Origin of the sequence: Trueperella sp. HMSC08H06 (genome assembly GCF_001808465.1) — a bacterium.
In the GTDB taxonomy this organism is placed as follows: Bacteria; Actinomycetota; Actinomycetes; order Actinomycetales; family Actinomycetaceae; genus Trueperella; species Trueperella bernardiae.
Window position 1 is genome coordinate 1 of sequence record NZ_KV793369.1, and the last position, 57,671, is coordinate 57,671.

A 57,671-nucleotide genomic window follows, 5' to 3' on the forward strand; every position below is an offset into this window, starting at 1 on the left:
GCGTTACACCACACTAAGGGACGCAACCCACTCCAATGCCGGCTCATATTTGTGAATGGCATAGTGAGTGAACGTATCTCGATCGACAAGTCGGAGCCTCACTACCTCATTCGCCCTGGCGGATTCTAAACACACCTTGACCAATTTTACCGTCCGTAGCTCACGTGAGGGCGAAAGACGGCACCCCACCAGCTGCAATGAACCAACTCTCACACGGCAGGAACCAGTAGCGTATTACGGCGGGTCAGTTTGGCCGCGGAGCCAGCAACGATCTGAGACTCGCAAGCTGGACAAGCAGCCCGAATGCCAGGGGCTGAGAAACCCACAGGCGCAGTTTGGCTTGTTGTCAAGCGAAAAGCCCTCCGTCGCCTCTGGCTCTGCGATCAGCATTTTGTATCGTCTTCGGCAGTTACATAACAGGTGGCCCGGAAACCGCGAGAAATTGAGGTTTCCGGGCTTTTTCGTGCCCGGGAATGACTAACCGGATGACCGATGCGGGGCCGGCGGTGGATGCCGGCGGCTGGCCGGTGGGGGCCGGCCTGTGGACCGGCAGGTGGTGGGTTGCCGCTGGATGGCTGCCCGCTGGGTGGCTGGTCCTCGGGGTTGGGGGCGGCACCCAACTCGGCTTTCCCCTTGCTCGATTTGGTGTGATACAGTCCTGCGTGGATCAAGAAGATCAGTCGCAAGCCCTTCGGCAGACTGACTGGCAACCGCGCGTCGCGCACGGTGCCCCCGAAGGAAGATCTGTCCCGGGTGGAATTCGCCTCCGGGAAAGAGCGATCAATGAAGGAGTTCCCCATGCGGAACATCGAAGAAGAAGCAAACCTGCCCACCCCGAAGAAGTGTGGGCGTTTCCTGACGGCTCACGACATCCATTACATCCGGGCGAGGCACAGCTGGACCGCCACGTGGCGGGACGTGGAGAAGGTCGAGATGGATGGAGACTTTATCGTCTTCGTCGTCGACGGGGATACCGTCCGTGGCTGGAACCATGAACCGTCCTATGTGCAGGCGCTGATTGACTCTGGTCGGCGGGTGAAGTGGTGTGAGAGGTACGGGATTCTGAGCTTTGAAGCGCCGGGCGGGGGTAGTTCTCGCTATGTCGGAGTCGACTCCGTTGCGAGCCCGGAGGAATGCACCGGCACTCGCACAGATGGGTTCGTGATCGAGGGAAGGAAGCTCCTCGGAGGCGACGGCCAGGATAGTCGCGCATAGCGCGGCGCCGCCCCGCCCCGGCGATTTGAATTCACTGGACGATTCTGGGGCGATCTTCGTATGTAGAAAGATCGCCCCAGAATCGTCCACCTTGTCTCAACCCGGTTGCCCCCACGTCGCCGCGCCCCGCTTTCGGTCTAGACTTGTAGCGCCCGCCCACGAGCTAAGGAACCCCCATGATCAGCAACGCAGCGTCGTATTCGGTATCCGGCCGCGAGGAAAGGGGCGTGATCGTCGCGCTGCATGGTGTCACCGACAACGCCGCCGCACTGTCCGGCATCTCGCGCCGATGGGGGACCGAGTGGCGCGTCTACCTGGTCGACGCCCTCGGTCACGGCTTGTCGCGCCGGTTTCACGACGACGACCTCGCCGACCCCTTCACCGCTCTCGTCGCGGCGGCCCGGGCGGTCGTCATCGACGCGGCCCGCCACGCGGTGAGCCGGAAGGTGGTGCTGATGGGGCACTCGATGGGTGGGGCGATCGCGGCGGCGATCGCGCGGGAGGTGCCGGACCTGGTACAGGCGCTCGTGCTTGAGGACCCCGCGCTCCTCACCGATACCCAGCGGCAGGCCTACGCTGACACGGCTCGCGAGCGCGTCGTCCACCAAGATGCCGTCACCGCGGATCCGAGCCACGCGATCGCCGAGCTGAAGGCGTCATACCCAGCCTGGCCCGCCGCCGAGTATGGAGCGTGGGCGCAGGGGAAGGCGCAGGTGGACCGGCGCTTTTTGGCCACGGGCGTGGTGAGTGGGCGCGGGCGGGAGCTCCTGGCCGAGCTCGCGGTGCCCACGCTTCTCCTTACGGGCGACGGCGGCGATGTCCTGTTCGGTGCGGCCGGCCTTGCCCAGGCCGAGGCCCTCGCCAATCCGCACCTCAGCACGGCGCTCATCCCCGACGCCACCCACACGGTCCGCCGCGACCGGCCCAAGGAGTTCTACCAGGTCGTGAACGAGTTCCTCGGCCGCCACGGGCAGGACCCGCAGCCGGCCCCTTACATCGCCGACGAGCTGGCCTCCCTCCTCGACACGACGCCGTCACAAGACATGGCCCGCTACCACGTGGTTCGCCGGCAGGGAGAGGACGCCTTCGGCGGCGCGAGTCCGGGTGCGGGCGTGACGGTGGAGACCGTCGTCGTTGGCGCGGTGCCCCTGCGGTGCCTGCGGGGCGACGGGGAGCCGACCGCGGCGGTGCTGTCCATCCACGGCGGCGGATACGTGGCGGGTGAGGCGCGGTTCGACGACGCCCGCAACGCCGATCTGGTCGAACTGTTCGGGGGAGCGGTGGTGGCGAGCCCGGACTACCGGCTTGCCCCGGAGTACCCGTGGCCGGCGGGCGCCACCGACTGCGCCGACGCGCTGCGCTACCTCGCCCAGACTTACCCGGGCTTGCCGCTGTACGTGTTGGGCGACTCCGCCGGCGCCGGCCTGGCACAACAGGCAATCGCCCTGCTGGCAGAAAGCGGCGAGCCGGTGCGGATCGAACGCGCGTTCGTGCTCGAACCGTGCCTGGAGCCGGGGATGGATACGGGGTCGTTCGCCACCTACCGCGACGGGCCGATTTGGACGCGGGAGGCGTCGGCGGCGTCGTGGCGCCACTACCTCGGCGACCCGCGCGTCACCCCGCCCTACGTGCCCTCACGGCGGGCCGCGGCGCTCATGCCGCCCACGTTTATCGTGGTCAACCCGGCCGATCCGCTTCGCGACGAGGGCCTTCGTCTCGCCCAGGACCTCGCCGACGCCGGCGTCCCTGTCGAACTCCACATGTTCCCGGGCACCTTCCACGGGGCGCTGTCGGTGCCGTCCTCGCGCACGTGGCATCGCGTGAAGGAGGCGATGCGGGCCTTCCTCGCGACGCCGATGGGCTAGCGCCCGGTGGCTGGTCGCACGGCTACCGAAAACCCGTAACCTCGCGTTCACATTGGCGCCTTAGCGTGCAATAGCATGGGACGACTGCTCTTTGCGCTGGTTCTGGGTGGCCTGGCCTCATCGCTCGCCTTCGCTACGACCGGCTCGGAAAAATTCTGAACCGTGACTCGCGTGCTGCTCTTCGTGGCAGCGGCGAAGGACATCGTGTCCCTCCTTGACCTGCACGAGGTGGAGACCGGGGCCCTCGTGGCGGTCGCGCACCCGTACGAGGAATACAGCAACATCCACGTCCTCCTTGGCGATGAGGTTCCGCCCGCGTCGCAGGCGTTAAACGCCGACGCCGTGGCCTACGCCGAACCGCTCGAAGAGTGGCGTGCACCGACCAAGTTCCACCGGAGGGGGTGGGTGCTGGTGTTGGCGTTCGTGGTCGGCGCTGTTGGCGCGCCGTTCCTGTCGACGTCGGACCCGGTGCCGTGCCTGAAGTACATGGTCGGCAAGTACGACGGGCGTGTGCAGCAAATCGACGACGGCTACCTCTTCGAAGAAGTGCCCTTGCTTGAGGCGCTCGACGTGCTGGAGGGCGAGCTCGGACACGACCAGGTGATCGAGGTTGCGTTCGCGGACATCAAGCTCGACGCTGACGCGTCCACCGCGCTTGGCGGGGCGCAGATCGATGATGTGGTGGTGCGAGGCGGCAAAGTCATCTCGCGAACAGTCAAAATACGTGAGCCCGGGCTTGATTTCAACGAGGCGGCCTTCAGCTTGGGGACGTGAACTGGTCGCAGATCATCCGAGCCATCCCCGAGGCGAAAAACGTGGCGCGCGAGCTGGGGCTTGCCGACCCGAAGATCGAGAGGGTCTCGGTGGCCCGGCTCCTTCCCATTTCGGTTGCGCTTGAGGTGCGCATGGTGTTCCGAGACGAGACCGGGTCCGAGACGGTGTTCCTCACGCCCAAGGGCGAGGTCACGACGTCGACCGAGTTCGCCCAGCTCGACGACGCCGCCCGCGAAACCTACTACTTCGCCCTCGATCGCTTCGTGCCCGCCGTCCAAGAGACCCTTGACGAGGTGGGTCTGACCGAGATGGTCAGCATCACAGTGTTCCGCGGGCGGCTTAACGTGGAGTCGTTCCGCGAGGAGGGTGGACGCAGCGAGACTGTTGAGGTGACGCACTCTGACGGGCGCGTGGCGCGCATCGCGCCCGCCGATCCCACGAAGGTGGACTCCGGGCGGCGCTTCACGATCAACGACGTCGACTGGGAGGCCACCTTCGCCATGATCGCCGAGGGGCAACGCATCATGGCCGAGGCTGGCGCTGAGGGCACCGAGCCCACCCACATCATCATTGAGCGCGACGACACGGACGTCCCGTATTTCCGGGTGTACTTAAAAAACGAGTACGACGAGGGTGGTTACCTCGAAGTGGACGCGAACGGGTCGATCGTGCGGACCATGCTCCCGTAGGCGCGAGCCAGTATCGCCCGCGTCGCCTGCGTGGCCTCCTCGATGACGTCCTCGCTGCCGCCCGCGTCGATGAGCGTGAAGCCCGTGGAGATGAGCCCGCGGATGAGGGCGGCCACGATCGCCCGCCGTTCGGCTTCAACCTGCGGCAGCGCCTCGGCCACGAGCTCGGCGAGCATGTCGTCCAGCACGGCGTGCCCGCCGCTCTCGCCCTCCAGCTGCGAGCGCCGGATCCCCGCGCCTAGCTGCATAAGCCAGCCGTGCCCGCTGCGGGTGGCCTGGCGCAGGTTCGCCTCCACAAAAGCAACCGTAGCCCGCGCCCCGCGCTCGGCGGTGCCGGCAGCCGCAGTGCCAGTCATCCCCGCGCCCGTGCGCTCAGCCACAGAGCTAGCCTCGGCTTGCTCGGTATCCGACGCCCCGGCCCGCGCCTCGTCCACCACCTCCCGGACGGCCGTGATCCACGCGGGGAAGTGCCGTCCGACCACGCGGGCCCGCAGGTCGTCGATCGAATCGATGTAGCGGTAGAGCGAGTTGCGCTTGATCCCCACGGCGTCGGCCACGGCGCCCGCGGTCAGCTCCGCGCCCGAACTCATGATCGCCTCGGCGACGTCGTAGATCTGCGCGAGGGTCTGCGCGCGGCGGCTCGCGAGCTGTTCGTGGTAGGGGCTATTCACGCCTGCCATTGTGCCATGATCAGCTACCCGGCCGGTACTTGCGACACCCTGTCGCAGGGTGTTTAATGGAGAGGTGCGACACCGTGTCGCATCCTCGACGGCCGCGCCGCCGATCATCGAAAGGTTCATCCATGACCACTACGCGCAGCGCCGCCCACGACGCTCCCGACACGGAAACTCCCGCCGCGTCCGCCACCTCCGGCGCACCAAGCCGCGCCGCCCCAACCCCGCCCAACCGCTGGCTCATCCTCGGCGTGGTCATGTTCGGTGTCTCCCTCATCGTGCTGGACTCCACGGTGGTGGCCGTGTCGATCCCGACGATCATCGCCGACCTCCGCCTCACCCTCACCCAAGCCCAGTGGGTCACCTCCCTGTACTCGGTGATCTTCGCCTCCTTGCTCCTAACCTCGGGCACGCTCGGCGACAGGATCGGCACCAAGCGGGTCTTCCTCGCGGGCCTCGCGGTGTTCGCCGCGTCTTCCCTCCTGGCCGCGCTCGCGACGTCGGCCGCCACCCTCCTCCTCGCTCGCGGCCTGCAAGGCCTGGGTGGCGCGCTCGTGCTACCCTCCACCCTGTCCACGATCAACGCCACCTTCCGCGGCAGCTCCCGCGCGGCCGCCTTCGGCATGTGGGGCGCAGTCATGGCGGCAATGGCCGCGATCGGCCCGCTGCTGGGCGGTTGGATCACCCAGACTTTCTCCTGGGAGTGGATCTTCCTCATCAACCCGCCGATCGCCGCGGTCATCTTCGCCCTCGCCCTGCGCGTGCTGCCCGCCGGGGAGCGCGCCCGCGTCGGGATCGACTGGCGCGGCCCGGCGCTGTCCGCCGCCGCGATGGCCACCCTCGTCTTCGGCCTCATCGAGGCCACCACCTTCGGCTGGGTCCGCATGAAGAACGACGCCGCCCTCGGCCCTCTCACCTGGCGCGCCGGCTGGGTCTCACCCACGCTCGTCGCGATCGCACTCGGGCTGGCCCTGCTCGCCCTCTTCGTCTGGGACCAGGCTCGCCGTGGCCGCGCCGGCCAGGCCGTCCTCCTCGACGTCAGCCTCTTTACCCTCTCCTCCTTCACCAACGGCAACGTCACCGCGATGATGGTGGCGATGGGCGAGTTCGGCGCCCTGTTCGTCCTTCCCCTGTTCCTGATTAACGTGCAGGGATTCGGCGCGATCGAAGCGGGCTGGGTGCTGGCCTCGCTCGCTATCGGCGCGTTTTTCTCCGGGGCAGCCGCGCGGCACGTGGCCGGGCAGATCGGCGCGGCCTGGACGGTCGTCGTCGGGCTGGTACTGGAAGTCGCCGGCATTGCGGTACTCGCCGCGATCTTGCACGCGGACCTGTCGGCGATCACGATGTCGGCGGTGCTGGTCGGCTACGGGCTGGGCATGGGTCTGGCCTCGGCGCAGGTGGCCTCCGTGGTCCTGGCCGACGTGCCGATCGAGCGCTCCGGCATGGGATCCGCCACGCAGACGACGTTCCGCCAGCTCGGCTCCTCGCTCGGCTCGGCGGTGGCGGGCTCCGCGCTCGCGGCCGGCCTCACCGCCCTCCTCCCCGCCAAGCTCGCCGACCTCGGCATCCCCGCCGCCGGCGCCAGCGCCATCACCGACGCCACCGTCACCTCCGCCGGCTCCGCCATGTCTCAGCTCGCCGCCCAGGCCCCCGACCCCGCGGCCCTCCACGCCGCCCTTACCGAATCCTTCGCGACGGCGACCAGCATCTCCCTCGCCGGCTCTGCCGTGGCGCTCGGCGTCGGCCTCGTCTCCGCGCTCATCCTCGCCAGCCGCGCGTCATCCCGCGCCTAAACCCGGGCGCCGAACCATCCCGCCCATGCGCCCATATGACCTCCCAGGCCAGCGCGATAGAATGGAAAAATGTACGCAATCATCACCGTTACCGGCTCGGACCACCCGGGCATCGTCGCAGGAGTGACCACCGCGCTCGCGGAACACAAGGCCAATATCCTCGACATCTCCCAGACTCTCATGGGCGGATTCTTCACCATGATCCTCCGCGTGGAGGTCTCCAACTCGATCGACGAGCTCCAGGCCGCCCTGACCGCCGTCGAACGCGAGCAGTCTACCGTGATCCGGGTCCAGTCCGAGGCCCTGTTCACAGCAATGAACGAACTGTAGGTGCGCCGTGGCTTTCCATTCGAGTCCGCAGTCCATCCTGTCCACGGTGGAGATGATTGAAAAGTACCGCCTGGACATCCGCACGGTCACGATGGGGATCTCGCTCCTGTCCTGCCGCCGGTCCACTATGGCCGCCACGTGCGAAGCGATCTACGAGCGCATCACCACCCAGGCCGCGCGCCTCGTGGAGGTCGCCGAGGGCATCGAGCGCGAGCTTGGCATCCCGATCGTCAACAAGCGCATCTCGGTCACCCCGATCGCGTTGGTGGCGGCGGGGTTGGAGGGCGGCGTCGTCGACATCGCTCACGCCCTCGACCGGGCCGGCAAGGCCGTGGGCGTCAACTTCATCGGCGGCTACTCGGCGCTGGTGGACAAGGGGATGAGCGACGTCGATCGCGCCCTCATCGCCTCCCTCCCGCGGGCCCTGACCGACACGGATGTGGTGTGCGGGTCGGTCAACGTGGCCTCCTCGCGCGCCGGCATCAACATGGAGGCCGTGGCCCTGCTGGGCGAGGTCATCAAGGAGGCCGCCGCGCTCACGGCCGACCGCAGCGCGATCGCCTGCGCCAAGCTCGTGGTCTTCGCCAACGCGGTGGGGGACAACCCGTTCATGGCCGGCGCCTTCCACGGCGTGGAGGAGCCGGACGCCGTGATCAACGTGGGCGTATCCGGCCCCGGCGTCGTCGCCAACGCGATTGAACCCATGCGCGGCGCGCCGCTCAACGAGATCGCGGAGGAGATCAAGAAGGCCGCCTTCAAGATCACGCGCGCCGGCCAGCTCGTGGGTGAATTCGCGGCGGAACGGCTGGGCGTGCCCTTCGGCATCGTCGACCTCTCGCTCGCCCCCACCGCCGAAGTCGGCGACTCCGTGGCCGCGATCCTCGAGGCCATGGGCCTGGAGCGCGTGGGCGCTCACGGCACCACCGCCGCGCTCGCCCTGCTCAACGACGCGGTGAAGAAGGGCGGCATGATGGCTTGCTCGCGCGTGGGCGGGCTGTCCGGCTCGTTCATCCCCGTTTCGGAGGATGCGAACATGATCGACGCCGTCCGCGCCGGCACCCTCTCGATCGAGAAGCTGGAGGCGATGACGGCGATCTGCTCGGTCGGCCTGGACATGGTGGCCATTCCCGGCGACACCCCCGCCGCCGCAATTGCCGGCATGATCGCCGACGAATCCGCAATCGGGGTGATGAACCACAAGACGACAGCCGTGCGCGTCATCCCCGCCCCCGGCACCGCGGAAGGCGACGAGGTGGACTTCGGCGGGCTACTCGGCTACGCGCCCGTCATGCCCGTACGCGCCGTGTCCTCGGCCGAGTTCGTGGCACGCGGCGGATTCATCCCCGCACCCGTCCACGGGATGCGCAACTAACGCGCGCGGCGAACAAGTTTCGAGGGCATTTTTCACGGCGGTAGACTTCCGACGTTAATGCTGGTCAGAGTAGGAAATCAGATGAGACGCAAGCAACAGGTCCAAGTTGATTCGCTTAACGACGACGGCAGCGTGCTTCGTGCCATTCGCCTCGCTGCTTCTTCGGTGCACGGTCCGATCTTCGGGCCGCTCGACCTCGCGCTCGCCCCGGGCACGCTCTGCATTGTGCACGGCACCTCCGGCTCGGGCCGCTCGGCCCTGTTGCTCGCGCTCGCCGGCCGGTTGCGCCGCGTGACCGGCGGGCTTGAGATCGCCGGGTACGACGCCGACACCGAGCTTTCCGCCGTCCTCCAGTGTGCCGCGGTGGGCCGGATCGGGCAGTACGCCGCCCCGGATGACCGCCTCACGGTAGGTGAACTTATCGGTGAGCGCGCGGTCCAGGACGGTATGAGCATCCGCCAGGCCGTCGAGCGCGCGGAGCAGATCGAGGACTTCCTCGGCTACCGAATCGACCGCGGCGCCCTCTACCAAGAGCTCCCGGGTGCGGAGAAGGCGATGCTGTGCGCGGCGCTGGCGATGCTGCGGCCGGCGGCGGTTATCGTCGTGGACGGGGTGGATCACGACGTGCCCGCCCACCACGCCGCCACCCTCTTGGCCTCCCTGCAAAAGCTTGCCACGATGGATAACAACGTCATCGTCGTCAGCGCCTCCAATGCCAACGCGGCGCCCGTCGGCGCGGTCCGCGTTCACCTCGTGCCCACGAAGGTCACGCGCATCCACAAGATTGAGGAGCCGCCCGTCACCATCGACGAGGCCATCGAGGAACCCGAGGTCCTCGCGCCGTTGGACCCGGACCAGGACGAGGTGGTGGTCGCAACCGTCGGAGAGCCGACGCAGGCCGAGCCGACACAGGCCAAGCCGGCGGACGCGGCCGGGGGCGACGTCGTCGTGAACGAGGAGGAAGAATAATGAAGCCGCTGCGCTCCGCGACCCTCGAATTCAAGCACTTCCGGGGCATCCCCGTGATCGCCCTCGTCTTTATCCTCATCGTCCCCGCCCTCTACGGCGGCATCTACCTGCACGCCAACTGGGACCTCTACCACGAGATCGACAAGGTCAAGGTGGCGATCGTCAACTCGGACAAGGCGGTGGACTTCGACGGGCAAACCATCGACGCCGGCTCCCTGTTCGTAGATGCGATCAAAGGCCAGGACGGCTTCGACTGGCAGTTCATGGACGACGAGGCCGAGGCCGAGCGGCGGCTGCGTGAGGGCGAGATCTACATGATCGTCTCCGTGCCTGAGAACTTTTCCGCGAACCTCGTGGCCGCCGGGCGCTTCCAACCCGAACGCGCCACCATCACCTTCCACCGCGACGACGCCAACGGCTTCATCGCCGGCTCCCTCCTGTCCCAGATGCAGGCGCTCATCCAGGAGCAGGTCAACGCCGCGGTGGGCGAGGCGTACTTCTCCACCCTGTTCGGGCAGCTGTCCGTCATCCGCGATGGCATGACCACCGCCGCCGACGGCGCCCGCCAACTCTCCGACGGCCTCACCCAGGCCGCCACCGGCGTATCCACGCTCAACGAGGCGCTCTCCGGACTGGACGTGCCAGGGATGCAGGAGGAGATGGCGCAGCTGTCGGACGCGATGGCCACCCTCGACCGGGGCGCCACCAGCGTGTTGCTTGGCGTGTCCGGCGCCACGGGCTCCGTGGTCGGGCTGGAGAACGTGGCCGACGGCGTGCAGGTGGGCAAAGACAACGTCAAGGCCGCGCTCGGCCCGCTACGCAATTACGTCAACAACAACCTACCCAAGCTCCAGGACGACGCCGTCAACCTCGGCGGGCTCAGCGCCGAACTGTCCGGGAACGCAAACTCGACGATTGGGAAGACGAACTCCGCTCTCGACGCCGTCAACAAGGCCCTCCTCCAAATGGCTGCCAACCCCGACCTGGCAAACGACCCCGCCTTCCTGGCGAAGTTGCAGGAGGACATCGCAGCGTCGTCGTCGTTGCTGGGCGACCTGTCCGCGAACGTGTCCGGGCAGCTGAGGCTGACCTCGAGCCTGCAGGCGAACCTCGACTACAACGCCACGAAGGCGGCCGTGGACGCGGCGGATGCGGCGATGGCGGCGATCGATTCGTCGTTCAACAGCCTCGATGCCGCGCTGCGGAGCTTCGGCTCCTCCGCCGAGGACATCAACGCCGGCGTGGAACAAATCAACCAGGGTAAGACCCAGCTCACCACCCTCATCTCGGGGCTGAGTGGCAAGCTGCCCGAGGCTGTGGCGGGGCTGGAGCAGCTGGTCAGCGGCGTGTCCCAGCTCGACCTTGCGATGCAGCAGCTCGACACCGGCGCCGCGACCCTGGCCGACGGGCTCGAGCAGGGCGTGGCGCAGATCCCCGCGCTCACGGACTCCGAAGTGGATCACCTTGCTGAGATCATGTCCTCCCCGGTCAGCATCAGCGTGATCACCGACAACGACGCGGAGACCTACGGGCGCGGCCTGGCCCCATTCTTCTTCTCGATCGCCCTGTGGGTGTCCTCCGTGACCTTCTTCCTCGTGATGCGCACGATGCCCGGGCGGCTCGTGCTCTCCCGCGCCAGCAATTTCGCCCCGATGATGCACGGGTTTGCGCCATTCGCGGTGATGGGCGTGGCCTCCTCGCTCATCATGGGCCTGGGCGTGTGGGGCCTGCTCGGCCTACACCCGGTGCACCCGTGGCGGTTCATCCTGCTGCTGATCGTGGCGGCGCTAGCCTTCATGGCGCTGGGCTATCTGGTAAGGCTGTGGCTGGGCTCGCCGCAGAGCGCCGTGTTCCTCGTGGCGTTGATCTTGCAGCTGCCGGCCTCGGGCGGCACGTTCCCCACGGAGATGCTCAACTCCTTCTACCGCGGGCTGTCGTCCATCTCACCGATGCGGTACTCGGTAGATGCCTTCCGCGTGGCGATCTCCGGCGGCACGGCCACCCAGTACTGGGGGTCGGTGGGGGTGCTCGCGCTGATCGCCGTGGTGTCGCTGGCGTTGCTGTACTGGCTGGTCGGGCGCCGGCGCGTGCTACGCATGCGCGACCTGCACCCGCCCATGATCACCGGCGAATCCACCGGCGACTTCGCCTTCTCCGTCCGCCCCCGCTAACCGGGGCTTTGAGAGGATTGGAAGGATTGAAAGGACTGACATGATCGTTGGAGCCTACGCGGCGATGCCCGCCACCCGCGCCGAACAAGAAGCCTTCCTCGACGCGCTCGCCCCCATCGCCACCGGCCTGGAGATCCCGTGGCGCACCGACGCCCTCGACCCCGACCCCGCCTGGCTCGCCCGCCAGCTCGCCGGCCGTTTCACGGACTCGGTGGTGACCGCGATCCCCGACACGATGCGGATGCTCGGCTCCTGGCCCGGGTTCGGGTTGGGGAGTCCCGATGACGCTGCCCGGACCGCCGCGCTTACTCAAGCGCGCCAGATCCTGGGCGCCGTTGAGTCGCTGAATGATGCCGCCGGGGGAGTGGTGCGGCGGGTGGAGCTACACTCCGCGCCGAGCCATACGGCCGATGCCGGGGCGCTGGTGGCCTCGCTCGGCGACCTGCTGCCCGAGGCCGAGCGGATCGGCGTGGAGATCGTGATCGAGCACTGCGACGCCCGCGGCCGCGCGGGGGCCGGGGAGAAGAACTTCCTCAGCCTGGAGGAAGAGATCGAGGTGGCCCGGCAAGTCGGTGTGAAGATCGCGCTGAACTGGGGGCGCTCGGTGATCGAGTCCCAGGATCCCGGCCGGCCCGAGGCGCAGGCGGCGCTGTTGGCCGAGCACGGGTTGCTCGCCGGGCTCATGTGCTCGGGCGCGGGAGGGGCGGACACCGCGTACGGCGCCGGCTGGGCTGACACCCACCTGCCCCTCAGCGTGGATGAGCCCTCAAGCCTGCTCACCCCGCGGCGCGTCCGCGATTTCATTGCGGCCGGGGGCGGCACCGAAGACTACCGCGGGGTCAAGATCCAGGTCCCCGCCGACGCCGGGGTCGAGGCGCGGGTGGCCATGATCGCGCGTGTGGCGGAGGCCTGGGCGGGCTTGGGTAGGCTGATCCCATGAACGAGCAATGGCTGACGTGGGCCACCGAAATCCAAGCAATCGCCCAGACGGGCCTGGCCTACGCCACGGACGTCTTCGACAGGGAGCGGTATACGCGCCTGCGGGAGATCTCGGCGGAGATCCTCGCCTCCTACACCGACGTGCCGGTGGAGAAGGTGGCTGAGCTTTTCTGCAACGAGGACGGCTACCAAACCCCGAAGCTAGACACCCGGGCTGTGATCGTGCGCGAGGGCAAGATCCTGCTGGTGCAGGAGGCCTCCGGCCGATGGGCGATGCCCGGCGGGTGGGCCGACATCGGCCTGACCCTGGGGCAGAACGTGGCCAAGGAAACCAAGGAAGAGGCCGGCCTGGACGTGGTGCCCCGGCGTGTGCTCGCCGTCCAGGACCGAGCCAAGCATAACCAGCCCGAGCTGCCGTGGAGCATCTGGAAGATCTTTGTGGCCTGCGACGTGATGGGCGGCCAGTTTGAGCCGAATGTAGAAACGATCGACTCGGGCTACTTCGGCTTGGACGAGCTTCCCCCGCTCCACGAGGGCAAAACCACCCGCGCGCAGGTAGAGATGTGCCTGGCGGGAGTGGCCGCGGGTGCGGGCGCGGACGTCGTTTTTGATTAGTGAATCGCGGGAATGAAATCCGCCCGTGGTCGGCTACAGGGTGCGAACGTGGTGGGCGCGCGCCCGTAGAATGCATGCGTTCCCCGAACGACCTCGCGTTTGACCGAAGGAGAAGAATGACCCGAATCGACATTGCCAAGGCAACCCCGGATGTCTACAAGGCTCTCAACGCCGCTTCGATGAAGTCGCGCGAGGCGTGGGAGGCGGCAGGCCTCACCGCGGAGGAGGTCGAGCTGGCGAAAGTGCGCGTCTCGCAGATCAACGGCTGCGTGGCGTGCCTCGGCGTCCACGTCCCCGCCCTGCGCGAGGCCGGTATGGACCAGCGCCACATCGACGTCCTGCCCGCGTGGCGTGACGCCGGCTCCCCGTTCACGCCCAAGCAGCGTGCGATCCTCGAGCTGGCTGAGGCTCTCACCACCCTGGAGCGCCCCGAGGCGCGCGACGCCGTGATCGCCGCCGCCCTCGAGTATTTCACCCCGGAGCAGGTCTCGGCCCTGGAGTGGTCGATTATCCTCATCGGCGCCTACAACCGGATTTCGATCGCGTCGGGCCACCGCCTGCGCTAACCCCCCGGCCCAGACCGCGCCTGGTAGCCGGCCGCGCCCGGCCAGCCCGGCCGGCAGGGCCAACCCTGTCCCTTCGCGGGACGAGGCCAGTCAGGTCACGCACAAGCCCGGTTAGGCCACGCGCTGGCCGTTACCGATAGCCCACTTCCTCGGGTGTCTTGCCCAGGCGGGCGGCGATCCGGTCCTGCGCCTCGGGAGTGGCGGTGGCGTGCACCCAGGGGATGTAGGGGGGGGTGTCGGAGTAGACCTCCTGCGTGAGTGGGTTCCGCCGGTACTTGAACACGCGGTAGAAGTGGTAGATGGACAGCGCCGCGTTCGCTGCCAGGGCGAGTGCGGCGATGAGGAACATCGCGTGCGGGTTCTGGCTGTGCCGGTGGGCGAACATGGAATCGTGCATGAAGTGCGGGAAGGTGAGCACGATCGCGGACCAGAACGTGAGGGTGTAGGCCCGGTACTGGATCCACTGGCCGCGCCCGAACCACATGAGTGCGGGGATCGTGCAGGCCAGCAGGAGTGCCACGCCGGAGTACCACGCGCGGTCCGAGAGGCAGTTGTAGACGTAGGCAACGTTCCACAGGTCGTAGGCGATGATCCACCACACGGTGAGGTCGCCCCAGATGATGCCCTTGTCCTTATTCTTGGACACGTAGATGCCGATCCAACCGGAGATCATCAGCAGGTTGAGGATCCCGGCCACGCCGTTCATGATGTTCCAGGGCCCGCCCCACGTCCACTGGCCGGTCACGGGATCGGCGCCGTGGATGAAGTAGCACTGGAAGTCGCGGATGACCGCCTCCACAATGTTGACGGCCAGCAGCAGCGGCGGGATGAGCAGGTACCACTTGTTGGTCTGCAGTTTCTTCACGTACTGCAGGGCCACCAAGCTGAGTGATCCGGCGAGCGCCGAGTATTGCTTGACGATCGCGAACCACCCGGCGGCCTCCGTGCCTTGGGTGGAGGTGGGCCACACGAAAATTGTGAGCGTGACCGGGATGACGATGAACACGGCGAGCGCCACGTACTTGCTACGTTGCGCGAGCCACGCCGTGAAGGCGAGCCCCGCGATGACCACGAGGAGCATCGCGTAGTCCCACCACTCGCCCACCTCGAAGAAGAACAGGGTGGGGTAATCGGGAATTGGGGGATTCATGGCTATTTACCCTCGCTCGGCGTCTTCTTGCCCCAGCGCTTGAGGTAGGTGCGTTCCATCTTCTGGCGGATCTGCTCGTCCCAGGAGAATTCGGGCTCTTCCCAGTCCACGAAGTACTCTTCGTCGACGACGTCGGCCCAGGGCGTGTCCGGGCCCGTGGGCGGCCAATTTGGATTGTCGGTGACAGGTTCGCGGATGTCGAGCACGGAGGGCCGCTGGCGTCCGTACTGGAACCATTGCGTGTAGGTGTTGTCGAAGAGCGGGGTGCCGTCGTATCGGCCGGCCGGGGTGCCGGTGTTGATGATCCCGCCGCCGAAGACCTTGCGCATGGCCTTGCCGCCCAGGGTTTCCTTCTTGCGGAACTCGGCTACGCGCTTGATGTAGATGTTTTGCAGGTGGGCCATGACGCCGCCGATGAGCTCGATGTTGGTCCAATTGATAGCGGAGATGATCTTGCCGTTGGGCTCGAATCCGATGCGCCAGTGGTTGATGAGGCGGGGGCGCTCGCCCTTGAGTGGCATGAGGTAGAAGCACCAGGCTGCGGCGAAGTGTTTCATGCCGGGGAAGCGGAAGGCATACGATCCGGGGGCCATGGGCGCGGACTTCGTGTCTACCCATTCCACGAGGTACTTTCCGGGTACGACGTCGGTCCACTCCATCGACATCCCGTGGAAGTCGAATGCGGCGTTGTCGCCGGGCATGAGCGAATCGGGCTGCTGGTATTCTTCCTGGATTTCGTAGGAGTTGTAGAAGGGGAGCCGGGCGAAGACGCGTTCGAGCAGGTCCGAGCTGAATGAGCCGGTGCGGTTGGCGCCGATTTGCTTGATGATGCGGTAGACGGCGTAGGCGGGCGCGTCGATGTCGATCGCGTAGGTTGAGGAGCGGCCGTTGGTGTAGTGGGCGTCGATGAGGTCGTCGGCCGGGTAGTACCAGGCGTTTTCCTCGGGGGTGGCTTTGCCGGTGAGCTGGCTGAATGTGATCATGCCGCCCAGGCCGGCGAGCCCGATCGGCGCAAGGATCTTCAATGCGGACTTCGCTTGCATTGTGCTTCTTCCTTCGTTGGAATCTGTTGCGAACGACGACGACGGGCCGGGCCGACGTCGTCGTCGGACGCCACGAATGCCACCGCACGCATTTTGGTTGAAGAAGAGCTTACTGTGACCTCGTGCACATTTGTGGGGACTGAGGTCCTTAAAGCGTGCCTGTGAGCTGGGTATACGCTAATGCCACTGTTTCTAGGCGTCAATGGCGACGCCGCGGGGCTGCGCAAGGGCGCGCGGCGGTAGGAGAAATGACGTGGACTCGCTCTTTTTGTGGGAGATAGGAACTCCCATTGTGTACGTGACATGGCTGGTGGTGTTCGTCGCGCAGGTGGCGATCGCGGAGGTGCATCGCAGGTGGCCGTGGACGGTGTTTGTGCTGTGGACGGTGGGTGGCGTGCTCGCGATGCCGTTCGCGATCAAGTATGCGATCCCGATCGTGGGCTGGTTCCCGTTCGGCAAGTTCGCGATCATGGTGGCCACCGCCACGATGACCGGCTATCTGCTGTGGTACGGCAAGCGCAACCCGCTCAAGGCCCACCGTTACGCGATCTGGTTTGGTGTGGCGCTTTGGCTGGGGTTGGCCCTCAACATCATGGAGGCCAACATCCGCGACATCACAATTTTCTTCGAGGCCGACACGTATAACGCCTGCGCCGCCGACCCGGCCTGCCTGCAGGCGATCAACGACGGCTCGGCCCGCGACATGCTGGCCGGCCTGCCCGAGGCCCGCGGGATCACGGCCACCCTCCACAGTCCCGAGTGGTACCAGGCGCTCGCCGCGAACTTCGAAGCGAACAACGTGGGCATCGACCCGGCCACCGGCTTCCGCACGATTGGCGGGTACTGGAACATCATCACCGCGATTGCGGGCCTGCTCAACATCATCGCGATCACGGGTCTGGGCAAGATCATGATCACCTCGCCGGGCATGAAGAAGGCCAACGGCAAGGACAAGGTGCGCGGGCTGATCTGGGTTGACATGGTCTGGCCGTGGGTCATCGCCTATGACCTGTGGAACCACGCCTTCCTCTACAACTCCCTGTCCGACTACACGTGGTACGCCACGCTCGCCCTGCTGTTGGCGTGCACGATCCCAGCGTTCACGTGGGCGCGCGGGCAGTGGATCTGGTTCCGCTGCTTCACCCTCATGTTCTGGATCGCGGTGAACAACCTGCTCGCCGAGTTCTTCGTGCCGCCGGGGAAGATGCACAACTTCTCCACGATGGACCCGTTCGCCAACGAGGTGTGCGCGTGGGCGGCGCTGATTTCCAACGTGGCGTTGTTCGTCTACTGGATTTACAAGATGGTTAAAACTGGCCGTCACCCGCTACGCGACGGCCTGTACCACGAGCACAAGGAGTTCCGCGACATCGTCAAGGACAATTTCGACGACGCCGACAAGTACTTCCTGGTCGACACGATCAAGGAAACCCCGGCCGAGCTGGGCTTCGAGCCCGAATCGCCAACCCCTCCCGCGCACGGCTGGGTGGGCTGGATGCCCTGGTGGAAGGAAGACAAGCGCTACCCCAAGCCGCGCACGCCGATGTCTGCCGACCCGCGCCTCATTGAGAAGGGCGTTAAGGCCGACCCCCGTTGGGACGTGAAGAAGTAACTGCACGCTCAGCAGGCGAGGGCCCCGGGATCGCTCCCGGGGCCCTCGCCCTGTTGCCTACGTGTGGCCTACCGCTCGACGATGATCACCCGCAGGTTGCGCGGCCCGTGCACCCCGTCCACGCGCACCAGCTCGATATCCGAGGTGGCCGACGGGCCCGCGATCCACGTGGTGGGCCGGGTGGGGTTCTCGCCCAGCACGGCCACGGCCTCGGGGAGGGTGGCCTTGATGGCGTCGGCTTCGAGCACGACGACGTGCGTGTCCGGCACCAGCGTGATCGCGCGCCGGCCCTGATCGGGCTGGCCGTCAAGCATGATCGTGCCCGAGTTAGCCACGGCCACGCGCGAGGCGGTGAGGACGGCGTCGATGGAATCAAGCTCGGCCTTGGAAAGCGCCGGCTCGTCCACGCGAACCTCCCGGCCCTTGCCGGCGGCCTCCTGCCACTCGGCGGGCAGGCCGGCGGGCACTACCACGCTCGAGCAGTCGTCGAGCAGCTCGTCGATCGCGGCGGCGATCCCGTCCGGACTCACGCGCTTGACCACCGCGGTGTAGTCGATAAGGGCCTCTTCCATCTCGTCGATGACGACCGCGCGCGAGGCGTCGGTGCCGAAGCGGTAGTCGCGCGGGATCTCCGGGGTGGGGATCGGGCCGACGTTACGGATGCGGTTCAAAATCACGTCCTTGGCGCTCATCGCGCACCTCCTTCATGGCCGCCACAGCAGCCCTCCGAGCCTTTGCCACCGCAGCAGCCCTCTTCGTGCCACCAATCGCGGAAGGATTGTGCGGGCGGGGCGGGGATGTCGCGGGCGCGGGTCCAGTCCTTGGCCACCGGCAGGGGCAGGTAGCCGATCTTGCGATCCTTGCCGGCGGCCACACGGCCGGTGGCCACGGCCTTGCCGGCCGCCTCCATGGCCTTGCCCGATCTCATGATCTTGGACGTGGCCTTCATGCCGATGTCCCACTTGTCGGGGATGCCGCCCCGGTTGGCTTCGGCGTACTTGTGGCGCAGGTGGACCAGGATGTCGGGGATGTTGATCTTGACCGGGCACACGTCGTAGCACGCCCCACACAGGGTCGAGGCGAACGGGAGTGTGGAGGCCGGGTCCTTGCGGTCCGTGGCGCCCAGCAGCTGCGGGGTGAGGATCGCGCCGATCGGCCCGGGGTAGACCGAATTGTAGGCGTGCCCGCCCGTCACGCGGTACACGGGGCAGATGTTCATGCAGGCCGCGCAGCGGATGCATTTGAGGGCTTCACGGCCCACCGGGTCGTGCAGCACGTTGGTGCGCCCGTTGTCCATGAGGATGAGGTGGAACTCCTGCGGGCCGTCGCCCTCCGTGACGCCCGTCCAGAAGGAGGTGTAGGGGTTCATGCGCTCGCCGGTGGCGGAGCGGGGCAGGAGCTGGGAGAACACCTCGATGTCCTGGAAGTGCGGCACCAGCTTTTCGATGCCCATGACCGTGATGAGGGTTTCGGGCAGGGTGAGGCACATGCGGCCGTTGCCCTCGGATTCGTAGATCGCCACGGTCCCGGTCTCGGCCACGCCGATGTTCGCGCCCGAGATCGCCACCTTCGCGGAGAGGAACTTCTTGCGCAGGTGGGCGCGGGCCGCCATGGCGAGCACGCGCGGCTCGTGGGTGAGCTCCCCGGCGTCGTCCATGCGCGCCTCGAAGATCGCCTTGACCTCGGCGCGGTTGCGGTGGATCGCGGGCACGACGACGTGCGAGGGCATGTCCTCCGACAGCTGGACGATCATCTCGGCCAGGTCGGTCTCCCACGCCTGGATCCCGCGCTCGCCCAGGTATTCGTTGAGGTTGATCTCCTGCGTGGCCATGGACTTGACCTTGACCACCTCGTCCACGCCCTTCGCCTTGACCAGGTCGTAGACGATGCGGTTGGCCTCATCGGCGTCGCGCGCCCAGTGCACGACGCCGCCCTTGGCGGTCACGTTCGCCTCGAACTGTTCGAGCAGCTCGACCCAGTTCGCGGCCACGGTGCGCTTGATGTTCGACGCCGATTCGCGCAGCGCCTCCCAGTCGGGCATTTCCTCCACGCGCGTGTTGCGCTTGGTGCGGATCTTGCCGGTGGCATACCCGAGGTTGCGCCGCATCTGCGTGTTGCGCAGGGTTTCCTCTGAGCCTTCACGGAAGGACTGACCCCAGCGGAGCGGGTCGTTGGGAATGGGGTGGCCGGGCACCCAGCCGAGCTCGGTTTCGGCGATGTCCTTTTCGGCCCAGTCGGCGGGGTTGAGCCCCAGCTTCGAGCCCAGTTCCTTGATGTTCAACATTAGGCACCTACCTTCGTGGTTGTGGCCGGGGCGATGAACGGGTCATCCTGGCTGCCGGCGAGCACCTCGGCCAGGTGCATGGCGCGGATTCCGGAGCGTGTGCGGGACAGGCCGCCGGCGATGTTCATGAGGCACGAGTAGTCGCCGGCCACGAGGATTTCGGCGCCGGTGGACTTGATGTTGGCCATCTTGTCGGTGAGCATGGCCGAGGACACGTCGGGGTTCTTCACCGAGAACGTGCCGCCGAAGCCGCAGCACACGTCGGCGTCGGGAAGCGGGACGTAGTCGATGCCCTCCACGGCCTGGATGAGCTGGAGCGGCTTGTCGCCCACCTTTGCCACGCGCAGCGAGTGGCAGGTGGTGTGGTAGGTGACGCGGTGGGGGAAGTAGGCCCCGACGTCGACCATGCCGAGCACGTCCACGATGAGTTCGGGCAGGTCGTACGTCTTCTCGGCGATCTTCTCGGCCTTGGTGGCGAGGTCCGTGTGGCCGAGTTCGCGGGCCACCATCGCCTGCTGGGTGCGGATCGAGCCGGTGCACGAGCCGGAGGGGGCCACGATCGCGTCCCACTCGCCGTCGAGCACGGGGGCGAACGTGCGCACGTGATTCTCAATGAGGGGCAGGGCCTCGGGGTAGTAGCCGGTGTTGATGTGCATCTGGCCGCAACATGCCTGATCCTCGGGGAAGACGACCTCGTGGCCGAGGCGGCGGAGGAGATGCACCGTTGCTTGCGCGGCCTGCGGGAACATGAGGTCGTTCATGCAGGTGGAGAAAAGCGCGATTCTCATGGTGAACCTTTCTATGCGATGAGGAATCCGAGGATTCCGTTGGAGGCGAGGACCGTGATGAGGCCCAGCAGGACGATGAGGGTAAGAGAGTAGGGGGCGGCCTTGCGCAAGATTTCCGACTCGGAGCCCTCGGACTTCACGGCGCCTGCCGCGATCGCGAGGTTCTGGGGGCTGACGATTTTGCCGATGCCGCCGCCGATCTCGTTGACGCCGAGGAGGAGGCGGGTGGGCAGGTCGGCCGCCTGGGCGGCGGTGGCCTGCAGGTTTCCGAACAGGGCGCCGGCCGAGGTGGCCGAGCCGGTCACGGCGGTGCCGATCCAGCCGAGCATGGGGGAGAGGAAGGCGAAGGCGGCGCCCGTGCCGGCCAGCCACGCGCCGATCGCCACGGTCTGGCCGGAGAAGTTCATGACGTAGGCCAGGGCCATGACCAGGCAGATCGTGAGGATCGCGATGCGCAGGTTGACCACGGTGGTGACGAGCGTGCGCATGCCGGTGGCAAACGGCAGCTCGAAACGTCCCTCCGAGCGCGAGTACGCGATCGCCACCACCAGACCGGTGAAGAAGAGCATCGTGCCGGGCGAGGACAGCCAGGGCAGGGTGAAGGTCACCGACGTGTTCTGCTGGCCGTTCAGCCCCATGACGTCGGCCAGGCCCGGCCAGACGAAGGAGATGTCGGTGGAGGCCAGGGCGGCCGGCACGTCCACCCCGATGCGCCACAGCTTGGCCACCGCGAAGACGATGACCACCAGCCAGTACGGCAGGAGGCCGAGCATGATCCGGCTGCCCGAAAGTTGCTCGGTGGGCGCGGGGGAACGCAAGTCCTCGGGCGTCGTCGGCGTCCAAAAACGTAGCAGCGCGGCGAGCGCGGCGAAGGAGAGCAGGGAGCCGACCACGGCGGCGAGCTCGTAGGACAGGAAGTTGGAGGTGAGCCCCACGCCGGCGGCCATGCCGGCCCAGGCGACGATCGCGGCGAGCCAGCCGTCCCTGATCCCGCGCATGCCGTCCATGATGAACAGCATGAGGAAGGGGACGATGATGAGCAGGATCGGGGTGATGCGGCCCATGGTGGCGCCCACCAGGTTCGGGTCTTCGCCGCCGAGTTTGGCCACGGTGGTGACCGGGATCGCCATCGCGCCGAACCCGACGTTGAGAGCGTTGCCTACCATGACGGCGAGCGCGGCGCGGATCGGGGGCAGGCCGAGCGCCCACATCATCGTGCAGGCGATCGCCACGGGGGCGCCGAAGCCGGCCAGGCCCTCGAGTAGGCCGCAGAACGCGTAGCCGATGAGGAGGCCCTGGATGCGCTTGTCTCCTTTGCCCACGGCCGAGAAGACGGCCTGGACGTCAGCGGCGCGGCCGGAGCGGTCGGTGAGGTTGTACAGCCACACGGCCATCACCACGATGTAGATGATCGGGATGAGGCCGAAGGCCGCGCCTTCAACGGCGGACATGCCCGCCATCGCCGCCGGCATGTCGAAGCCGACCGTGGCCACGATCAGCGCCACCACAAGGGCGCCGAGCGCGCACCAGTGTGTGGGGATGGAAAACACCCCGAGCGCGACGAAGAAGAATACGAGGGGCAGGAGGCTAACAAGAGCAGTGATCAGCGACGACCCGGCGATCGCCGTGGTCGAAGGCTGAAAGAGTGTAAGCGCAATCATAAACATCCTTGTTGTCGATTTCTTCTCCCTACCTTAGTGAAACACTTCGCGCGCACATAGCCAGGATCTGGGAAAATGTCCGTCTTTACGTCAGAGTTTGCTTGCGCAAATCGTGAGGTCTGAGGAGGGCGGTCCCGCGGCTGTACCACGGTATGACGGGCGCGCAGAGGGTCGAGTCATAGGATTGTCCTATGCATACATCGATGGACGTGGACCTACCGTGTCAGCCCGTGCGCGCCAGCCAAGAGGCAGTCGCGCGCTTCTTCACCTTCCTCCTTCAGGTGGTGGCCGTGTGGAATATCGTGGGCCTGCTGGTTGAGCGCATCGCTCCCGGCACCGCGGCCGCGATCTCCGACTTCTTTTGGCTGACGAACATCTACTCCGACCCCTCCCTCATCTGGGGCCTCATCAACGCCATGCTGGCCTCCGGCTTCATGCGCCGCCAGCGCGCCGCGATGATTGGCTTCCTCGTCGTCTTCCAGGTGACCACCCTCGCCCTTGCCGTGGCGGTCATCCCAATGTGGCACGACCTTGCCGAGCTGGGCGTGGAGCGCCTGGAATACTTCCTCTTTGTCGCCGCCACACTCTTCGCACTCGCGTCGATCATCGTGCTGCTGTGGGCGCGCGCGGCGTTCCCGGGGCGGCTCGTACGCGGGGCATGGTGGCGGGCGCTCGCGGTCGGCCTCGGCGGGCTTGGCCTGGGATACGGGTACGGCTTCCTCAGCGCCGTCATGGTCCACCACATGCCCTACCTCGACGCGGCGAAGTGGGCGGCCGCCGCGATCGTTAGCGCCGACCCGACCGGCCACCCCTACGACGTCTCCTACGACGCCGGCTGGTGGACCTTCCTCATCGTCGAGATCATCGTGGTCGCCGGCCTGCTTGGCGCGATCTCCACCTTCTTTCGCGCCGACGCCCGCCAGGTGGCCCGCCAGGTTGATTCGGAGGTCACCGCGCGCACGATACTCCTTCACGATGACGACGCCGACTCCCTGTCCTACTTCGCCACCCGCGACGACCGCCGGCTCACCACCAGCCCCAACGGCCGGGCGGCGATCTCGTGGAAGGTGACCAACGGCGTGGCGTTGGCGGGCGGCGACCCGCTGGGTGATCGGCGCTCGTGGCCGGAGGCGATTGCCACCTGGCAGTTGGTGGCCCGCCGCTACAGTTGGGTGCCCGCCGTTATTTCCGCCTCCGAAGAGGGCGCCCGCGCCTACCAGGACGCCGGCATGCACCTCATCGCGATGGGGGATGAGTCGGTCATCTACCCCGCCGACTTCTCCCTGTCGAAGAACAAGCCCGTCCGCCGCGCGATCGCCGGCCCGCGCAATGCGGGCTACACCGTGAAGATCCGCCGCCAGGAGGAGATCGACGCCGCCGAGCTGGCCGAGCTGGCCGCCTGCGCCGAGCGTTGGCGCGTGGGCGACGAGCGCGGCTTCTCCATGGCGCTCGGCCGGCTGGGCGACCCGCGCGACCCCCGCATCCTCGTCGTCACCGCCCACGACGCCGGGGGCGAGGTCCGCTCCCTTCTCACGTTCGTACCGTGGGGCAAGCGCGGGGTGTCGCTGGACCTCATGCGCCGCTCGCCGGACGCGGCCTCCGGCGTCAACGAGCTCATGATGACCGAGCTCATGCAGAACGCCGAAAACCTTGCGATTGACCGTATCTCGCTCAACTTCGCCATGTTCCGCTCGGCCTTCGAGGTCAGCGAGCGCGTGGGCGCCACCCCGTTGCAGCGCCTCAACTACCGCATCCTCATGCTGGCCTCGCGCTGGTGGCAGTTGCACTCGCTGTACGAGTCGAACGCCAAGTACAACCCGGTGTGGAAGCGCCGCCTCATGTGTTACAGCTCGGCCCAGCAACTCACCCGCACCCTCATCGCGTGCGGGCGGGCCGAAGGCTTCGTGCCCGACGTCCCCCAGGCCTTCCGCCGCCGCAACGCCGCCCAGGAGTCGGCAACGTATGTGGGCGACGTTGTGGCGCGCATGCAACCTATCCTCGACGAGCTGCTCAACCCGCCTGCGATCGAGCCCAAGCGCAACGAGCAGCAGCGCGTGCGAATCGCCAAGCTCGCCACCCTTGAGGCGGCCGGCATGGATGCCTACCCGCCCGCCGTCCCGCACACGGCCTCGATCGCGCAGGTCAAGCGGGGTCCGGTTGCGTCCGGGCCTGGCGCGGACGCAACGGGCGCTGTTGACGCGACGGGCGCGGACGGCGTCGTGGGCGAGATCTCGATCGTGGGGCGCATCCTGCGCATCCGCGACCACGGCGGCATCATTTTCGCCGATCTGCGCGAGGGCACCGACGAGCTGCAGATCAGCCTCGAGCGCTCAAGCGCGGCCGACATGGCGCTGTGGCGTGCGGGCGTGGACCGTGGGGACGTGGTGTCCGTGACCGGGCGCCTCGGCGTCTCCCGTACCGGCGAGCCCACCTTCGCAGTGGAGTCTTGGACCATGGCGGCGAAGTCGCTGGTGGCGCCGCCGGACAAGTTCCGCGGCGTGGCCGACCCCGAGGCCCGCCTGCGCAACCGCCACATGTACCTGGCCACCGACGCGGGGGCGTGGACGCGCCTGTACACGAGGTCGGCGGCGGTGAAGGCCGTGCGCGACTTCCTGGCCGTCCGGGACTACATCGAGGTCGAGACCCCGATCCTCCAACGCGTGCACGGCGGCGCGAACGCCCGTCCGTTCGCCACCCACATCAACGCTTACGACCTCAACCTCACCATGCGTATCGCCCCCGAACTGTTCCTCAAGCGGCTGTGCGTGGCGGGCGTGGAGCGTGTGTTCGAACTCGGACGCAACTTCCGCAATGAGGGCGCCGACTCCACGCACAACCCCGAGTTCACGTCGCTCGAGGCATACGAGGCCTACGGCGATTACCTCACGATGCGCGACCTCACCCGCGAGCTCATCATCGCCGCCGCCACCGCGGTGCACGGCTCGCCGCGCGTGCCGCGCCCGGGCGGCGGCTGGCTCGATATCTCCGGCCCGTGGCGCTCAATCACGGTTCACGACGCCGTCTCCGAGGCCTGTGGCCAGCGCGTCACCGCCGAGACGAGCGCGGAGGAGCTGCGTGAGCTGTGCAAGAAGTTCGACATCGAGGTGGGCCTGCACGCTACGCCCGGCGCGATGGTGACCGAGCTGTACGACGAGCTGGTGGAGTCCCAGACCGAGGAGCCGACCTTCTACCTCGACTTCCCCGTGGAGACCTCGCCGCTCACCGCCCCGCACCGCTCCGTTCCCGGGCTGGCCGAGCGCTGGGACCTCGTGGCCTTCGGCATGGAGCTCGGCACCGCGTACACCGAGCTGACCGACCCGATCGACCAGCGCGACCGCCTCACCCGCCAGTCCCTGCTGGCTGCCGCCGGGGACGCCGAGGCGATGGAGGTTGACGAGGAGTTCTTGAGCGCCCTCGAGTTCGGCATGCGGCCCACCGGCGGGCTCGGGATTGGCATCGACCGGCTGACGATGTTCCTGGTGGACGGCACGATCCGCGACACGCTGGCGTTCCCGTTCGTCAAACCCGCCCAGTAGGGTGCCGGTGCCGGTGCCGGCGGGTCAGTTGGCGGGCGGCTGGCGAGTAGATGGGCCGGCCAGGATCAACTCCGCCACCTCGGCCGGGTGCGTGAGCGGGAACAGGTGGTTCCAGCCGCGTGCCTCGATGAGCTCGCTGCCGATCTGGCGCGCGAAAGCGCGCTGGGCCGAGCGATGCGAGCTCGCCCCCGGGTGGGGGAGAGCGCACACGTGCAACGTGGGCGGAAGCGGGTGCTTCAGCTTCTGAGAGATCCGATCCTGCAGGCGGGCAAGCTCGGCGAGCTGGAAGGTGATGGCCTCGAGGCCGGCGGGCGTGCCGTAGCGCGCCTGCCGCTCGACCCCGGAAATCGGGTCCTTCCCCGTCAGGGCAAGCATGGCCGCCGCGCGGGCCAGCGCTCCGAGCGGGGCGGCGAACCGGGGAACGCGTACGTGGGAGCTGGCCTCGCCGAGGGTGGTGGGGTCGAGCAGGGTGAGAGAGTCTGCGCCGTCCAGGGCTAAGGAGAGGGCGGCGAGCCCGCCGAGCGAGTGGCCGATAAGGTCGAGCCGCTCGGTGCCGCGGTCGGGGAGTCCGAGGGCGCGCGGCAGATCCTCCGAGGTGAGGGGCACGGCCCACTGGTCGGCCACGATGACGCGCCCGCGAAGGAGCGCGGCGAGCGGCGCGTAGTCACGCGGAGCGAGAGCCAGTCCGGGCAGGATCACCCACATGTCCACCTCCCATCCGCGCCGCAATCATCAGCATGAGGACGACGGACGCCGCCACCTGCACGCGCTGCGCGATCCCCACCGGCCACCCGGCAGCGATCGTCACGAGCTCCACGCCCATCGCCCCCACCACCACGGCCCCCACGGCCCGCATCACCCGCGTGCCGGCGAGCAGCGCGCCCACCGCCACCGCGACCAGTCCGAGCCCCGCCAGCGACGACGTCACCGTATGGGCGAGGTGGCTGAACGACGTGCCGGCCTCGAGTTGTGCCCGGCACGAGGGCACGGATTCGGCACAGTCCATGGGGAAGGCGGCGTCCAACACGGTGGCGACTCCGGACAGCGCCATCCCGCCCGGCACCAGTGCTACGAGCACCCGCTCCGGCACAAGCCCGGCCAGCCGGCCGCCAACCCCGGCACCGCCCGCCGCGCCCGGTAGTCCGCCGCGCGCTCCCGCCAGCCCCGCATCCAGCTCACCCGCGTGACCTGACCCCCAGCGCACCCCGGGCAGGAGGTCGCGCGCCGCGCCACGGCGTCGTGACCACAAGTAAAACCCGACGGCCGCGAACGCCACCCCCGCAGCCGCATCCATCGAGCGCACGAGCGCGGAGGACGCCTGGTCCGCCGCCGACAGCTCGGACAAATACGACACCGTGGGGGAGAGCGGGTAGCCGAGGGCGGCCTCGGTCAGAACGCTGGCATAGGCCAGCGCTCCCAGGGTCAAGGCGATCGCGGCAATCAACACGCATCAAACCTAGCGCGCCGCGCCGTGATCCCCATCAGCCCACCGGATGAAGCGAGGGCACGATGAGGGAGAACAGGTCCTTGGGGTCGTCGGGTTCGGCGACCAGCTCGATGTCGTCGAAGTAGCTGGTGCCGGCCACGGAGTCGCGCGTGTAGCGCAGGGCGGAGAAGTCGCTCATGGCGAAGCCAACGGAGTCGAACAGGGTGATCTCGTCTGCCGACGTCCGCCCGGGCGCCTTACCCGCCAGGACGTCGGCGAACTCGGTCACGGAGAAGTCCGGGGCCATCTGCTGGATCTCGCCCTCGATGCGGGTTTGCGGGGTGAATTCCACGAACACAGTGGAGCGCTCAAGGATCGCGGCTTCGAGCTCGGTTTTGCCCGGACAGTCCCCGCCGATCGCGTTGAGGTGCACGCCGGGTCGCACCTGCGCATCCGACAGGATGGTGTTGTTGGCCTTGTCGGCGGTGCAGACGGTGATGACGTCGGCCCCGGCCACGGCGTCGTCCACGCTGTCGCACACCGTGATCGTAAAGCCCAGCGGGGCGAGGTTGCGGTGGAATTTTTCCATGGCGTGCGGGTCGATGTCGTAGATGCGCAGCTCCTCCAGGCCGAGCGCGGCGCGCATGCCGAGCGCCTGGAATTCCGACTGCGAACCCGAGCCGATGAGGGCGTGGACGTGCGAGTCCGGGCGGGCCAGCGTGCGTGCCACGAGCGCGGAGCACGCGGCCGTGCGCAGGGCGGTGAGCAGGGTCATCTCGGCGAGGAAGGTCGGATAGCCGTTGTCGACGTCGGAGAGCACGCCGAACGCCGTGACCGTCTGGAAGCCGCGCGCTGGGTTGGACGGGTGGCCGTTGACGTACTTGAACGAGTACTCCTCCGAGTTCGACGTGGGCATCAGCTCGATCACCCCGATCGGGGAGTGGCTGGCCACGCGCGGGATCTTCTCGAACGAGTCCCAGTTGAGGAAGTCGGCTTCGAGGTAGTCCATCATCCCGGAGATGATCTTCTCCACGCCGGTGCTGAAGATCCAGCGCGACATGTTCGTCACGTCAACGAAGGTGGTCATGGGTGATCCTTTCGCGTTGTTCATCACATCGTAGCGCGCCGCCGGGGGCGTGGCTAGGCGGTCCGCCCGCGGGCTCGGCGGTGGTGGCGGGGGCCTTTTTCACGACGCCGTGGCGCGGCTTTTCCGGGCTTTCTCCCGATGCCGCGCGGGGGCTTTGGGTGCGGGTCGCGGCCGGCGGGGTGGGCGCCTTACATGACCGGTTGCCGCGCGCATGTCGCTAAGCTGATCGGCCCTCCGTTCGACGCGCCGGCGGAGAGTGCGTAGGCTGAAACGGTCCAGATGGCAACGAGAGTGCGAGGAGGTTGCCATGAGCAAGCGCGGGCTCCTCATCGGGTGCGTGGCCCTCGGTGTCGCTATGCTCCTCGCCGTTGCCATCGGCCCGATCCTCACCCCGCCAGCCGACGTCGCCGCCGCCCTCTCCCGTGCCATCACCGGCGCTGATGCCCCCGCCTCCGACGCCCTCATCACCCACATCCGCCTCCCACGCGTGCTCATGGCCGCGCTCGTGGGCGGGGCGCTCGCGGTGGCCGGGGCTGCCATGCAGGCCGTGTTCCGCAACCCGCTCGCCGAGCCGGGGATCACCGGGGTGGGGACGGGAGCGGCCGCGGTCGCGGTGGTCGTCATCGTGTCCGGGGCCTCGCTCGCGCATCCGGCCCTGCTGCCGCTCGGCGCGTTCGCCGGGGCGTTGGCCGCCACTGGGCTCGTGCAGCTGGTGGGAGCGCGCGGCCCGCGGGCGTCCACGGCCACGATCCTGCTGGTGGGCGTGGCTCTCAACTCCTTCCTCGGCGCTATCATCGCCGCCACGATCGCCAACGCCCCCGACGCCGAAAACGCCCGCTCGGCCATCTTCTGGCTGAACGGCGACCTCGCCGGGCGCACGATGTCCGACGTCGCGCTGGTAGTGGCGCCCGTGGTGATCGGCGCGATCGGCGTGGGCCTACACGCCCGCGAGCTCAACATGCTCTCCCTCGGCGCCTCGACGGCCCAGAGCTCGGGGGTGGCGGTGCGGCGGGTGTCGCACACGGTGCTGGCCTTCGCGGCGCTCGCCACCGCCGGTGCCGTGGCTACCACGGGCGTGATCTCGTTCGTCGGGCTGGTGGTGCCCCACCTCATTCGTCTGGCGCGCGGGGAGAACTACCGGATGCTCATCCCCGCGTCCTTCATCTTCGGCGCGGTGTTCCTCATCGTCGCCGACACCGTAGCCCGCATGATCTTCACCCCCGTGGTGCTGCAGACCGGGGTGGTGACGGCACTGGTGGGCGCGCCGATGCTGCTCTTCCTCGTGCTGAGGGAGGGGCACCGATGAGCGGGGCGAGCGCCGGGCAGCCGGTTGCTGGGCGCGCGGCGGCCGCGGTCAGCCTGCGCGGCCTTCGGGCCGGCTACGGCGACCGGCCCGTGCTGGACATCGCCCACCTCGAGCTCGGCGCCGGCCGGATCGTGGGTCTCATCGGTCCGAACGGCGCGGGCAAGTCCACGCTGGTCAAGGCCATCCTGGGGCTGGTGCCGGCTGAGGGTGTGGTGGAGGTCGGCGGGGAGAGCCTTGCCCGACTCTCTGCGCGCCGGCGGGCCGAGCTCGTGGCCTACCTCGCCCAGGAATCCCTGCGCGGCTCGGCCTTCACCGGCCGCGAGGTGGTGGAGATGGGCCGGTATGCCGCCCTCCCGCGCTTCGGTTCGCTTTCCGCCGACGACGACGCCCGTGTCGCGTCCGCCCTTGCCGCCACCGGCGCGCTGGCCTGGGCCGAGCGCCCCACCCGGCAGACCTCGGGAGGTGAACGCCAGCTCACCGGCCTGGCCCGCGCTCTCGCACAGGACGCGCCCCTGCTCTTGCTGGATGAGCCGGTCTCCGCGCTCGACCTGTCCCACGCCGTGGCCGTGCTCAAGGTGCTACGGCCCTGGGTGGCGGCCGACCGGCGTCGGACCGTGATCGCCGTCCTGCACGATCTCACGCTCGCCGCCCGGTTCTGTGACGAGCTAGTCCTCCTCCAGCCCCGGCTGGGAGGGGCGCGGGTGCGGGCCCGCGGCACGCCAGGCGAGGTGCTCACTCCCGAGGCGATCAAGGAGATCTACGGCACGCCCGTGGACGTCCGGCCCTCCCCGGTCACCGGCACGCTCGTCGTCACCCCGCTCTAGCACCGCTCACGCAGTCTCCGCGAAGCCCCTGATCACATGCCCTCCTATCAATTTTCGACTCACGAAAGGTCAACATCATGAAGAAACTCCTTGCAGCCGCAGCCGTCCTGGCCCTCGCAGCGTGCTCCCACGCGCCGGCGAGTTCGGGGGAGGCCGGGCCGTCGGCGTCGGGAAGTGCCGAGACCACAACCCAAACCGATGAGCCTACGGACACCGTGACGGAGACCAGCGCCTACACGCGCATCGTGGCCACCAGCCCCGAGACCAGCGACATGGCCCTCATGCTCGCTGGGCCGGAGAACGTGGCGGTGATTTCGGCGTCGGCGGCGTCGCCGATGGGGCAGAACCCGGAGCTCGCGCGGCAGGTGACCGAGCGGCTCGAGACGGGCATCAACCCCGACGCCGAACAGATCCTGTCCTACAACCCGGACCTGGTGGTGATGACGGCGCGCTTCGAGTCGGAGAGCGGGGTGGCCGAGCAGCTGCGCGCAGCCGGCGTGGAGGTGCTCGACTTCGACGGCCACGAGTTCGACACCCCGGAGCTGTACGCGGCGGCGGTGGAGAAGATGGGCGAGAAACTGGGGATGCCGGTCACGGCCGCGGGGCTGACGAACGATTTCCTGGGGCGGATCGCGCAGATCGACGCCGAGGTGGCGCAGGTTGAGAGCAAGAAGAGCCCGGCGGTGCTCGAGCTCATCGCGCGCGGGGGCAAGGTCATGGCGATGGGCGTGAACAACGTGGTGCCCGGCCTGGCGATCCGCGCGGGCGCCACCGACGCCGGCGCGGCCGCCGGCATCACTCGTACCATGCCGATCGACGCCGAAACCCTGCTCAAGGCCAGCCCCGACATCTTGTTCGTGGAGGATTTCATGGGCGCCGGACTTGAGCCCTTCGAGGATCTGCTGGGCAACCCGGCGCTGGCCGACGTGCCCGCGATCAGGGACGGGCGCGTGGTGCTACTGCCGATGAACGAGGCCTCCTCCACGGCCGGCCTGCAGATGGACAAGGGCTACGCCACGATCGCTACCGAGGTGCAAAAGTAAAGGTGAGGGGTTAGTCCTCTTCAGGGAGCACCTTCTCCTGCGGGATGTCGGGAAGCTCGGTCATCTCCTCGTCGCCCTGGCGGAGCGTGCGGTAGACCGACCAGGCGATCGCCATGAGCGGGATCGCAATCACCGCGCCCACCAGGCCGCCGGCGAAGCCACCTGCCGCCACGCCGATCGCCACCACGATCGGGTGAAGCGCCACCTGGCGGCCCATGATAAGCGGCTGGAGGAGGTGCCCTTCGATCTGGCCAATGCCCGCGATGCCCACGCCCACGACGATGAACTTGACCAGGCCGCCCGACGCCAGCGCTACGATCATCGCCACCACCATCGCCGCCGGTGCGCCGACCAGCGGAATGAACGTGCCGATCAACACCAGGACGGCGAGCGGGGCTGACAGCGGCACGCCCACGATTGACAAGAAGATGAAGGCCAGGATCCCGTTGATGATCGAAATGATGACGGTGCCGCGGGCGTACCCGGAGAAGGCCACCCAGCCGGCCGTCGCGCCCAGGTGGCTGCGGTAGCGGTTGCGCGCCGGGAGCAGGTTCAAGAACCACAGCCACATCTGAGGGCCCTGGGCAAGGAAAAAGAAGGTGACGAACAGCGACAGAGCCAGGATCGTCATGACGACGGCGAAGTTCGAGGCGTTGGCCAGCACGGTCTGCGCGATGGTGCCCGCGTTGGACTGGATCCAATCCGTGCCCGTGGACACGGCGTTCGAGATCGCCTCGGACAGGTCCTGGCGGGACAGGTGCCAAGGCAGGTTGTCGCGGGTGAAGAAGTCGAGGATGGAGTTCACGCCGTCCTGAAACTGATTGGCCAGCGAGTCCCATTCGTTGGCCACCGAGTAGACCACGTAGCTGACCATCCCGCCGAACACAATGAAGCCAAACAGCATGGCGAGCGCGGTGGCGGCCGTGCGGGGCATGTACTTCGACAGCCACGACACGATCGGGTAGAGCACGGCGGTGAGCACGAAGGACAGGAAGACGCCCAGGAACACCTCGGTGACCGCGCCCAAGATCCACGCGATCGCCACGATCACGATCCCCAGGCCGATCAGCATCCAGGAGGCGAGCCCATACTTGGCCAGCCAGTGCGGCACGCCCAGCGCCGAGTTCATCGCCGCCGGGGGCGCCACCATGCCACCCCACGTGCCAGTGGATTTCCCCGCGGCGATCGCGGCCACCTGTGCCTCATCCGTAGCCACCTGCGCCTTCTCGGTTGACGCCTTTTTGCGCCCACAAATCCAATTCATCATGCCTTCGAGCCTACTCGCTTGTGCCGGTGGGCACGACCCGTCCCGCCGCCCCGCCTGGCGGGAGAGAAATCGCATAGTCTGCGCCCAATACTGGAATATATGCGGAATTTATTCAAAGAATGGAGGTATGGAAGAAAAGAATCAGGACGTAAACTGGAGCGAACCGCTCGACGCTAACTCATCAGCCACCTCGGAGCTCGCCGCGCTCCTGTCAGTGGAAAAGGAAATCAACGCGGCAGACATTCAAGAAAAACCAGTCGAACTCGCCTCCGAAACCGCCGACGGCTCCATCAGCTGGCCCGTGGTCATCCCCGCGATGGCACTGGTGATCGCGGTGGTCGCCTGGGGACTCGGCGCCCCGGACAACTTCGAAAACGCTGCCTCGGCCATGTTCAGCTGGGTACTTGAGAACCTGGGGTGGGCGTTCGTCTTGTTCTCCACGGTGTTCGTGGTATTCGTCGTCGTGATCGCCGCCTCGAAATTCGGCTCGATCCGGCTTGGCGCCGCGAACGAGCAACCGGAATTCTCCAACACGTCGTGGGTGGCGATGATGTTCGCCGCCGGCATGGGGATCGGCCTCATGTTCTACGGCGCCTCCGAGCCGCTCGCTTTCTACCGCGACGGCGTGCCCGGCCACGAGCCCAACGAAGTGGGCACCGCGATGGCCACCGCGATGTTCCACTGGACCCTGCACCCGTGGGCCATGTACGCGATCGTGGGCCTCGCGATCGCCTACTCGACCTACCGGATCGGGCGCAAGCAGCTGATCTCCGCCGCCTTCACTCCGCTGATCGGGGAGAAGCACGCGAACGGCGCGCTGGGTCAGGCCATCGACTCCCTGTCCGTCTTTGCCACTGTGTTCGGCACCGCCTGCTCGCTCGGGCTGGGCGCCCTGCAGATCCGGGCGGGCCTGACCGCGGCCGGTATCGTGGAGAATCCGGGGACCGGGCTGATCGTGGCGATCGTGTCCGTGCTGACCCTGGCCTTCCTGCTCTCCGCAATGTCTGGCGTTGGGCGTGGCATCCGCTACCTGTCGAACGCGAACATGGTCTTCGCCTCGATCCTCGCGGTCGCCGTCTTCATCCTTGGCCCCACGATCGCCCAGCTCAACCTTTTGCCCGGCTCGGTGGGCGCCTACCTGTCGCGCTTCTTCGAGATGGCCGGCCGCACCGCCGAATCCGCTAACGGCACTGCCGGCGATTGGCTGTCCGGGTGGACGATCTTCTACTGGGCCTGGTGGATCTCGTGGTCGCCGTTCGTAGGCATGTTTATTGCGCGGATCTCGCGCGGGCGCACGGTGCGCGAGTTTTGCATGGGTGTTATGTTCATCCCTGCCGGCCTGTCCACGGTGTGGTTCGCGATCTTCGGTGGGTCCGCGATCTCGATGGAGCTCGCCGGCGAGTCGATCTACGGCGATGGCAACGTGGAGTCGCAGCTGTTCAACCTGTTGCACTCGCTACCGGGTGGGTTCGTGCTTGGGTTGGTTGCGGTGTTGTTGCTCGCCACCTTCTTCATCACCTCCGCCGACTCCGCCTCCACGGTCATGGCCTCCATCTCCCAGGGCGGGAAGTCCACGCCTACCCCGTGGTTGTCCGGCCTGTGGGGTCTACTGACCGCGGCCATCGGGCTCACCCTGCTCGTGTCCGGCGGCGACAGTGCCCTCGGCAACATCCAATCGGTGACCATCGTGGCGGCCACCCCGTTCCTCTTCGTGGTGGTGGCGCTCATGTTCGCCCTGGTCAAGGACCTGCGCAACGATGTCGTCTACCTCGACCAGCGCTCCCAGGAGGCCTTCCAGCGCCAGCTCGCGATCGAGCGCCGCCACCGGCGCGAGCGCGAGGAGGAGAAGCGGCTCAACCGGGCGCTGCGCCACGCGATGAGCCGCCGGGGGCACCGGGAGCACAGCAACACTGAGTAGTTCGCGCTGAGCCTGTAACTAACTGGTGAGTCTGGGCGTTGCTGAAAACGGGGCTTTCGGGCTCAGATTCACCAGTTAGCCACGCCGGGGCGTTTGCTGCCCCGCCACGTGGCCCGCAGGGCGGGCCAGCGGGAGTGGGTATGATGTGCGGGAACCGACTGAAGGCGGAAGTGACATGACCTCAACCCTTGACCAGCTGATCTTGGACGTGGCGGCGGCCGAAGCGCCGGGCGCCGCGTCCGTGGCGATCCTCGACGACCCCGCCGCCACCCTCCTGCGTAGCGCCCTTGATACCGCCGAGCGGGTGTGGGTGGCCTCGCGCACGGTGATGCAGGCGCGCGAGGCGGATCGGATGGCTCGTGAGCTGGGCGCCCGCGATCGCGTGCGGATCGCGGGCGCGGACGGTCCCCTGCGTCTCGATGAGTTCTTTACGGAAAAGATTGACGTGGCGCTCGGCCACACCCCGAAGTCGCTGGAGGAGGTTGCCTATCTCGCCGGGTCCGTGCCCGCCGGCGCCCTTATCTTCGGGGCGAATAACAAGCATATGGATCGCGGGCACAACGCCACGCTCGCCCGCTATTTCACTGACGTCCACGCCTCCCGCGGCCGCGGCAAGTTCCGTTGCCTTGTGGGCGCCGGCCGCACGGGCCAGGGCTACGAGCCGGCATCCCGTGAAACGGAGGCTGGGACGATCGTGGGCGTGGGCGGGGTGTTCTCTGGCGCGGAGGTCGACCACAGCGGCCAGCTACTGGCCGACACCGCCCTGGCCGAGCTTCGTGCCGAGCGCCGCAAGGCGAAGCTCGCCGCAAACCCGTGGGATTCCTGGGAGGCGCCGAGCGAGGTCGATACCGGCCGCAGCGTCGTCGACCTCGGATGCGGCAACGGAACCGTTGCCCGCATCGTGCTTGCCACCCTGCCCGACGCCACCGTGCTCGCCACGGACGCCGATGCCGACGCCGTCGTCTCCGCCAGCCTCACCCTCGCCGAGTTCGGAGACCGCGCCCGCGTGACCTGGGACGACGCCGCCGGGCAGGAGCCGACCGGGAGCTCCGACGTCGTGCTCCTCAACCCGCCCTTCCACGCGGGCGCGGCGCTGGACGCCACGCTCGTCCAGGACCTGCTCGACGCGGCCGCGCGCCTCCTGCGCCCCGGCGGGCGTCTCTACATGGTCCACAACAACCATCTGCGCTACCGCCCGGAGGTGGAGCGGCGGGTGGGCCGCACGCGCCAGCTGGCCCGGAACGCGAAGTTCACGGTGCTGCGGGCAGACGTGTCGTTCGGTTCGCAGGTTTAGGCCTTGACGTACCCGTAGCCCTCGGACTGGAGCTTGGCGATCTCCACGATGCCGGCGGGGACCACCTTGACGTATTCGGGGATGAGCTCTTCCTTGACTTGCCGCTCGCCGAGCGCGATCTGGCACACCACGAAGGACACGCCTTCGGCTTCGAGGCCGCGGATGCGGGCCATGCGGTTGGGGTCGGCTTCGAGTTGGGAGAAGGAGCGGACGGCCCCGCCGTTGGCGACCACCACTGCGCGGTGGCGGTCGTCGGCGCGGATGAAGTTGCGTACGGAGCGCAGGGTGAACGGCCAGCGGTCGTTCTCGTTGATGTGGAAGACGAGCTTGTAATCGGACATTCTTTTCCCCTTCGATAATCCCGGCGTGTGCCGGTTGTCACCTGATTATTCTTCTGGTGCTCACACTACAATGTCCGCGGAGTATTTTCACGTCAAGATAAAGCCTTACCCTATCGGTTCTAGCGGGTGCCCGTGCGTCCGCCTGCCCGGCCCTCGTGTTCACGACGCCCGAGCCGCCCTGTCCGCCTGCGGGATCGCCTTGCCTTCACCCACCCCACAAGCGGCCTGGCTGCCGTGACGCAAAAGCTTTCGAGGTGGTGCCGTGGCGAATCAACACGCGTTCGCCTTGCTGGCGGCTCGCAACCCGGTCATGAAGGTGCTGGGCGCGGTGCTCGGGATCGTACTGACCGGCGTCGTCCTGTACTGGGTGTGGTTCGCCCTTGCGACGTCGACCAGAGCAGTGGCGACCAGACGGCGTTTGTGTGCGACCCCGTCAGCCAGACCGGCGGGAAGAACGGCATCCTTCTGGTCGGCGACGGCATGGACGACCAGGAGATCACCGCGGCCCGCAACTACGCGGTGAGCAACGGAAACAGATCGCCATCCTCCCCAAGGTGAGAGCATCTAGAACCAATCCTTGACGATTGCTGTGTGATCTTATGCTCACTAACAAAACGCCCGTAGGGGAGTACCCCTCAACGCCTTGCTGTTCAATTGTTGGCCGCCTCGGATAAGCGAAATCCGCGCAGTGTCGAAAGCAAGAAAAGTGCAGTATCCTAGATGCGAATGCTGTTAACTCCTTTACAAACCTGCCGACCCTGAGCCTGCGAGGCCGGCGGTGGAGAGTGTTCTTGCGCGCCGCCCATCCTCCGGCTGCCGCAGAAGGCATATAGAAGATTGGAAGGACTTAGGGATGGATTTATCTAAAGCTTCGACACCGGGAAGGCGCTTTTTGCGTGCCCCGAGTGCTGCACTGACAGCCCTCGCCTTAACTCTGGGCGCATCTGCCGGATCCAGCCTCGTGACGGCCTCACCGGCGTCCGCGTCAACCTTCACCGGCGGCATCCGAGACACGTCCGGCGCGGTGGAGAAGGACGCCCAGAAGGCTTCCGACCTCCCGGCTGGATCGTGCGTTGTCTCTGAAAGCACTCCGGACGGCAGCCAGGCGGGTTTCACGTGGAAGACGTTGGAGCCAAGCGCAACGAGCCCCTCGAAAACCCTATGGGGCGTGAGTGTGTCTTTTGATAACTCGAAAGACCGCACATTCGCTGATTGGAGCTTCACCAATTCGGGTCTACTTGGCGGTGTTCTGGATGCCGGCGAGCTGCCCTCCATGGAAGTCGGTCAGGCCTTCCTTGACAAGAACGTCACCCACAAGGCTGACGAGAACATTGAGATTACTGCGTCCGTCCGCCAACGAAACGTTAATATCTATGCAGAGCTGACCGAGGAGAAAATCAAACAGTTCGCCTCGGCCACTGCCGATAACCCTGTGCGTTACGGTTGGCAAAGTAACTACAAGAAAGAGAACCCGACCGGACCGTATGCCTCGCAAGGTAACAGTGCTGGATTCAGCGCTATCGTAAACCCGTGGCCGAGCGAGAACATCGAATGTAACCCGATCACGGTGTCGTGGGAGTCTTTCGAGAAGCACGTTATCGTCCCTGGTGTGGAAACCAAGGTCGGTAAGATCAACGTTCCTGCTGTCAAGGGCGAAGGCACGGACGATTCGATGTCTCGCATGGTCGTGGAGGCCTACGACGGCAACGGTAAGTTCATCGGCACCACCGACCCGGCAGCGTCCGGCGGTACGCAGAACCTGCGTATCGACGAAAAGACCGGCGAGATCTACTTCACCTGGCCCGAGTATCGCGGTACCGACTTGGCCACTGACAAGAACGTGAGCTTCTCCGTTCTGGCTAAGCCACGTACCGTGGACCAGCTCCAGGCTGCTGACAAGAACAACAATCTCTATGGCGAAGGCAAAGTCTTCGACAGCTCTAATTCGCTGACTCGCTACAACAAGGCGAACGTCATCGACTCGAAGGCCTTCTCCCTGGATGACACGGAGTACCACTCCCCGAAGTACGACAAGACCGAGGCTTCGATCATCTCCGGCGTCGATAGCGCTACCGGCCCGATTGCGACCGAGCCGCAGAAGGTCACCTTCACCCAGACCGCTGACCTGATTAAGGAACTGGCAAAGAAGAAGGGCGACGGCGGCTTCGAAGCTAAGGTCACCCTCGACGAGAGGTACGTCTACGAGGGCTGGACCGTGGAGATGGACGAGGACTACAACGTCACCGTCACCGCCCCGGAGAATCCGCGTCCGGGCACCTTCGCGCGCCCTGTTATTACAGTGGAGTACTCCAACGGCTCCACTGACAAGCTTGAACTGCTCGTCGTTGTTGACCCGAACAACACCCAGGTCACCGACCTCGTACGCCCGGGTCTGACGAAGGGCACGATTGGCGACGAGCTGACCGCCCAGGTGGGCACGAAATCCATCATGAAGGGCTACAAGCCGGTTCACCCGGCTAAGTTCGAGATCGATGAGTCCACCGTTCCTGAAGGCTGGACTGTCACTATCGATGAGACCGGCAAGGTCACTGCGAAGGCCGACGACACCGTGGCGCCGGGCACCATCATCACCCCGAAGGTGAAGGCAACCTACCCGGACCAGACCACGGACGAAATCGAGACCCAGTTCCAGGCGATCGTTGACATCAAGATCCCGACCTACGGCACGGTGACCAATAAGCCAAGCGCCAAGGTCACTCTCAAGCCTGAGGTTCCAGAGCGCGGCCTGAGTGGTAACACGACCGATGAGGCGCCGAAGCGCTTCACGTTCAAGGACGGTAAGACCGAGTACACCGTCGAAGATGAGAGCGGTAAGTGGACCGTCAAGATTGATGAGACCACTGGTGAAATCACCACGACCATTCCTCGGACCGCTCCAGAGGGCTACATCCTGAACGTGCCGGTTCTTGCCTACTACGACAACGTTGACAAGCCGCAAGAGGTCAAGGGCACCGTGGTCGTTCTGAAAGGCGATATCAACGCGTCATACGACGTGCAGACCACCGGCCCGAACCAGGCTGTGAACCACAACGTTCAGGACGCCCCTAAGGGGTCGAAGTTCTCGTTCGGTAAGGATGAGAACGACCAACCGATCACCGAGCAGGAGGTTGACGGCTGGAAGTACAAGGTCGACCCGAACACCGGTGTCGTCACTTCTACCCCTCCGGCAGATGCCAAGCCGGGTGACAGCAAGACCATCAACGTCACTGTTGAAACCCCAGACGGTTCAACTCCGTTGGTGCCTGTCACCACCGTGGTGAAGCTAACCAACAGCTGGGAAGCTGAGCCGACCTACCCTGTAGAAACGGTCTACCCGGGCGAGACCGCGACGCTACCAGTTGCTCTGGAAAAGCCAGACAACGTCAACGTCGCAAAGGAAAACCCCTACAAGCTGGGTGAGATTCCGGCCGGCTGGGATGTCCGCATTGACGAGAACGGCCAGGTAACCGCAACCGCACCTGCGGATGCAAAGCCGGGCGACCAGGTCAAGATTCCCGTCACCGTTTCCTACGAAGACGGTTCCACGGATACCGCTTACGCAGTGGTGAACGTTGTTGACGTTCCTACCCGTGAAGTTCCGTTCAAGGTCGAATACAAGTACGACGACACCATCCCTGCCGGCGAGTACAAGGTTGAGACCAAGGGCGAGCCGGGCTCAGAAAAGCAGAACAAGGACGGCAGCTGGGAGCAGACCAAGGCGCCGGTGAACGAGGTCGTCATCGTCGGCACTAAGCCTGCTAAGAGCGCCAAGGAAGTCACGTGGACGGTTCCGATCCCGTACCCGACCGAGGTTCGCGAGAACCCGGACCTGAAGCCTGGTGAAACCCGGGTTGTTCAGGAAGGTGAGAACGGCGAGAAGACCTATACCGCTAAGTTCACGGCCGAGGGCGATAAGGCTGAGGTAGCCGAGGAGAAGACCACCAAGGAGCCTGTCAAGCGGATCGTTGAGTACGGCCCCGGCCTAGCTCCGAGCGAGCTGGTGACCAAGGTCGAGAAGCCTGTTCCGTTCGAAACCGAGATCGTCTTTGACAACACCCTGGAAGAAGGTCAGCAGAAGGTTGATCAGAAGGGTGAACTCGGTACCGAGGTTGTGACTTCGACTCAGAAGATCGTGGACGGCAAGCCCTCGGGTGACCCGGAAGTGACGACTGAGCGCACCAAGGAACCGGTCAAGCAGATCATCCGCGTCGGCACCAAGACCACCACTGAAGGCACTCACACCAGTGAGTACACCAAGGACGTGCCGTTCGAGACAGAGGTCATCTTCGACGACACGATGGAAGCCGGGAAGCAGGAAACTGTTCAGGAAGGCAAGCTTGGTAAGGACAAGGTCACCACTACCCTGACCATCGAGAACTCGAAGGTTGTGGACTCCAAGACCGAAACCGAGCGTGTGACCGAGCCGGTCAAGCAGATCATCAAGGTCGGCACGAAGGGCAAGCCCGCCTCCACCGAGATCGAGTGGACTGAGAAGACTCCGTTCGACGTCGAGGTGCGCGTCAACCCTGACCTGCAGCCTGGTGAAACCAAGGTTGTCCAGGAAGGTAAGCAGGGCGAGGTCAAGCACGCCGTCAAGGTGAACGCCGAAAACGGTGAGATCTCCACGGAGGACACCTCCGAAAAGATCAGCGATCCGGTTAAGCACATCGTCGAGGTTGGTCCGGCCAAGAACCAGACCGAGCTGACCGATAAGCACACCGAAAAGATCCCGTTCGACACGGTCATCGAGTACGACCCGAACCTCGAAGTCGGCAAGATCGTTGAAGACCAGCCTGGCGCTTTCGGCGAAAAGGAAATCACCAAGACCTGGAAGCTCGAAAACGGCAAGCCGGTCGGTGACCCGGAGACCACCGAGAAGGTCGTGACCGAACCGCAGCCGCGCAAGCTGCGCGTAGGCGCCAAGTGCAACTGCGAACAGCCGACCCCGGACCCATCCGAGGACCCGAGCGAAGAGCCGACCCCGGACCCGACCGACGATCCGTCAGACGAGCCTACGCAGGACCCGTCCGAGGATCCGGGTGACAAGCCCAGCAACCCGACTGAACCCGGCACGCCCGGCGACGAGCCGAGCCAGCCTTCCACGCCCGGTGACAAGCCGAGTGATGGAGCTCAGACTCCTGGCACCTCGGGTGGGCACGGTAGCAACCCGGCGGGCTCGAGCAGCTCTGGTAGCTGGTCTCTGCCGCACACCGGCGCCAGCGTCGCAGCGGCACTCGTTGCAGCAGCTATGCTGATCACCGGCGGCGTGGGACTGCTCGCAGTGCGCAGGCGCCCCTCGAAGCGCTGAGCTGTAGAACAGTCACTGCGCTGAGTCGCTGACTAACACAAAAGCGGCGAGGCCACGGGAGAGATCCCGTGGCCTCGACGCTTTTTGTATACGAATTTGTGTGGCGCGTTCAAAGCTGTCTCCTGCAGTGGGTTCAGGCTGCTCGTAAGGCTGGGTTGCCGTCGCCTGGTGAGGGGGACATGAGCCTGGACAACGTCCGGCTTCGTGCCGCGGGCAGAGCGTCAGAGCCGTGCGGGACATGGCACTCATTTGAACGCGCGAAGAGCATGCATGACGCGCGTGATTGCAGCTATGGAGTGTGGAAAATGTGGCAGGCCCTGCACCGTAATGGCATCGCGGTTAGTTGAGAACAGACTGCTAGACTGATGTGCATAGCTGGAGTATCGGGTAGAGGCAAGGGCACATCACCGGTGACAACTCGTAGCTCGAAGAGATTAGATATGTGTCCTGATCTGGTCGGCCGCGACTTCCACCCAGGACGCTTTAGGCTCTTCTCACTTGGTGGTGTATTGGGTCTATGGCTGGGGCCGGGCCGACGGCGACCGGCCGGCGTGCGGGCAAGCCCACCCAGACGACGACCGGCCGGCCTGCTCAGGTGCCCGCTTCTCCTCCAGTAACATGGCAAGCAGCATGTCGGCGTTGGTGCCGGAGTCGAAGTAGAATGTGGGTTGAGTGATGAATAAGCAGGAGCTTGCTTCCAGGATTTGGAAGTCTGCGAATCGTATGCGCTCGAAGATCGAGGCGAATGAATATAAGGACTACATTCTTGGCTTCATTTTCTACAAGTTCCTGTCTGAAGAGCAGGTGGCGCGGCTGAGGCGGGACGGGCTGGATGACTTGACGGCGCTGACGGAGGACGACGTCGAGATCGTCGAGTACACCCGAGACCTGTGTGGCTACTTCATTTCTTACGAGAACCTGTTTGGCACGTGGCTGGCCAAGGGCAATGATTTCGGCATCGATAACGTTCGCGACGCGCTCTCCGCGTTTAGCCGCAACATTGACCCGGCTCGCAAGAAGGTCTTCAACGGCATTTTTGACACGCTTCAGTCGGGTCTTTCGAAGTTGGGTACGGATGCCCGCGCCCAGTCGAAGGCGGCGCGTGACCTCATCTACCTCATCCAGGACATCCCGATGGGGGGCAAGCAGGACTATGACGTGCTGGGCTTCATCTACGAGTACCTCATCTCGAATTTCGCGGCGAACGCGGGTAAGAAGGCGGGCGAGTTCTACACGCCGCACGAGGTGTCGTTGCTGATGAGTGAGATTGTGGCCTGGCACTTGCGGGACCGCGAGAACATCGAGATTTATGATCCGACCTCCGGATCTGGTTCACTGCTCATCAACATCGGCGCGGCCGTGGCTCGCCGAAATGGGAGCAAGGACAACATCAAGTTCTTTGCGCAGGAGCTGAAGCAGAACACGTACAACCTCACCCGTATGAACTTGGTGATGCGCGGGATTCTGCCGGACAACATCGAGGTCCGTAATGGTGACACGTTGGATGCGGACTGGCCGTGGTTTGAGTCGGAGGAGAATAAGGAGGAAACCTATAACCCGCTGTTTGTGGACGCGGTGGTGTCGAATCCTCCGTATTCTCAGCAGTGGGAGCCGGAGGACAAGGAGCTCGACCCGCGCTTTGCGAACTATGGTGTGGCCCCGAAGTCGAAGGCGGATTACGCGTTCCTGCTCCACGATCTTTTCCACTTGAAGCCTGACGGCATCATGACGATCATTTTGCCGCACGGCGTGCTTTTCCGTGGCGGTGAGGAGGGCAAGATCCGCCAGAACCTGCTGGAGCGCGGCCATGTCCAGGCGGTGATCGGCTTGCCGGCGAACATTTTCTATGGCACGGGTATTCCCACGATCATCATGGTGTTGCGCAAGGCGAGGACGGAACGCGATGTCCTGATCGTGGATGCCTCGAAGAACTTCGTCAAGGCTGGAAAGCAGAACGTGTTGCGTGCTTCGGATATCCAGCGGATTACGGACACGGTGGCGGGATGCCGCGAGGTGGACAAGTTCAGCCGCTTGGTTTCACTCGAGGAGATCCGCGCTAACGACTACAACCTCAACATCCCTCGCTACGTCGATTCCTCGGAGCCGGCGGAACCATGGAACCTGCACGCCCTACTTTTCGGTGGCATTCCGGCGGATGAGTTGGGCAGGCTGGCGCCGTTCTGGGAGGCGTGGCCGGGTCTGCGGGAGAAGCTGTTTGACGTGAGCGGGGACGCGATCGCGGCCCGGGATGTCGACGTTGAGGAGGTTGTGTCCAACGACGACGCCGTGGCCGCTTTTCGTTCGGGCTTCGGCCAGGCTGTGGGTTCCTTCCCAGCCCACATCAAGAAGCGCCTCATTGACGCGCGGATGGGTGTCAACGCGCTCGCGGAGCAGGGGATGTTCGCGGCGTTGCTCGAGGAGTCGCTGGATGGCATCCCGCTTATCGACTACTACGATGCGTTCCAGGTTCTCGACGAGGCATGGGATGAGATGGGCCAGGATCTTGAGATCATCCAGACCGAGGGGGACTCGGCGATCACTGCCGTGGCGCCGAACATGGTGGTGCGGAAGAAGAACGGTAAGGAAGTGGAGGTCCAAGAGGGATTCGTGGGAAGGATCCTGCCGTTCGAACTCATCCAGCGCAGGCTGCTGAGCGACGAGCTGGGCGAGCTGGATGATTTGAAGCGCAGGGCTGCCGAGGCCGGGGAGGAGCTGACTACTTTGTTTGAGAGTCTACCCGAGGACGCTCCAGACAACCTATTCAACGAGGCCAAGTCTGCGTTTGCGCGCAAGGGTGTAGTCGATTACCTCAAGGCTGCGGGCGTGAAGCCGCGCGCGGTGCCGGAGGACTTCCCGGAGGAGTCGGCGGAGAGGATCGCCCTGCAGGCGAAGGCGTTGCTGGAGTCGAAGAGTGGGCTCGATAGGGAAGTCAAGGCTGCATCGCGAAAGCTTGAGGACGACACGAAGGAGCGGTTGGAAGGCTTGAGCGTGGAGGAGGGCCTGGTGCTCCTCCATGACAAGTGGAGCTCGCCTCTCATGGATGGTCTGGCCGGCCTGGCTGAGGCTAAGGTTGCCGAATGTGTGGCGGCTGTGCGTGCGCTCGCGAAGAAGTACGAGTCCACCTTCGCGGACGTCTCCCAGGAGATCGCCGACACCGAGCGTGAGCTCTCCGCGTTGCTCGGCGACCTCACGGGTAGCGACGCCGACATGGAAGCCATCGGCGAGCTCGAGCGCCTGCTCGGGGGTGAATAAATGCCTGAAGAAAGGAATGTCCCGCAGATCCGTTTCAAGGGGTTCACGGATCCTTGGGAACAGCGTCAGCTGGGTGAGGTTTGCACGTTCCGGAAGGGGCAGGGCTACAGTAAAGCGGATGTTTCCGACAAAGGCACACCGATTCTTCTGTACGGGCGACTGTATACTCACTATCAAACCTGTATTCGAGGTATTGATACCTATGCGGATGAACGTGCGGATTCGGTGATCTCTCGAGGAGGAGAAGTCCTTGTTCCGGCATCCGGTGAGAGTGCAGAAGAAATCGCGGTCGCCGCATCGTTGGATAGACCAGGAGTCATTCTTGGCGGTGATCTCAATGTCGCAACTCCGTCGGGTGTCTTGAAACCAGAGTTTCTTGCTTATGGAATCACCTACGGTCCTGCACATCAAGATCTTGCGATGCGTGCTCAGGGTAAATCAGTAGTTCATGTCCATAATTCAGATATCGCTGAAGTTCAAATCTGCTATCCGGTTCCTGACGAGCAGAATCTGTTTTCGACCCTGTTTATACGTCTGGACTCTCTCATCGCCCTTCATCAGCGTAAGCTCGACAAGTTGACGAAGGTCAAAAAGTCTCTATTGGAAAAAATGTTCCCGAAGCCCGGTTCGGATGTTCCGGAGATCCGATTTGCTGGATTTACGGACCCTTGGGAACAGCGTCAGCTGGGTGAGATTGCCTCGATTGTTGGTGGTGGCACGCCTGATACTACTAACCCCAAGTACTGGGATGGAGACATTGATTGGTATTCGCCCGGTGAGCTGGAGGGCAAAGTTTTTCTTTCTGGCAGTTCGAGAAGGATTAGCCGAGAGGGCCTAGATAACTCGTCTGCGAGACTGCTACCGGCGGGCCGTACGGTATTGTTTACGAGTCGTGCAAGCATTGGGCTTACTGCTCTGCTGACGAGACCAGCGTGTACGAACCAAGGATTTCAATCGATTGTCGTAAACCCAGATGCTGATACCTATTTCGTCTTCTCAATGACTCGGAAGATTAAGGCGTACGCAGAGGAAAAAGCTGCTGGCTCGACCTTCTTGGAAGTGTCTGGTAGGCAGTTGGTCATGATGGATCTGTCACTTCCCGGGCCAAAGGAGCAGGCTCGGGTTAGCTCAGTTTTTGCGGGGCTCGACCGCCTCATCGCCCTTCATCAGCGTAAGTTGGACATGCTCGGGAACGTTAAGAAGTCCCTGCTCGAGAAGATGTTTGTCTGAGATTGCGAGCTGAAGTCCGTAATGGAGGTCAACGTGGATTGGGAACGCGCCATGGAGGAAGCTCTTCATTCCTGCGAAATGGCGGACGCATACGTGTCCACGCGGTTCCGAGAGGATTCGGATGAATGCGTCAAGGGCGAGATCTCGATCGGGGAGCTGGTGACACGGACGGGGTGTCAGTGGATTCCGGAAGGCTTGCAGGCCGATGAGTGACAAGCTCGGGGCTCCGTGGATCGGTGGAGAGGTTGGGGTTACGCCTCGTGTCATTGACGCGGAAGGCCTCCCGGCAGGTATGGAGGGACTCGGGTGGCCTTAGGTAAAGACCTGCCCTTCGCATCGTCGGCATGTTGTGTTGAAAATGAGCTAGATTCAGTATTTGTCTCGCTTGGCCGGATGGAGGGCGCATGATTATCGGCACTTCGGTCGCAAAGTGCCGGCCCACTTGGGAACAGTGTGAGCTGGGGCATCTTGGACATGCTCAATCGGGATTTGGTTTTCCTGAGGTAGAGCAAGGCGGGACTCGAGGCCTGCCATTCTTCAAGGTGTCTGACATGAATATTGAGGGAAACGAGACCGAGCTACGTGGTTGCAAGAACTATGTGACGCCGGGACAAATCGTGAAAAATCGCTGGCAGCCGATTATGGACGTGCCTGCAATCTTCTTTGCGAAGGTGGGGGCAGCTGTCATGCTCGAAAGGAAGAGGCTGGTCACCGAGCCATTTTTGCTTGATAACAATACGATGGCCTTCTCCTTGGCCGGTCGTGTTCACGTACGTTTCGCGCAGGCCCTTTTCTCCGGTATCAAGCTCACGAGCCTGATACAAATTGGTGCCCTGCCGTCTTTCAATGCTGCTGATCTTGAAGGACTGACAGTTCGTGTGCCGACTGATATCAACGAACAGAGGAGCATAGGTGAGTTGTTGCACGCTGTCGACCGCCTCATCGCCCTTCATCAGCGTAAGTATTCGCACTCCAAAAACCGACTTTCAACCCTGCGTCCGCTACAAGTAAAGGAAGTCTCATGACGTTTGAACGTGAATCGGACTTTGAAGAGGCCGTCATCGAGGTCCTGAAGCAGAACGGCTGGAACGATTCGGGCGGCGTGCTGAAGAATCCGACTGAAGAGGATCTCATCCGGAACTGGGCCGATATCCTGTTCGCTAACAATAAGCACAGGGATCGGCTCAATGGCGTGCCGCTCACGGATAGCGAGATGGCCCAGATCCTCGACAAGGTCCAGGAACTCCGCACCCCCTACGCGCTCAACGCGTTCATCAACGGCAAGACGGTGTCGATCAAGCGCGACAACCCGGATGATCCCGAACACTTTGGCAAGGAGATCAGCCTCAAGATCTACGATCGGCAGGAAATCGCTGCGGGTGACAGCCGGTACCAGATCGCCCAGCAGCCCAGATACCCCGCACACAACCGCATTCGCAACGACCGCCGGGGAGACCTGTGCCTACTGATCAATGGCATGCCGGTCATCCACATTGAGCTCAAGCGCAGCGGGGTGGCAGTTAGCCAGGCCACGAATCAGATCGAAAAGTACTCCCACGAAGGGGTATTCACGGGCATCTTCCAGCTCGTCCAGGTGTTCGTGGCGATGACCCCCACCGAGCTGAAATATTTCGCGAACGCCGGCCCGGACAGGTTTAACCCCGCCTACTTCTTCCATTGGGCGGACGTGAACAACGAGCCGATGTGCGCGGGAGGCGACACCACGTCGCACCCGTGGAAACGCGTCACGGAAAAATTGCTCTCCATCCCGATGGCCCACCAGCTCATCGGCTTCTACACCGTGGCTGACGCCGCGGACGGTTCCCTCAAGGTGATGCGAAGCTACCAGTACTACGCGGCAAGTGCGATCTCGAACGTCGTGCGCAACCACGACTGGAAGACGCCGCCGCTCGCCGGCCAGAGCGGCCACCTTGGCGGCTATATCTGGCACACCACGGGCTCGGGCAAGACTATGACGAGCTTCAAGTCCGCCCAGCTCATCGCCGATTCTGGTGACGCCGACAAGGTCGTCTTCCTCATGGACCGCATCGAACTAGGCACCCAGTCCCTGAGGGAGTATCGGGCTTTCGCTGACGACGCTGACGACATCCAGGGCACCAGAAGTGCCCTTGAACTCAGGGAGAAGCTCCTCAGCTCGAGCCCGTCGGAGAAGCTCATCGTGACCTCGATCCAGAAGATGAGCAAATTGAAGATCGACGGCGACATGCTCCGGCAGCACGACGTTGAGAAGCTGGCACGGAAGCGAATCGTGTTCGTCGTCGACGAGGCACACCGTTCGACGTTCGGTGAGATGCTGCAGACGATCAAGCAAACGTTCCCAAACGCCCTCTACTTTGGGTTCACTGGCACGCCGATTCTTGCCGAGAACAAGAAGAAGGACACGACCACGTCGATGGTCTTCGGCTCCGAGCTACACAGGTACAGCATCGCGGACGGGATTCGCGATGGCAACGTGCTCGGCTTCGACGTCTACCAGGTGACCACGTTCAAGGACGCGGACGTGCGCAAAGCGGTGGCACTGGAGAAGGCGAAGGCATCGAACGTCGACGAAGCGCTGGCTGACACGCGCAAGAAGGAGGTTTTCTACCGCTACATCAATGAGGTGCCGATGGGGCCGTCACAGGACGAGCTCGGCCGATCCCGAGAATCGATCGAAGGGCACCTCAGCCAGGCCCAATACGGGGACGACACGGCACACAAGGACATGGTCGTGTCAGACATCCTCGACCAGTTCCAGATCCTCAGCCATGGCGGGAAGTTCCACGCGATCCTCGCCACCAGCTCCATCCCTGAGGCGATCACCTACTACCGCAAGTTCAAGGAACAGGCACCACACCTCAGTGTGACCGCTCTCTTTGATCCGAATGTGGACAACTCCGACGGCGCGATCGTCAAGGGAGATGCGCTCGTGGAGATCATCGAGGACTACAACGTTCGCTATCGCAAGAGCTTCACGATCCCTACGTGGGCGCTGATGAAGAAGGACATCGCGGCACGCCTTGCACACAAGACTCCCTACGTCACGATCGATAGGGATCGGGACGAGCGGATCGACCTCCTCATCGTGGTTGATCAGATGCTCACCGGCTTCGATTCGAAGTGGGTCAACACGCTCTACCTTGACAAGATCATCCTGTTCGAGAGCATCATCCAAGCCTTCAGCCGCACCAACCGCGTGTTCGGGCCGGACAAGCCGTTCGGGACCGTACGCTACTACCGCAAGCCGCACACGATGAAACGCAACATCGAGGCGGCGGTAAAGTTGTATTCAGGAGAAAAGCCGCTCGACATCTTCGTCCAAAAACTCCCCGAGAACATCGACCTCATGAACGAGCAGGCGGCGGCCATCCGCAACCTCTTCGAGGTTGCCGGCGTGGCCGACCTCAGCCGCCTGCCCGACACCGACGAAGAACGCAAGATGTTCGCCAAGATGTTCATCGAGTTTGACCGGGCCCTTGAGGCCGCCCGGATCCAGGGCTTCACCTGGGACACGTCCACCTACGAGTTCATCGACGACGACGAGCGCCAGGTCACCCGCACGGTCGCCATCGACGAGCGAACCTACCGCATTATGGTCCAGCGCTATAAGGAGCTCTTCTCGGCGGGCGGATCCGCGGACACCTCCGTGCCCTACGACCTGGCCGGCCACACCATCGAAAACGACACGGAACGCATCGACGCGGACTACATGGAGCTTCGATTCACCAAGTGGCTCCGGGCGCTCAATTCCGGTGACCCGAACCTAGGGGCGATCGCCAACGAACTCCATCGCTCGTTTGCCGCACTGAGTCAGGAAGACCAACGCCACGCACAGACCCTGATTCATGACATCGAGTACGGGCGTGCCGTCGTGGAGGAAGGTCAGACCCTGCGCGACTGCATCAACGCCTACGCCAAGCGAACCGAGAACGCGCAGGTGGCGCAGGTGGTCGACGGTTTCGGGGTGGACAGGTCGGCCCTCGAAGAGCTTCTCCGCCTGAGGCTGACCGAGAACAACCTCAACGAGTTCGGGCGCTTCGACGAGTTGGCCACCACGATCGATGCCAGCCGCGCTATCCAGTTCCTCAGCGAGCACGGCTCGAGTTACGCCAGCGTCTTCCGGGCAAAGATGAGGGTGCGGACCCTTCTCAAGGACTTCGTCCTCGAAGGCGGCTTCGACCTCGAGGAGCGGATAAGAATGGAGGGTTAACAACACCTTTTGCTTTCTTCATCAGCGTAAACGATCAACTGAAGAAAGAGGCGATGACACGTGCAGATCTCCAATGATAGAAACGCTCTGTTTGCTACCTACTACGCGGAATGGGTGCAGATCTACAAGGAGGGCGCAATCCGTGAGGTCACGATGGACAAGTACCGCTTGTCTCAGGCGTGGCTCAAGCGGCTCGCGCCTGACCTCCTGCTCAAGGACCTCAACCGCATCCGCTACCAACAGCTCATCAACGCGTATGCCGAACACCACGAGCGCCAGACCACGATGGACTTCCACCACCAGTTGAAGGGCGCGATCCTCGACGCCGTGGACGAAGGTTTTATCCCGCGCGACCCCACGCGCAAAGTCATCATCAAGGGCAGGACTCCGCGTCAGAAGAAGATCAAGTACCTCAACCAGTTCGAGCTCCACTCGGTGCTAGCCAACCTGGAGCTCGGCCCGGAGCCGAGCTGGGACTGGCTCATCCTCCTCATTGCCAAGACAGGTCTGCGCTTCAGCGAGGCCCTCGGCCTCACCCCGAACGATTTTGACCTCGCTCACCAGAGCCTCTCCGTCAACAAGACGTGGGACTACAAGCGCAAAGGCGGGTTCGTCCCCACTAAGAACGCCTCGTCGGTCAGGAAGGTTCAGCTCGACTGGCAGTTGGTTATGCAGCTGTCAGGGCTAGTGAAGGATCTTCCTGCCGACGAGCCGATCTTCGTCAAGGGCTCGGTCTACAATTCCACGGCCAACGCTGCGCTTGCTCGCCACTGTGAGGCGGTGGGTGTTCCCGTCATCACGATCCACGGCCTGCGCCACACGCATGCCTCGCTGCTCCTCTTCGCGGGTGTGTCGATCGCGAGCGTATCGCGCCGCCTCGGGCACGCGAGCATGACGACGACGCAGGAGACTTACCTCCACGTCATCAAGGAACTGGAAAACCAGGACATCGACATCGTCATGCGTTCGTTGGCCTCCCTAGCGTGGCGACTGCAAGGCGTCTGGTTGGGCCGGCGTCGGCCGGCCCAACCAGGCCCCTACAGCACCGCGAGCGCCTGCGCGATGTCTTCGAGGATGTCGTCCACGTGCTCCAGCCCGATCGAGATCCGCACCAGCCCCGGCGTGATGCCGGCGGCTGCCAGCTCGCTATCGGTCAGCTGCCTGTGCGTGCTCGACGCGGGGTGCAGTACGCAGCTGCGCGAGTCGGCCACGTGGACCTCGCGGGTAACCAGCTTGAGCGCGTCCATGAAGCGGGTGCCGCGCTCGCGGTCGCCCAGGTCCACGCAGATCACGCCCGAGTACCCGCCAGACAGGTACTTGTTCGCCAGCTTGTGGTAGGCGAAGGACTCGAGGCCGGGGTAGCGGACCTCCCCAACCTCCTCGCGCCCCTCAAGGAACCGCGCCACGGCGAGCGCGTTCTCGCTGTGCCGGGCCATTCGCAGGCCCAGCGTTTCGAGGGACAAGTTGAGCAAGAACGCCGAGTGCGCCGCCGGGTAGGCACCAAAGTCGCGCTGGAGCTGGGTGCGGGCCTTGACCATGTAGGGCGCCGCCGCATAGTCCTTCGTGTACACCACCCCGTGGTATGACTCGTCCGGCTCGGTGAAGTCGGGAAAGCGCCCGTTCGTGTAGTCAAACTTCCCGGCGTCGACGATCATGCCGCCCACCTGCACCGCGTGCCCGTCCATGTACTTGGACGTGGAGTGGATGACGACGTCGGCGCCCCACTTAATCGGCTTGCACAGCGCGGGGGTGGCGAACGTCGAGTCGACGATCAGCGGCACGCCGGCCCCGTGCGCCACGCGGGCAAACTTCTCGATGTCGAGCACCGACAGCAGCGGGTTCGCGATCGTCTCACCGAACAGGGCCTTCGTGTTGGGCTTGATCGCCGCCGCGATCTCCTCCTCCGGCACGCTCGGGTCCACCCAGATAACCTCGATGCCGAACTTCGCCAGCGTGACCGAGAACAGGTTCGCCGTGCCGCCATACACCTCGATCGACGACACAAGTGAATCACCTGCCGAGCACAGGTTGAGGACCGCCATGAGGGTGGCAGCCTGACCGGACGACGTCGCCATTGCTGCCACTCCTCCTTCCAGCGCCGCGACCTTTTCCTCCACCGCCATGACGGTGGGGTTCGCGAAGCGCGAGTAGATCAGCGCGTGCGTGGGCTCGTCAAAGACGCCCGCGATCGAGTTGGCCGAATCGAACGTGTACGTGGTCGACTGCACGATCGGCAGCTGGCGCGGGTCGCCGTCGCCGGGCTGATAACCTGCGTGAATGTATTTGGTGTCGTCCTTCATGGGGCTCTCCTTTTTTCACGACGCCGTCGCCACGGCGCCCTTGATGCTCCACCTTAGTCCCGGGTCGGTTTTAGTTCTGCGCCGTGCACCATGTGGACGGGGGAGTGTCAGGGTCAGTCCGACAGAAGTCGTGAAAATACCGGCTACCGATTTCTATAGAAGCCAGGTCCACGCCAGGTTCACGAGTTGTGCCGCGGATCCCGGCAGACACCGGCTGCCGGGCCCGCCGCGACCGCTTCTAGACCCAGCTGGGTAGCCACATGTGGAGCTTCCAGAACCAGCGCGGAATCGGAGTGCCCCACCACAGGGGCATCCAGAACAGGGCGGCCACCACGATCAGGCCCACGACCACCGCGATGAGCACCCACGCCTTGCGCGTCCGCGGCAGGGGGCTCACCACCGAGGGCAGCATCTCGTGAGGGCCTGAGGCGAGCGGGGCGACGGTGTCGTCGGTGACCTTGATCAGGCGCAGGGGAGGGAGGGTGCGCGCGGCCCAGCCGACCCCGTACGCGAGCGCGAGCGCCACAAACGGAAGGAAGGCCACGGCATAGAACTGGTAGATCGTGCGGTCGAGGTAGAAGAACCACGGCACGTACATCGCCAGATAACCGGACAGGATCGCCCAGGCGCGCCAGTCGCGGCGGATGGCCGCAGCGATCACCACGATGAGCGCCAGTGCGGCGAGCCACCACACGAACGGGTTGCCCACCGAGGTGATGGCCATGACGCAGTCGTCGCTGGGGCAGGAGCCGGCGGGGACGTCGTCACCGGCGCGCCAGAAGAAGGACACCGGGCGGAACTGGATGATCCACGCCCACGGCTGGCTCTGGTACGTGTGTGGGGAGGACAGGCCCCGGTGGAACTCCATCGTGGCCTGGTGCCAGTGGAGGAAGGAGTTCACCACCCCGGGCGCCCACGGCAACGGCAACTGCGCGGTGTGCTCCACGGCCCACTGGCGATCCCAACCGGAGGGGGAGGCGAACCAGGAGAACCAGGACGCGACGTAGGTGACGATCGCCGTGGGCACCAGCTGGAAGAACGCCGGCACCCCCTCGCGCCACAGCCCCGCCCCGATCCACAGGCGCGCCCCGATCGCACGGCGGGCGGCCAGGCCCCAGAAGAAAACGAGCAAGCCGAAGACCGCCAGCGCATACGCCCCTGACCACTTCACCCCGCACGCGAGCCCCACGAACACGCCCGCGAGGATGAGCCACGGCCGGAAGGCGACGTGGGGGCCCCAGACGTCGTCCACGCGGCCCGGGGAGCCGGTGGGCCAGGCCACGCGGGCGGCGAGGCGCTCGCGGGCGTAGTCGCGGTCGCGCAGGATCGCCCAAAAGCCGGCGAGCACGAAGAACGTCACCATGTTGTCCAGCAGGCCCGTGCGGGAGAGGGTGATCCCCATGCCGTCCAGCGCCATCGCCAGGCCGGCGATCGCGGCGAGCGGCACCGAGCGGAACAGGTGCAACGCCACCCGCACGAGGATCGCCACCGCAATCACACCCAGGATCGCGGTGGTGGCGCGCCAGCCGAAGCCGTTGTCGTCGCCGAAAAGCCGCATCCCCACGCCCATCAGCCACTTGCCGAACGGCGGGTGGACCCAACGGTCGGGGGCGGTTTCCATGGCGGACAGGTCCCCGTTCACGAACAGCGCGTTCTGGTCCTCGCCCTCCCAATTGCGCTCATACCCGAAGTTGAGCAGGGAAAAGGCGCCCTTGACGTAGTAGGTCTCGTCGAACACCATCGCGTGCGGGTGGGTTAGGCGCGGCAGGCGCGCTAGCGCCGCGATGAGCGTGGCCAGGGCCGTGACAATCCACCCCTGCAGCCGCAGCTGCGCGGGCAGGCTCGCCCCCTTCGGCAGCAGGCCGAGCAGGCCCCGAAGCTCGTTCTCACGGCGAAGGTGTGCATGCATGGTGTCCACGGCCAAAGTCTACGCAAAGGCACGGCGGGCTTCGAACGACGCCGGAGCTCGGCTTGCGTACTGGTGGCGCGGGGTGGGCGCGGGGCGGGCGCTGGGCGGGCGGGGGCCGGGCGTCGTCGCCTGGCGCTGGATGTGGCGTCCGCTTTCGGGGCGGGCCGGATTCTGGGAAACTGGGTGCATGGTTGAGATGACCGAAGAGCGATTCGAAGAGCTTGTAGCCGACGCCCTGGACGAGATCCCGGACGAGTTCGCGCAACGGCTGGAAAACCTCGTGTTCCTTGTGGCCGACGAGCCGAACGAGGAGCAACTCAAAGAATCCCAGGGGGAGGACCTGCTCGGGCTGTATGAGGGGATCGCGCTCACCGACGGCGACTTCTTCGGCTACGCCGAACCCAACCGCATCTGGATCTTCCGCGGGCCCACCCTGCGCATGTGTGAGACGGAGGACGAGGTGGCCGAGGAGGTCATGGTGACTGTCTTCCATGAGGTGGCACACCACTTCGGCATCGAGGAGGACCTGCTGTGGGAGACCGGCTGGGCGTAGCGCGGGCGCGGGGCCGGCGGGTGCGTGGGGCGCGGCGCAGGCAAGGCCGGCGAAACTGGGCATAAAAAATGCGGACCTCTTTGTCCGCCTCTTTCATCCGGTTGCCCGGCCTAGTGTTTTTGCTTAGCGACCGAAGATTTCAGCCTGGACTGACTGCTCGAGTGCACGCGCTTCGGTGATGTAAGCGTTGGAGCGCTCGTCCTTGTTGCTTGCAAAGATCTTCCATGAAATTGCCATGGTGTTTCTCCCTATTTAATTGTTGAGGTGAAGCCAAAATCTTCGACTTCCCGACCTTTCGGTCACTTCCAAGTATAGCCCCGCGATGCAACGGTGTGAAAAAACTTGCCCGGTCTCACACTGCGCGAAATCCGGCGTTATAGGGTGGAGCCATGATCGTGCTAGCTGCAACGCCTCTTGGCAACGACGACGACGCCTCGCCCCGCCTCCGCGCCGAGCTCGAGGGCGCCGACCTCATCGCCGCCGAGGACACCCGCCGCCTCCTGAATCTCGCCGGCCGTCTCGGCATCACCCTGCACGGCAAGGTGGTGCCCTACCACGAGCACAACGAGTCGGAGGTGGCCCCGCAGCTCATCGAGGCGTCGCGAGAGGGCCGGCGAGTGGTGGTGGTGAGCGATGCCGGCATGCCTTCGGTGTCCGACCCGGGCTACCGGCTGGTTTCCCTCGCCGCCGCGGAGGGCGTGCCCGTCACGGTGGTGCCCGGGCCGTCCGCAGTCCTCACGGCCCTCGCTCTGTCCGGGCTCGCCTCTGACCGATTCACCTTCGAGGGTTTCCCGCCGCGCAAGGAGGGGGAGCGGCGCCGCTACTTCGAGTCACTCGCCGCCGAGCCCCGCACGATGATCTTCTTCGAGTCCCCGCGCCGGCTTGTTGCCACCCTCACCGCGATGCGTGACGAGCTCGGCCCGGACCGCCGGGCCGCCGTCTGCCGCGAGCTGACCAAGATCTACGAGGAGGTCAAACGGGCCACGCTCGCCGCGCTCGCCGACTGGGCGGAGGGTGTGCGTGGGGAGATCACGATCGTGGTGGAGGGTGCACCTGCCCACGTCACGGCCGACGCTAGCGCCCACGTCCCCGAAGTCCTGGCGTTGCACGAGGCCGGGCTCCGCCTCAAGGACGCCGCCGCTCACGTTGCCGCCCGCGAGGGCCTATCGAAGAATGAGCTGGCCAAGCTCGCCCTGGCCGCCAAGCAGTAATCCCGTGGGTCCTGCCGGCAAGAGGACCCGCCCTAGCCACTGAGACCAGCCGTTTATGGCTGGAAATCGATGTCTGAGAAGTCGAAATCGTCGTCGTCGGCGTCGCCGGAGAAGTCCACGTCCTCCAGGTCAAGGTCAAAATCGGATAAATCGTAGTCGGAGAGGTCCTCGCCGAGCTGGACCTGGTTGGCCAGCGTGTCGAGCTCCTCGTCCTCCCCGTCGGAAGTCAGCTCGGCGTCGGAGTCCTCGTCGTATTCGTCGCGTACGAAGTCGTCCCGGTCGAGCGCGGCCCCGCGGCGGGGTTCGTCGTCGCGGTAGTCGGCGGCGCCCCACTCGTCGTCTTCGAGGTCATCGGCCAGGCCGTCGCCGTCCAGGTCGTTGTTCTCCAGGTCGTCCCAGTCCTCGCGAGACCAGGCAGACTCGTCGTCGTCCCAGTCGTCCTTGTTCCAGGCTTCCACGCTGTTGCCTTCGCCGTCGTCGTAGCCGGGGATCGGTGTGTCCTCGCCCTCCTCGTAGAAGCCGAAGGCCTCACTCGAGGAGATCTGCTCGATGCCCGCCTCGTCCATTTCCGCGCGGGCCGCCTCGCCCAGCTCCTCGCTGACCGGCACGGTCAGGTCCGAGAACACGCGCACGGGCCACCCGGCGCGTAGCGCGTCGAGCGCGGTTTCTTTCACGCAGTGCGACTCGGCGATGCCGACCACGTCGATCGCCCCGACCTCCGCCTCCCGCAGGATCCGCTCCAGGGTGTCCCCGTCCTTGTTCACGCCCTCGAACCCGGAGTAGGCCGCGGCGTATTCGCCCTTCTTCACCGAATCATCGAAGGGGAGGGAGGCAACGGCGTCGTGAAGCTCGGCTTCGGGCGTGCCGGCAACCCCGTGCGGGGGCCAGGTGTCCACGAAGTCGGGGGTGTCGGAGAAGTGCGTTCCCGGGTCGACGTGCCAGTCCTGGGTGGTGACGATGAGGTCGTATTCGTCGGCGTGGTCGGTGACGAAGTCGGCGATGCGTTCGGCGCAGGCGTTGCCGCCCACCACGCCTAGCGCCCCGCCCTCGCAGAAGGTCGGCTGGACGTCAACGATGATGAGAGCACGATTTTCGGACATTGTTCCTCCTCAGTATGACCCGATTCTACCCGCTTCCCCCCCCCCG

At 65.2% G+C, this 57,671-nt stretch carries 41 protein-coding genes, 2 pseudogenes and 1 riboswitch; of the genes and pseudogenes, 28 read left to right on the forward strand and 15 right to left on the reverse strand.

All coding sequences use genetic code 11. The annotated features are described in order from the left end of the window. Positions 1–665: 665 nt before the first annotated feature. A riboswitch (SAM riboswitch) is annotated at positions 666–783 on the forward strand. The 4 genes from HMPREF3174_RS07825 (at position 784) to HMPREF3174_RS07840 (ending at position 4,543) form a co-directional block, all read left to right on the forward strand. After that, entirely contained in the window at positions 784–1,215 is a 432-nt protein-coding gene (locus tag HMPREF3174_RS07825) for a hypothetical protein (protein WP_070445752.1), read from the forward strand. Between the two features lie 176 nt (positions 1,216–1,391). Further along, on the forward strand, positions 1,392–3,080 hold the full coding sequence (locus HMPREF3174_RS07830) for an alpha/beta fold hydrolase (protein WP_068539317.1): 1,689 nt from the start codon (positions 1,392–1,394) through the stop codon (positions 3,078–3,080). A 162-nt stretch (positions 3,081–3,242) separates the two neighbouring features. Next, positions 3,243–3,854: a hypothetical protein gene (locus HMPREF3174_RS07835; protein WP_148132204.1), complete on the forward strand. Its 612-nt coding sequence runs from the start codon at positions 3,243–3,245 to the stop codon at positions 3,852–3,854. Beyond that, the gene (locus tag HMPREF3174_RS07840) at positions 3,851–4,543 is read left to right on the forward strand and encodes a hypothetical protein (RefSeq protein ID WP_070448332.1); all 693 of its coding nucleotides are present in this window, start codon (positions 3,851–3,853) and stop codon (positions 4,541–4,543) included. Before HMPREF3174_RS07835 ends, HMPREF3174_RS07840 begins: the two co-directional genes overlap by 4 nt. On the opposite strand, the gene HMPREF3174_RS07845 is transcribed toward HMPREF3174_RS07840, so the two are convergent. Next, positions 4,492–5,223 (reverse strand): hypothetical protein, encoded by a 732-nt coding sequence (locus HMPREF3174_RS07845; protein WP_070448333.1) that lies wholly within the window; start codon positions 5,221–5,223, stop codon positions 4,492–4,494. The two genes, HMPREF3174_RS07840 and HMPREF3174_RS07845, sit on opposite strands and share 52 nt — an antisense overlap. Positions 5,224–5,345: 122 nt before the next feature. Between HMPREF3174_RS07845 and HMPREF3174_RS07850 the strand changes: the two genes are divergently transcribed. The 8 genes from HMPREF3174_RS07850 (at position 5,346) to HMPREF3174_RS07885 (ending at position 13,972) form a co-directional block, all read left to right on the forward strand. Then, a complete protein-coding gene (locus HMPREF3174_RS07850) occupies positions 5,346–7,010 on the forward strand; it encodes an MFS transporter (protein ID WP_070448334.1) in 1,665 nt (554 codons plus the stop codon). Positions 7,011–7,079: 69 nt separating this feature from the next. Further along, positions 7,080–7,340 carry an ACT domain-containing protein gene (locus tag HMPREF3174_RS07855; protein WP_062613964.1) on the forward strand — a complete coding sequence of 87 codons (261 nt, stop codon included), beginning with the start codon at positions 7,080–7,082 and terminating at the stop codon, positions 7,338–7,340. Positions 7,341–7,347: 7 nt separating this feature from the next. Further along, positions 7,348–8,712, forward strand: coding sequence for a PFL family protein (locus HMPREF3174_RS07860; protein ID WP_070448335.1), 1,365 nt, complete (start codon positions 7,348–7,350; stop codon positions 8,710–8,712). Between the two features lie 81 nt (positions 8,713–8,793). Continuing rightward, on the forward strand, positions 8,794–9,681 hold the full coding sequence (locus HMPREF3174_RS07865; protein ID WP_070448336.1) for an ATP-binding cassette domain-containing protein: 888 nt from the start codon (positions 8,794–8,796) through the stop codon (positions 9,679–9,681). Continuing rightward, a complete protein-coding gene (locus HMPREF3174_RS07870; protein ID WP_070448337.1) occupies positions 9,681–11,852 on the forward strand; it encodes a YhgE/Pip family protein in 2,172 nt (723 codons plus the stop codon). Before HMPREF3174_RS07865 ends, HMPREF3174_RS07870 begins: the two co-directional genes overlap by 1 nt. 40 nt (positions 11,853–11,892) lie before the next feature. Beyond that, the gene (locus HMPREF3174_RS07875) at positions 11,893–12,792 is read left to right on the forward strand and encodes a DUF4862 family protein (RefSeq protein WP_070445742.1); all 900 of its coding nucleotides are present in this window, start codon (positions 11,893–11,895) and stop codon (positions 12,790–12,792) included. Further along, positions 12,789–13,406 carry an NUDIX hydrolase N-terminal domain-containing protein gene (locus HMPREF3174_RS07880; RefSeq protein WP_062613969.1) on the forward strand — a complete coding sequence of 206 codons (618 nt, stop codon included), beginning with the start codon at positions 12,789–12,791 and terminating at the stop codon, positions 13,404–13,406. Before HMPREF3174_RS07875 ends, HMPREF3174_RS07880 begins: the two co-directional genes overlap by 4 nt. Positions 13,407–13,522: 116 nt before the next feature. Beyond that, entirely contained in the window at positions 13,523–13,972 is a 450-nt protein-coding gene (locus HMPREF3174_RS07885) for a carboxymuconolactone decarboxylase family protein (protein ID WP_068539302.1), read from the forward strand. 130 nt (positions 13,973–14,102) lie between these two features. Here HMPREF3174_RS07885 and HMPREF3174_RS07890 read toward each other — a convergent pair whose 3' ends face one another. Together HMPREF3174_RS07890 and HMPREF3174_RS07895 are read right to left on the reverse strand one after the other, a co-directional pair. Then, on the reverse strand, positions 14,103–15,122 hold the full coding sequence (locus HMPREF3174_RS07890) for a DUF5692 family protein (protein ID WP_070448338.1): 1,020 nt from the start codon (positions 15,120–15,122) through the stop codon (positions 14,103–14,105). Between the two features lie 2 nt (positions 15,123–15,124). Next, entirely contained in the window at positions 15,125–16,165 is a 1,041-nt protein-coding gene (locus HMPREF3174_RS07895) for a hypothetical protein (RefSeq protein WP_070448339.1), read from the reverse strand. 253 nt (positions 16,166–16,418) lie between these two features. Between HMPREF3174_RS07895 and HMPREF3174_RS07900 the strand changes: the two genes are divergently transcribed. Continuing rightward, positions 16,419–17,777 (forward strand): DUF5692 family protein, encoded by a 1,359-nt coding sequence (locus HMPREF3174_RS07900; RefSeq protein WP_070448340.1) that lies wholly within the window; start codon positions 16,419–16,421, stop codon positions 17,775–17,777. A gap of 68 nt (positions 17,778–17,845) precedes the next feature. On the opposite strand, the gene HMPREF3174_RS07905 is transcribed toward HMPREF3174_RS07900, so the two are convergent. From HMPREF3174_RS07905 to HMPREF3174_RS07920, 4 genes are read right to left on the reverse strand one after another with little or no spacing between them, the layout of a single operon-like run. Then, positions 17,846–18,469: a LutC/YkgG family protein gene (locus tag HMPREF3174_RS07905; RefSeq protein ID WP_062613974.1), complete on the reverse strand. Its 624-nt coding sequence runs from the start codon at positions 18,467–18,469 to the stop codon at positions 17,846–17,848. Then, the gene (locus tag HMPREF3174_RS07910) at positions 18,466–20,061 is read right to left on the reverse strand and encodes a LutB/LldF family L-lactate oxidation iron-sulfur protein (RefSeq protein WP_070448341.1); all 1,596 of its coding nucleotides are present in this window, start codon (positions 20,059–20,061) and stop codon (positions 18,466–18,468) included. Before HMPREF3174_RS07910 ends, HMPREF3174_RS07905 begins: the two co-directional genes overlap by 4 nt. Continuing rightward, complete coding sequence (locus HMPREF3174_RS07915; protein WP_062613976.1) at positions 20,061–20,849, reverse strand: (Fe-S)-binding protein; 789 nt, start codon at positions 20,847–20,849, stop codon at positions 20,061–20,063. The genes HMPREF3174_RS07910 and HMPREF3174_RS07915 overlap by 1 nt, the downstream gene beginning before the upstream one ends. 11 nt (positions 20,850–20,860) lie before the next feature. Then, the gene (locus tag HMPREF3174_RS07920; protein WP_371440122.1) at positions 20,861–22,510 is read right to left on the reverse strand and encodes an L-lactate permease; all 1,650 of its coding nucleotides are present in this window, start codon (positions 22,508–22,510) and stop codon (positions 20,861–20,863) included. Positions 22,511–22,701: 191 nt separating this feature from the next. Here HMPREF3174_RS07920 and lysX point away from each other — a divergent pair, with 191 nt between their 5' ends. Then, positions 22,702–26,046, forward strand: a complete 3,345-nt coding sequence (gene lysX, locus HMPREF3174_RS07925) for a bifunctional lysylphosphatidylglycerol synthetase/lysine--tRNA ligase LysX (RefSeq protein WP_083297721.1) — start codon at positions 22,702–22,704, stop codon at positions 26,044–26,046. Between the two features lie 24 nt (positions 26,047–26,070). Here the strand turns inward: lysX and HMPREF3174_RS07930 are convergent, their stop codons facing one another. Genes HMPREF3174_RS07930 through HMPREF3174_RS07940 form a run of 3 tightly spaced genes read right to left on the reverse strand, consistent with a single transcriptional unit; the run spans position 26,071 to position 28,559 of the window. After that, positions 26,071–26,751, reverse strand: coding sequence for an alpha/beta fold hydrolase (locus tag HMPREF3174_RS07930; RefSeq protein ID WP_148132205.1), 681 nt, complete (start codon positions 26,749–26,751; stop codon positions 26,071–26,073). Further along, on the reverse strand, positions 26,711–27,493 hold the full coding sequence (locus HMPREF3174_RS07935) for a DUF998 domain-containing protein (protein WP_148132206.1): 783 nt from the start codon (positions 27,491–27,493) through the stop codon (positions 26,711–26,713). The genes HMPREF3174_RS07930 and HMPREF3174_RS07935 overlap by 41 nt, the downstream gene beginning before the upstream one ends. Positions 27,494–27,527: 34 nt before the next feature. Further along, positions 27,528–28,559 (reverse strand): ornithine cyclodeaminase, encoded by a 1,032-nt coding sequence (locus tag HMPREF3174_RS07940; RefSeq protein WP_070448344.1) that lies wholly within the window; start codon positions 28,557–28,559, stop codon positions 27,528–27,530. A gap of 307 nt (positions 28,560–28,866) precedes the next feature. Between HMPREF3174_RS07940 and HMPREF3174_RS07945 the strand changes: the two genes are divergently transcribed. From HMPREF3174_RS07945 to HMPREF3174_RS07955, 3 genes are all read left to right on the forward strand, one after another. Beyond that, entirely contained in the window at positions 28,867–29,865 is a 999-nt protein-coding gene (locus HMPREF3174_RS07945) for a FecCD family ABC transporter permease (protein WP_062613981.1), read from the forward strand. Continuing rightward, positions 29,862–30,689 (forward strand): ABC transporter ATP-binding protein, encoded by an 828-nt coding sequence (locus HMPREF3174_RS07950; RefSeq protein WP_068539287.1) that lies wholly within the window; start codon positions 29,862–29,864, stop codon positions 30,687–30,689. Before HMPREF3174_RS07945 ends, HMPREF3174_RS07950 begins: the two co-directional genes overlap by 4 nt. 77 nt (positions 30,690–30,766) lie before the next feature. Next, entirely contained in the window at positions 30,767–31,732 is a 966-nt protein-coding gene (locus tag HMPREF3174_RS07955; RefSeq protein ID WP_070445724.1) for an ABC transporter substrate-binding protein, read from the forward strand. Between the two features lie 10 nt (positions 31,733–31,742). Here HMPREF3174_RS07955 and HMPREF3174_RS07960 read toward each other — a convergent pair whose 3' ends face one another. Continuing rightward, positions 31,743–32,999 carry an AI-2E family transporter gene (locus HMPREF3174_RS07960; RefSeq protein ID WP_068539284.1) on the reverse strand — a complete coding sequence of 419 codons (1,257 nt, stop codon included), beginning with the start codon at positions 32,997–32,999 and terminating at the stop codon, positions 31,743–31,745. Between the two features lie 127 nt (positions 33,000–33,126). Between HMPREF3174_RS07960 and HMPREF3174_RS07965 the strand changes: the two genes are divergently transcribed. Both HMPREF3174_RS07965 and HMPREF3174_RS07970 read left to right on the forward strand, forming a co-directional pair. Continuing rightward, positions 33,127–34,917, forward strand: coding sequence for a BCCT family transporter (locus tag HMPREF3174_RS07965; protein ID WP_070448345.1), 1,791 nt, complete (start codon positions 33,127–33,129; stop codon positions 34,915–34,917). A gap of 175 nt (positions 34,918–35,092) precedes the next feature. Further along, a complete protein-coding gene (locus tag HMPREF3174_RS07970; RefSeq protein WP_070448346.1) occupies positions 35,093–36,211 on the forward strand; it encodes a class I SAM-dependent methyltransferase in 1,119 nt (372 codons plus the stop codon). Here HMPREF3174_RS07970 and HMPREF3174_RS07975 read toward each other — a convergent pair. Then, entirely contained in the window at positions 36,208–36,552 is a 345-nt protein-coding gene (locus HMPREF3174_RS07975; RefSeq protein ID WP_070445715.1) for a DsrE family protein, read from the reverse strand. The genes HMPREF3174_RS07970 and HMPREF3174_RS07975 overlap by 4 nt on opposite strands. Before the next feature lie 853 nt (positions 36,553–37,405). On the opposite strand from HMPREF3174_RS07975, the gene HMPREF3174_RS07985 reads away from it, so the two are divergent. From HMPREF3174_RS07985 to HMPREF3174_RS09585, 7 genes and pseudogenes are all read left to right on the forward strand, one after another. Then, entirely contained in the window at positions 37,406–41,860 is a 4,455-nt protein-coding gene (locus HMPREF3174_RS07985) for a G5 domain-containing protein (protein WP_070448347.1), read from the forward strand. 675 nt (positions 41,861–42,535) lie between these two features. Continuing rightward, the gene (locus tag HMPREF3174_RS07990) at positions 42,536–45,112 is read left to right on the forward strand and encodes a type I restriction-modification system subunit M (RefSeq protein WP_070448348.1); all 2,577 of its coding nucleotides are present in this window, start codon (positions 42,536–42,538) and stop codon (positions 45,110–45,112) included. Further along, on the forward strand, positions 45,113–46,342 hold the full coding sequence (locus tag HMPREF3174_RS07995; RefSeq protein WP_070448349.1) for a restriction endonuclease subunit S: 1,230 nt from the start codon (positions 45,113–45,115) through the stop codon (positions 46,340–46,342). Positions 46,343–46,363: 21 nt separating this feature from the next. Continuing rightward, a complete protein-coding gene (locus tag HMPREF3174_RS08000; protein WP_070448350.1) occupies positions 46,364–46,555 on the forward strand; it encodes an antitoxin VbhA family protein in 192 nt (63 codons plus the stop codon). A 191-nt stretch (positions 46,556–46,746) separates the two neighbouring features. Continuing rightward, positions 46,747–47,367: a restriction endonuclease subunit S gene (locus HMPREF3174_RS08005; RefSeq protein WP_070448351.1), complete on the forward strand. Its 621-nt coding sequence runs from the start codon at positions 46,747–46,749 to the stop codon at positions 47,365–47,367. After that, on the forward strand, positions 47,364–50,552 hold the full coding sequence (locus tag HMPREF3174_RS08010; RefSeq protein WP_070448352.1) for a type I restriction endonuclease subunit R, EcoR124 family: 3,189 nt from the start codon (positions 47,364–47,366) through the stop codon (positions 50,550–50,552). The genes HMPREF3174_RS08005 and HMPREF3174_RS08010 overlap by 4 nt, the downstream gene beginning before the upstream one ends. Positions 50,553–50,837: 285 nt before the next feature. Beyond that, positions 50,838–51,467: pseudogene (locus HMPREF3174_RS09585) on the forward strand (site-specific integrase); the annotation flags it as partial. Positions 51,468–51,589: 122 nt separating this feature from the next. Here HMPREF3174_RS09585 and HMPREF3174_RS08015 read toward each other — a convergent pair. Further along, a complete protein-coding gene (locus tag HMPREF3174_RS08015) occupies positions 51,590–52,852 on the reverse strand; it encodes an O-acetylhomoserine aminocarboxypropyltransferase/cysteine synthase family protein (RefSeq protein WP_070448353.1) in 1,263 nt (420 codons plus the stop codon). Between the two features lie 238 nt (positions 52,853–53,090). After that, positions 53,091–54,761, reverse strand: coding sequence for a dolichyl-phosphate-mannose--protein mannosyltransferase (locus HMPREF3174_RS08020; protein WP_068538846.1), 1,671 nt, complete (start codon positions 54,759–54,761; stop codon positions 53,091–53,093). Here HMPREF3174_RS08020 and HMPREF3174_RS08025 point away from each other — a divergent pair. Together HMPREF3174_RS08025 and rsmI are read left to right on the forward strand one after the other, a co-directional pair. Next, on the forward strand, positions 54,760–55,314 hold the full coding sequence (locus HMPREF3174_RS08025) for a metallopeptidase family protein (RefSeq protein ID WP_306452656.1): 555 nt from the start codon (positions 54,760–54,762) through the stop codon (positions 55,312–55,314). The genes HMPREF3174_RS08020 and HMPREF3174_RS08025 overlap by 2 nt on opposite strands. Positions 55,315–55,703: 389 nt before the next feature. Next, a complete protein-coding gene (gene rsmI / locus HMPREF3174_RS08030) occupies positions 55,704–56,525 on the forward strand; it encodes a 16S rRNA (cytidine(1402)-2'-O)-methyltransferase (RefSeq protein ID WP_070448354.1) in 822 nt (273 codons plus the stop codon). A 521-nt stretch (positions 56,526–57,046) separates the two neighbouring features. Here rsmI and HMPREF3174_RS09675 read toward each other — a convergent pair. Further along, positions 57,047–57,625, reverse strand: a pseudogene (locus tag HMPREF3174_RS09675) (isochorismatase family protein); the annotation flags it as partial. Between the last annotated feature and the right edge of the window lie 46 nt (positions 57,626–57,671).

Coding starts and splice junctions, on each gene's coding strand:
- HMPREF3174_RS07825 (WP_070445752.1), top strand. CDS start 784: ATGAAGGAGTTCCCCATGCGGAACATCGAAGAAGAAGCAAACCTGCCC.
- HMPREF3174_RS07830 (WP_068539317.1), top strand. CDS start 1,392: ATGATCAGCAACGCAGCGTCGTATTCGGTATCCGGCCGCGAGGAAAGG.
- HMPREF3174_RS07845 (WP_070448333.1), bottom strand. CDS start 5,223: ATGGCAGGCGTGAATAGCCCCTACCACGAACAGCTCGCGAGCCGCCGC.
- HMPREF3174_RS07850 (WP_070448334.1), top strand. CDS start 5,346: ATGACCACTACGCGCAGCGCCGCCCACGACGCTCCCGACACGGAAACT.
- HMPREF3174_RS07855 (WP_062613964.1), top strand. CDS start 7,080: ATGTACGCAATCATCACCGTTACCGGCTCGGACCACCCGGGCATCGTC.
- HMPREF3174_RS07865 (WP_070448336.1), top strand. CDS start 8,794: ATGAGACGCAAGCAACAGGTCCAAGTTGATTCGCTTAACGACGACGGC.
- HMPREF3174_RS07870 (WP_070448337.1), top strand. CDS start 9,681: ATGAAGCCGCTGCGCTCCGCGACCCTCGAATTCAAGCACTTCCGGGGC.
- HMPREF3174_RS07875 (WP_070445742.1), top strand. CDS start 11,893: ATGATCGTTGGAGCCTACGCGGCGATGCCCGCCACCCGCGCCGAACAA.
- HMPREF3174_RS07880 (WP_062613969.1), top strand. CDS start 12,789: ATGAACGAGCAATGGCTGACGTGGGCCACCGAAATCCAAGCAATCGCC.
- HMPREF3174_RS07885 (WP_068539302.1), top strand. CDS start 13,523: ATGACCCGAATCGACATTGCCAAGGCAACCCCGGATGTCTACAAGGCT.
- HMPREF3174_RS07890 (WP_070448338.1), bottom strand. CDS start 15,122: ATGAATCCCCCAATTCCCGATTACCCCACCCTGTTCTTCTTCGAGGTG.
- HMPREF3174_RS07895 (WP_070448339.1), bottom strand. CDS start 16,165: ATGCAAGCGAAGTCCGCATTGAAGATCCTTGCGCCGATCGGGCTCGCC.
- HMPREF3174_RS07905 (WP_062613974.1), bottom strand. CDS start 18,469: ATGAGCGCCAAGGACGTGATTTTGAACCGCATCCGTAACGTCGGCCCG.
- HMPREF3174_RS07910 (WP_070448341.1), bottom strand. CDS start 20,061: ATGTTGAACATCAAGGAACTGGGCTCGAAGCTGGGGCTCAACCCCGCC.
- HMPREF3174_RS07915 (WP_062613976.1), bottom strand. CDS start 20,849: ATGAGAATCGCGCTTTTCTCCACCTGCATGAACGACCTCATGTTCCCG.
- HMPREF3174_RS07920 (WP_371440122.1), bottom strand. CDS start 22,510: ATGATTGCGCTTACACTCTTTCAGCCTTCGACCACGGCGATCGCCGGG.
- lysX (WP_083297721.1), top strand. CDS start 22,702: ATGCATACATCGATGGACGTGGACCTACCGTGTCAGCCCGTGCGCGCC.
- HMPREF3174_RS07930 (WP_148132205.1), bottom strand. CDS start 26,751: ATGTGGGTGATCCTGCCCGGACTGGCTCTCGCTCCGCGTGACTACGCG.
- HMPREF3174_RS07940 (WP_070448344.1), bottom strand. CDS start 28,559: ATGACCACCTTCGTTGACGTGACGAACATGTCGCGCTGGATCTTCAGC.
- HMPREF3174_RS07945 (WP_062613981.1), top strand. CDS start 28,867: ATGAGCAAGCGCGGGCTCCTCATCGGGTGCGTGGCCCTCGGTGTCGCT.
- HMPREF3174_RS07950 (WP_068539287.1), top strand. CDS start 29,862: ATGAGCGGGGCGAGCGCCGGGCAGCCGGTTGCTGGGCGCGCGGCGGCC.
- HMPREF3174_RS07955 (WP_070445724.1), top strand. CDS start 30,767: ATGAAGAAACTCCTTGCAGCCGCAGCCGTCCTGGCCCTCGCAGCGTGC.
- HMPREF3174_RS07960 (WP_068539284.1), bottom strand. CDS start 32,999: ATGATGAATTGGATTTGTGGGCGCAAAAAGGCGTCAACCGAGAAGGCG.
- HMPREF3174_RS07965 (WP_070448345.1), top strand. CDS start 33,127: ATGGAAGAAAAGAATCAGGACGTAAACTGGAGCGAACCGCTCGACGCT.
- HMPREF3174_RS07970 (WP_070448346.1), top strand. CDS start 35,093: ATGACCTCAACCCTTGACCAGCTGATCTTGGACGTGGCGGCGGCCGAA.
- HMPREF3174_RS07975 (WP_070445715.1), bottom strand. CDS start 36,552: ATGTCCGATTACAAGCTCGTCTTCCACATCAACGAGAACGACCGCTGG.
- HMPREF3174_RS07985 (WP_070448347.1), top strand. CDS start 37,406: ATGGATTTATCTAAAGCTTCGACACCGGGAAGGCGCTTTTTGCGTGCC.
- HMPREF3174_RS07990 (WP_070448348.1), top strand. CDS start 42,536: ATGAATAAGCAGGAGCTTGCTTCCAGGATTTGGAAGTCTGCGAATCGT.
- HMPREF3174_RS07995 (WP_070448349.1), top strand. CDS start 45,113: ATGCCTGAAGAAAGGAATGTCCCGCAGATCCGTTTCAAGGGGTTCACG.
- HMPREF3174_RS08000 (WP_070448350.1), top strand. CDS start 46,364: ATGGAGGTCAACGTGGATTGGGAACGCGCCATGGAGGAAGCTCTTCAT.
- HMPREF3174_RS08005 (WP_070448351.1), top strand. CDS start 46,747: ATGATTATCGGCACTTCGGTCGCAAAGTGCCGGCCCACTTGGGAACAG.
- HMPREF3174_RS08010 (WP_070448352.1), top strand. CDS start 47,364: ATGACGTTTGAACGTGAATCGGACTTTGAAGAGGCCGTCATCGAGGTC.
- HMPREF3174_RS08015 (WP_070448353.1), bottom strand. CDS start 52,852: ATGAAGGACGACACCAAATACATTCACGCAGGTTATCAGCCCGGCGAC.
- HMPREF3174_RS08025 (WP_306452656.1), top strand. CDS start 54,760: ATGGTGTCCACGGCCAAAGTCTACGCAAAGGCACGGCGGGCTTCGAAC.
- HMPREF3174_RS08020 (WP_068538846.1), bottom strand. CDS start 54,761: ATGCATGCACACCTTCGCCGTGAGAACGAGCTTCGGGGCCTGCTCGGC.
- rsmI (WP_070448354.1), top strand. CDS start 55,704: ATGATCGTGCTAGCTGCAACGCCTCTTGGCAACGACGACGACGCCTCG.